Below are 40,795 nucleotides of genomic sequence, written 5' to 3' on the forward strand. Positions count from 1 at the left end.
CAGCATTGATAACAACGCCCAGCGGCGGACTAGAGGGATGTACCTCTACGTGCCTCAGGCGAATAATGTCGCCCTGTTGTAGTGGGTCTTTAAGGCCCACCCTTTCCGTTTCGCTCATCCGCCCCAACCGATTTTTCCAAAGCAGGCTAGAAAGCACCTTCCCGAGTGTCAACCATCGCGAGAGTCGACCTACAGCACTATCCCTGCCGCGTAGCCGCTGCTCCAGGCCCACTGGAAATTGAAGCCGCCGAGGTGGCCGGTGACGTCGACGGCCTCGCCGATCGCGTAGAGCCCGGGCACGGCTTTCGCCTCCATGGTCTGCGACGACAGTTCCGCCGTGTCGATGCCGCCGAGCGTGACTTCCGCCCTGGCATAGCCCTCGGTGCCGGATGGCTGGATGCGCCACTGCTTCACATTTGCGGCGACGCGGGCGAGCAGCGCATCGGGCAGGTCAGCCATGCGGCCGCCGCCGCCATGGCGCCCGGCGAGATCGGCCGCCAGCCGGGCGGGCAGATGCCGGGCCAGCGCGGTGGCGAGATCCTGCTTCGGATGCGCGGCCTTCGCGCTTTTGAGTTCGGCCAGCAGGTCGAGGCCGGGCGCGAGGTCGAGCGTCACCGGCTGATCGCTCGCCCGCTGCCAGTAGGAGGAGATCTGCAGGATGGCCGGGCCGCTCAGGCCCCGATGGGTGAAAAGCATCGCCTCGGTGAATTTGCGCCTGCCGTGGGCGGCGGTGCAGAGCGTCGAGACGCCGGCCAGTGGGGGATTGAGCGCATCGGGCGGCAGCAGCAGCGGCACCAGCGCCGGCTTCGGCGCGATCACGTTGAGCCCGAAGCGCTTCGCGAGGTCATAGGCGAAGCCGCTGGCGCCCATCTTCGGGATGCTGGGCCCGCCGGTGGCGATCACCAGCTTCGCCGCTTCGAACCGCCCGCCGTCGGTTTCGACGCGGAAGCCGGACCCGGTTTTCGCCACGTCGGTGATCCTGGTCGAAAGCCGCAGGTCCACGTCGCCCGGCCCCTTGCGGCATTCCGCCAGCAGCATGGCGATGATCTGCTTTGACGAGCCGTCGCAGAAAAGCTGGCCCAGGCTCATGCCGCTCTGGGTCTTCTCGTGCCAGGCAATGCCGTGGCTTTCCACCAGGGCGATGAAGTCATGCTGACTGTAGCGCTTCAGCGCCGACTTGGCGAAATGCGGATTCCCGGAGAGGAAGTCGTCCGGGCCGCAATGCAGGTTGGTGAAGTTGCAGCGGCCGCCGCCGGAGATGCGGATCTTCTCTCCCGGGCTGGCGGCATGGTCGAGCAGCAGCACGCGGCGGCCGCGCTGCGCCGCCACGCCGGCACAGAACAGCCCCGCCCCGCCGGCGCCGAGGATGATGAGGTCGTAGGGTGCTGTGGTCACGCCGTTCACTGCTCAGTCGTCATGTCCGGATCCAAAGAGCGCCTTCTGCCCAGCATCCGCGATTGTTCCGTTGCCCGTTACGCCTGGCTTCCGCCGTAAAGGGCGTGGATGGCCGGGTCAAGCCCGGCCATGACAAATAGGAGAGCTGGCGGCTTCAGAACTTCCGCGCGGCGACGATCAGCGCGTCGACGGTTGCCTCGCCGAGGCTGCGGAGGGCTTCCAGCCGGTGCAGGCCGGAGACGAGCACATAGCGCTTCGCCTTCTCGTCGCGCCGCACCTGGATCGGCGTCTTCTGCCCGTTGGCGAGAATGTCTTCCGCCAGGGCCGCCGCCTTTGCCGGATCGAGCAGGCCCTTGAACTTCATCGGCACCTGGATGTCGTCAATCCTGACGGGCACGGATTTCATCATGACTGGGCTCCTCGCGCGGAGAGCATGGAGGGGCGCAGCGGTGCGGGTCAATGGGCAGACGCGCCATGTCTTACAACACCCGTCATCCTCGTCAGGCCCGAGGGTGACGAACCTGTATAAGGATACCCGGCCGCGATACAAACCGGGGATAGGCTACTTCTGCGGCGGATAGGGATTCTGCTTCAGGAACTTTGCCAGATGCACGGCATTGCGCACCGCCGCCAGCATGGCGCTGTCGGTGGCGTCGGGGGTTTTGGGCAGGTCCTGGAAGTCGGTCTTCTGCATCGCCTCGCCGACCCAGTAGGACACCGCCGTGGCCGCGATCGTGAAGCCGGTGTCGTTGAGCGCCTGGTAGAGCTCGGCCGAGACGTGATGCGCGCCGTCCTCGTTGCCGACCACGCCGACCACGGCGACGCGGCCGAAGCTGACCATGCGGCCCTGTTCGTCGGTTTCGCTTAAGAAAGCATCCAGCCGCTCCAGTACCCGCTTGGCGATGCTGGAGGGCTGGCCGAGCCAGATCGGCGTGCCCATGATCAGGATGTCGGCTTCCAGCAGGCGGCGGCGGAGTTCGGGCCAGTCGTCGCCCGGCCCCTCGTCGGAGGTCACGCCCGGCTTGATGTTGAAATCCGCCATGCGCAGCTGCTCGCCGGTGACGCCTTCGGCCCTGAACTTCTCCAGGAAGAGGTCGAGCAGTTTCGAGGTCGAGGTCTGCTGCGCCTGGGCGGTGGATTTCAGGCTGCAGTTCAGCGCGAGCGCGGTGAGGGCCATGCGGACGGTCTCCTGGATCGGAACGGGAGACCGTGAAAGCCGCGGGGCGCCGTGATGTTCCCGCAGGAAATGTCAGGCGTCGCGGTATTCGATTTTGATGACCTCGATCTCTTCCGGCCCGCGCGGGGTGCGCAGCGTCACCACGTCGCCGACGCGGGCCTTCATCAGCGCGCGCGCCACCGGCGAGATCCAGCTCACCTCGCCCTGCTCCAGCCGCGCCTCGTCGATGCCGACGATGCGGACGGTGCGCTCGCGCCCCTCCTCGTCGGCATAGGTCACCGTGGCGCCGAAGAAGACCTGCTCGCGGTTCTTCTGCAGCCCGGGATCGACCGGCTCGGCGATCTCCAGCCGCTTCAGCAGGAAGCGGATGCGGCGGTCGATCTCGCGCAGCCGCTTCTTGCCGTAGAGATAGTCGCCGTTCTCCGAGCGGTCGCCGTTGCCGGCCGCCCAGGAGACGATCTCGACCACCTTCGGCCGCTCAACGGTCTTCAGATGGCGCAGCTCGTCCTGCAGCCGGCGCAGGCCCTCGGGCGTGATGTAGTTCTTCGCGCCCGCCGGTATTGCCGGCGCGGTGTCCTCGCCATCCTCGTCGTCGGGGGCGTTGTCCTGCTCGCGGGTGAAGGCTTTGCTCATCAATACACCTGTACGTCATGCCCGGGCATGACCCGGGCATCCACGGTTTCATGTTCCTCAGCAGCGAAGGCCCGTCAAGGAAGAGCGCGGAAGGCCGGGTCAGGTCCGGCCATGACGGTTTAACTTTGGCCGGGCCGCCGCTAGCATCCCGCCATGGATCCCGATCCCACCATCATCGACCAGCCTGCGAGGAAGAGGCACCGCATGCGCCGCCCCGGTTCGGCCTTCATCTGGCCTTTGCTGCTGATCGCCGCCGGTATCATCCTGCTGCTGCAGAATTTCGGCATGCTGGACTGGTCCGCGCTGAAGCAGTGGTGGCCGGTCGGCCTGATCGCCGCCGGGCTGCTGATGCTGATCCCGAAACGGGACTGACGGTGCCGGTCATCTACGTCGACGCCGATGCCTGTCCGGTGAAAGACGAGGTCTACCGCGTCGCCGAGCGCCATCAGACCAGCGTCGTCGTGGTGGCGAACAGCTTCCTCAACGTGCCGCGCGGCCATCCGCTGATCCGCCTGCAGGTGGTGGGCGACGGCCTGGACGCGGCCGACAACTGGATCGCGGAGACAGCCCGGCCGGGCGACATCGTGATCACGGCCGATGTGCCGCTGGCGGCGCGCTGCGTGAAGCTCGGCGCCGTGGTGCTGGCGCCGACGGGCCGGCGCTTCACGCCCGACAGCATCGGCATGGATCTGGGCCTGCGCAACCTGATGACCGACCTGCGCAGCGCCGACCCGCTCTCGCTGAGTACGGGCGGGGGCGGCCGGCCGTTCACGCAGAAGGACCGCTCGGCCTTCCTGCAGGCCCTGCACGAGGCGCTGATTCAGGCCCGGCGCGACTGAATTACTGATTGGCCGAGCGCGCGATGGACTTGATCGGGCCGCGCGGGCGGCCGGATTTCTCGGCGATCTCGCGGTCCTGCTGTTCGATCTGGGCGCGGGCCACGTCTTCCTCGTCGTCGAGCGGGCCGAAAGCGCTCACCGGCACGCGGCGGTTCGATGTCTGGCTGCCATCCTGGTAGATCACGTCGAACAGGATATGGCTGGCATTGGGATTGATCTTCGGTTTCTTCTTTTTTGTCGGTTTACTCATGTCCGCCTGCCTCAGGTACAACGTCTACGCCTACTTGCCGTCGCCCTCGTCCGGCACCGGGATATCGGTGGCGGCATCGGCTCCGGCCAGTCCCGACGCCGCGGCCTGGCCGGCCTTGCGGCGTTCGGATTCCTGCTGCCGTTTCTGCAGCTTTTCCCGCTTCCGCTCTTCCTTGGCGCGGTTGCGCGCGGCGCGCTCCTGGCCGTAATTCGGCTTGAATGCCATCGCTGCCTCCTGCTGAAGAGCCGTAAAAAAACCAAGGGGGCACCGGTCGCCCGATGCCCCCAGGTCTGTTCAACGCCGCGCCGGAGCGCGGCTGGCGGATCAGACCGCCTTCAGATTGACCGCCGAGGTCTTGCCGCGCTTCGGATCGCGCTGCTCCTCGAACGAAATCTTCTGGCCCTCGTTCAGGCCGTTCATGCCAGCGCGCTCAACGGCCGAGATGTGGACGAACACGTCCGCCCCGCCGCCTTCCGGCTGGATGAAGCCGTAACCCTTGGTGCCATTGAACCATTTCACAGTACCGACAGCCATAGCTGTATCTCCGTCTTGGGTAACAAGCGCCGCCCTTCATAGAGCGACGCATCAGATCCTGTAGGAAGTCGCGGAATCTGTTCCCCAGAGGGCGTAGCAGGCCGTGCAGTCCGTAGCAGATCGATGGGACCAACATAGGTGGACCGGCGCGATTTGCAAGCCTGCCGGGCGAACGAAAACGGCCCGAAGATACTCCGGGCCGTGACAATTCTGTGGCTTTGGCCGTTATCCGGCCCGGTTTTCACAGTCCCTTGACGATGTCCTCGACCATTTTCTTGGCGTCGGCCAGCAGCATCATCGTGTTGTCCTTGTAGAAAAGGTCGTTGTCGATGCCGGCATAGCCCGACGCCATCGAGCGCTTCACGAACAGCACGGTCTTCGCCTTGTCGACATCCAGGATCGGCATGCCGTAGATCGGGCTTTTCGGATCGTCGCGTGCCGCCGGGTTGGTCACGTCGTTGGCGCCAATGACGAAGGCGACGTCGGCGGTCTGGAATTCGGAGTTGATCTCCTCCAGCTCGAACACCTCGTCATAAGGCACGTTGGCTTCGGCCAGCAGCACGTTCATGTGGCCCGGCATGCGGCCTGCCACCGGATGGATGGCGTATTTCACTTCCACGCCCTCCTCCTTCAACTTGTCGGCCATCTCGCGCAGCGCATGCTGCGCCTGACTCACCGCCATGCCGTAGCCTGGCACGATGATCACCTTGCCGGCGTTCTTCATGATGAAGGCCGCGTCATCGGCCGAGCCCTTCTTGTAGGGCCGGTCGACCTTCTGGCCGCCACTTGCCGCAGCAGAGTCGCCGCCGAAGCCGCCGAGGATGACGTTGAACAGCGAGCGGTTCATGCCCTTGCACATGATGTAGGACAGGATCGCGCCCGAGGAGCCGACCAGTGCGCCGGTGACGATCAGCGCCGGGTTCTGCAGGGTGAAGCCGATACCGGCTGCCGCCCAGCCCGAATAGGAGTTCAGCATCGAGACGACAACAGGCATGTCGGCGCCGCCGATCGGGATGATGATGGTGAAGCCGACAATCAGTGCCAGCACGGTCACTGCCCAGAACAGTTCCTGGCTGGGATTGATGCAGAAGGCGACCACAAGGCCGAGGATCACCAGGCCGATCAGCGCGTTCAGCGCATGCTGGCCCTTGAACACCACCGGGCTCCCCGAGACCAGACCCTGCAGCTTGGCGAAGGCGACCAGCGAACCGGAGAAGGTGATGATGCCGATCACCACGCCGAGGCTCATCTCGATGCGCGAGGCGACGGTGAGTTCGCCAGTGGCATTGAGGATGCCGTAGGGCGCCGGATTGTAGAAAGCGGCCGCGGCCACCAGCACGGCGGCCAGGCCGACGAGGCTGTGCATGGCGGCGACCAGCTGCGGCATCGCCGTCATCTGGATGCGTCGCGCCAGCACGGTACCCACCGCGCCGCCGATCACCAGCGCGACCAGCACCCAGACGATGGTGCCGCCCACATCGCCGAGATTGGCGATCGTGGTGACCACGGCGATGGCCATGCCGGTCATGCCGTAGATGTTGCCCTGGCGGCTGGTTTCGGGGCTGGACAGGCCGCGCAACGCGAGGATGAAGAGGATGGAGCTGACCAGGTAGAGCAGCGCCGTCAACTGGATGGGCATGGCGGCGGCTCCCTACTTCTTCTCTTTTTTCTTGTACATCGCCAGCATGCGCTGGGTGACCAGGAAGCCGCCGAAGATGTTGACGGCGGCGAGCGCGATGGCGATCAGGCCGAAGATCTTGGAGGCGTCGAAGACGGCGGAGGCGCCGGCTGCGATCAGCGCGCCGACCACGATCACCGAGGAGATCGCGTTGGTCACGCTCATCAGCGGCGTATGCAGGGCCGGCGTCACGCTCCAGACCACGTAATAGCCGACGAAGCAGGCCAGCACGAAGATCGAGAGCAGCGAGAAGAAGGAATAGATCTCGGCCATGGTTTACGCCCCCTCTTTCAGCATCGGGTGCACGACCGCGCCGTCGCGCGCCACGCAGGTGCCGCTGACCGTTTCGTCCTCGAAGTTGAACCTGAAGCTCTTGCTCTCCTTGTCCCAGTGCGGGGAGAGGAAATTCCACAGGTTCTTGGCGAACAGGTTGGAGGCATCCACCGGCACGCGGCTCGGATAGTTGCTGTAGCCGACGATCTTCACGCCGTTGACCTCGACCACCTGGTCAACCTTCGACAGCGGGCAGTTGCCGCCGGCCTCGACCGCCAGATCGACGATCACCGAGCCCGGGCGCATCGACTTCACCATCTCTTCCGTCACCAGCACCGGGGCCGGACGGCCGGGGATCAGCGCGGTGGTGATAATGATGTCCTGCTTCTTCACCGTCTCGGCGATCAGCGCGGCCTGCTTGCGCTTGTACTCATCCGACATTTCCTTGGCATAGCCGCCGGCGGTCTGCGAGGCGCGGGCCTCCTCGTCATCGACCCAGATGAACTTGCCGCCGAGGCTTTCCACCTGCTCCTTGGTGGCCGGCCTCACGTCGGTGGCCGACACCACGGCGCCGAGGCGCTTGGCGGTGGCGATGGCCTGCAGGCCGGCGACGCCGACGCCCATGACGAAAACGCGGGCGGGCGCGATGGTGCCGGCGGAGGTCATCATCATCGGGAAGGCGCGGCCGAAATGCTGTGCCGCATCGAGCACCGACTTGTAGCCGGCAAGGTTTGACTGTGAGGACAGGATGTCCATGGACTGTGCGCGGGTGATGCGCGGCATCAGTTCCATGGCAAAGGCGGTGATGCCCGCCTCGGCATAGGCCTTCACCTGATCCCGCTGCTGCAGAGCCTGGAGGCCGGCGACCAGCACGGCACCCTTCTTGAGCAGCGCCAGCTCGTCGTTGCCTTCGGCCGCGGTCATCGGCCGCTGCACCTTCAGGACCAGATCGGCATCGCGCAGGGTGGCTGCGGCATCCGGCGCGATGGCCGCGCCGGCCGCGGTGTACTGATCGTCGGGGATGTCGGCCTGGAGACCGGCGCCGGTCTCGACGACCACGCTGCAGCCGAGACCTGCAAACTTCTTCACCGTTTCCGGTGAGGCGGCGACGCGCTTCTCGCCCGGCCGGCGTTCCTTCGGTATTCCGATTTTCATGGCAGGCTCCCCCCTTCAGACCGCAACAGGTTGCGGCCGGCGGGCTGCGGCCCGGCCGGCCGGACGGCTCAGGCGAGGAAAGCTGCCATCAGCGCCAGAATGGCGAGAGTGATCGCGGTAACCCAGATGGTGACCTTGATGAAACCGGCATAGGTCGCCTTGTGATGGCTGATATCCATGGTGCCCAGCTGATGTTCACCGGCCATGATTCGTCTCCTGATTTTACGTGTTTATCGGGACTCCGAGTTCGGCCCGGATATTAAGCCGGGGGGCAAAGCGGGCACAACCCTCCCGCAATGCAGCAGGATTCAGGCGGTTAACGCGGTCAGGCTGCCCGGCCGCTTCGCCGGGTTGTCGTTGGAGACCCGGCCGGCGGTGCCGTAGGCCAGCGCGGCCCGGGCGGCGGGCGTATCGCTCCCCGGCTGCCCGGCAGAACCTGCCTTTCCGGCTTCCTGCTGCTCCTCCTGCTCGGCCCGTTTCTCGGCGCGCATCTCCGCCAGCGCCTGCAGCCGCAGTTGGGCTGCCGCAGCGGCCACGGCGCGGTCGGCCCCGGAGGGATCGGCCGGCGCCAGCGCGGCGGCCGCCACCTGGGTCGCCTTCTGCAGGGTCGCCTCGGGATCCGATTCGGGGCTGATATCGATCGCCACCTCGCCGCTCACGGCATACATCTGCCCGTCCGGGCCGCGAACATAATCGTAGGAAGGCGCACCGGCATATTGCCCGCCTACAGCGGCATGGGCGCGCTCATGGGCCCTCACCCGGGCATCGGTCTGTTTCAGCTCGGCGACCTGCTGCTTCTCCTCCTCGGTCAGTTCGCCGGGTGCCCGGGCCTCACCGCCGCTGCCGCTCTGCTGCTGCGCGGCCAGCAGGGTGCCGCCGCTGGCAAGGCCGGCGCCGGGCGCGGGTGCCACCGGGCGTTTCGTTTCGACCGAAGACGGCTGCGGTGCGGCTTTGCCGGCACCGTCTTCATCTGATTCAACGCCGAGGATGGTCAGACCGGGAAAGCTCGCCTGCAGCTGCGCCTTGAGCAGCGCGCCATGGGTCCTGCATTCGAAAGAGCTGCAGACTTCGCCATTCTCGTCGCGGAACACCATGGGCGATGCCGCGGCGGCACTGCCCAGAGCCGCGAAGCTGCCTGGCGAATATGCTGAGAGCCCGCCGATCATGGCGCAATTCTCGCGGCAAAGCGCAGCAGTCTCAAGCCGGAAAGACCCGCGCCGCACCTGCGGACCGGAACGGATCAGGGCGCCACACAGCCGCGGCGCCCCGATGATTTCGACCGGTTCGGCCGATTTCAGGTCAATGCGACATCAGCCCGCCGCGGCGGCCCTGTTCGGCTGAGCCGGACGGACTGGCCACGACGCGCAGGCGGTTCTCGACGTCCCGCACGCCCGAACAGGCTTCGACGATGTCTTCCGCGCGATGCTTCATCTGCCGGTTCTCCACCGTGCCTTCCAGAGTGACGATGCCATCCTTGCACTGGACGGTGATCTCGCTGGCATCCACATCGGGCGCCTCGGTAAGTCTTTCGCAGATGTCTTCCTTCAGGCGTTCGGGCGAACGCTGGTAGCCCTTCGGGCCACGCCCGCGATAGCTCTGCCCGGCGGTCATGCCGCTTGCATCCATGCTGGTCTGCCCGAAACCGGTCTGGCTGCCGAAACTGCCGCGCCCGCCATAGCCGGCGCGGCCGCCGGGGCCGTAGCCGCTCTGCCCATAGCCTTCCGGAGTGTAGCCCTGGCTGCCATAGCCCTGCCCGCCGCCGCGATCGTAAGCCGGGCCGGCCTGCCATTCGTCACGGCTGCTGCCCGGACCGAAGCGCGGCATGTCCTGTCCAGAGTCCATCTGGCCGTAGGGCCGGCCGGTGGTGGCATACTGTGACCGCGACCAGTCGTCGTCGAACCGCCGATCGCCGAAATAGGGTTCGCGGCCCTGGTTGCCGCCATAGCCGCTGCTGCGTTGCCCGCTGCCCATCCCGGAGACGTCCTGGTCACGCCATGGCTGGCTCATGCCTCGCGCATTGCCGCGGTAACCGTAATTGTCGCCATGCTCCTGCGTCCGGCGGCTGCGATCATCCTCGCCCGGATTCGGATCCCAGTAACCGGGATTGCGGCTGCTGCCGTAATCGCGTTCGTCGCGTCCTCGAAAGCGCTGTGCCATGGCGGTACTCCCTTTCTGCTACAGATCGGCCGGAGGCCGGTGTAGAGGAACCGGTCGCGCGCGATCCGGTTCCGGGGGCCTCAGGCCGGCAGCGGCAGGCCGGCCTTGTCGAGCGCCGCTTTCTGCCGTTTCGCCAGTGCCGCGGTGTCGAAATCCGCGATCAGGTCGTGAAACAGCCGGTGCCAGTTGATTTCGGCCTTGAGATGCAGAAAGACGCCGCCCAGACCGATGGCGGCGCGGTCCATGAAGACGAATTCGCGCGGCGGCGTCACACCGCCCAGCTGCCGCAGCTTGCGGTGTACCTCCTCCGCGACTTCGCGACCGTACAGCCCGCTTTCCTCCATTTCCTGGATGCGGCGCGGACGGTCCTCCAGCAGCGGCGCATAGACGAATTCCGCCCAGAGATTCAGCGTGTCGATCACGTCGTTGCTCAGCCCGGTGAAGCCCCAGGTTTCGTAGGCATGCACGGCCAGCGCACGGTCCTGTGTCGAGATCGCGCGATAGAGGTCGATCACGCCGCCGACGAATTTCGCATGGAAGATGCGGATGCAGCCGAAATCCAGCAGATTGATGCCGAAATCCGCCCGTACCGTGTAGTTGCCGAGATGCGGATCGCCGTGGATCACGCCGCACTGATAGAAGGGCACATACCAGGCACGGAAGAGATTGATCGCGATCCGGTTGCGGGTCTCCTGCGGCGCATCCCTGAATTCCAGAAGCGGCCGCCCGTCCAGCCACGACATGGTCAGCAGGCGTTTCGTCGTCAGCGCCGGCAGCACCTGCGGGATATGGACGTGCTTTTCCTTCTTCAGCATCTCGCCGTAGAGCCGCATATGGCGGCTTTCCAGCTCGTAATCGAGTTCCTCGCGCAGGCGCGCGGCGATCTCGGCATGGATGTGCCGCGTGTCGATCGCCGGATCCGTGCGGCCATAGATGGCAAAGATCAGCCGCAGCTGCCGCAGGTCGGCCTCCACCGCCGAGGCCATGTCGGGATACTGCAGTTTGACGGCCAGCGTCTCGCCGTCCAGCGACACCGCCCGATGCACCTGCCCCAGGCTCGCGGCTGCCGCGGCGTTGAGATCGAAGCTTTTGAATTTTCCCTGCCAGCCGGGGCCGAGTTCAGCCGCCATGCGGCGCTTCACGAAGGCATGTCCCATCGCCGGCGCATTGGCCTGCAGCTGCGCCAGCTCCTGGACGTATTCCTTCGGCAGCGCATCGGGGATGGTGGACATGATCTGCGCCACCTTCATCAGCGGGCCCTTCAGCCCGCCGAGCGCCGCCCGCAGATCGGCCGCGTGGCGGGCGCGGTCCATCTTCACGCCGAGCACACGCTCGGCCCCCAGCCGTGCGGCGAGGCCGCCTACGGAAGCACCGACCCGCGCATAGCGACGCGCCCGTCCGAACGCGGAGTTTTTTTCAGCCATTCAGCCGAGCATCTCCAGCTCGTCGATGAAGCCTTCGATCACGCCGAGCCCCTTCGACCAGAAAGCCGGGTCGGACGCATCCAGCCCGAACGGCGCCAGCAGCTCCTTGTGCCGCAGCGTACCGCCGGCCCTGAGCATGGCGAAATACTTTTCCTGGAACCCCTGTTCGGCATCCTGGTAGCGCGCATAGAGGGCGTTCACCAGGCAATCGCCGAAGGCGTAGGCATACACATAGAAGGGCGAATGGATGAAATGCGGGATGTAGCACCAGAAGGTGCTGTAATCCTCGTCGAAGCGGATGGCCGGACCGAGACTCTCCTTCTGCACGCCGAGCCAGATCTCGCCGAGACGGTCCGGCGTCAGCTCGCCTTCGCGGCGGGCGGCATGGACCTGCCGCTCGAACTTGAAGAAGGCGATCTGCCGCACCACGGTGTTCAGCATGTCCTCGACCTTGGAGGCCAGCATCAGCTTGCGGCGCTCCGGCCCCGCCTGGTCGAGCAGGGCGCGGAAGGTGAGCTGTTCGCCGAAGACCGAGGCCGTCTCGGCGAGCGTGAGCGGCGTATCGGCCATCAGCGGCCCCTGCTCGGCCGCCAGCAGCTGGTGCACGCCATGGCCCAGTTCATGGGCCAGCGTCATCACGTCCCGCGTCCGCCCCTGGTAATTCAGCAGCAGATAGGGATGCGCGCTCGGCACGGTGGGATGCGCGAAGGCACCCGACGCCTTGCCCGGCCTGGCCGGCGCATCGATCCAGGGGTTGTCGAAGAACTTGCGGCCGAGATCGGCCAGCTGCGGCGAGAAGCGGCCATAGGCCTTCAGCACGATGTCGCGCGCCTCGTCCCAGCCGATGACGCGGTCGGTATCCTCCGGCAGCGGCGCGTTGCGGTCCCACCAGGGCAGCTTCTTCACGCCCATCCAGCGCGCCTTGAGCTTGTAATAGCGGTGCGACAGCTTCGGATAGGCGCTGGTCACGGCATCTGTCAGCGCATCCACCACTTCCGGCTCGACGCAGTTGGAGAGATGGCGGTAGGCCTCCGGCGTCGGATATTTGCGCCAGCGGTCCTCGACCTCCTTGTCCTTGGCGAGCGTGTTGGTGATCAGGGCGAACAGCCGGATATTCTGGCGAAACACTTTCGCCAGCGACCGGGCTGCGGTCCGGCGGGTCTTCGGGTCCTTGTCGGACAGCTTGTGCAGCATCTGCTCCGCCGTCAGCTGCTCCTTGCCGAAGGGAAAACGCAGGCCCGCCATGGTCTCGTCAAACAGGCGGTTCCAGGCGGCGCGGCCGGTCACCGCCTTTTCATGCAGCAGACGCTCCAGTTCATCGTCCAGCTGGTGCTCGCGGAACAGCCGCAGGTCGCGCAGCCAGGGGCGGTAATGCGCCAGTGCCGCCGATTCCGAGAATTTGCGCTCGAGCGCAGGCTCTTCCAGCCGGTTCAGCTCCAGGGTCAGGAAAAGCAGCCGCGTGGTGACGTCGTTCAGCTTCTCCTGCATGTCCTGGTAGAAACCGGCGATCTTCGGATCGGCCATGTCGCCGGCATAGGCCAGCGAGGCGTAGGACATCATCCGGCCAATCAGGTCTTCCAGCTTCTCGTATTCGGCGATGGCCGCGGCGAGTTCGTCGCCGGAGAGAGCGGCAATGCGCCCCTTGTACTGCTGTTCGAGCTTTGCCGCCCGCGCGCCGACATCCGCGATATCGCGCTTCAGTTCGGCTGAATCGAGGCCGGGATAGAGGTCGTTCAGATCCCATACCGGCAGGACGCCGAGCGTTTCGTCATTGGCAGGAATGGCGGCCGGGGAAGCCATGCAGTCACCTCTTTCTGTTCGGATGCCGCAAGTATATGGGGAAGGGTCGGCGCTTTGGCCACCCTGCTGCCGGGTTCAGCCCAGCAGAAAATGGGCGTGGGCGGCAGCCACCGGGCGTTCGGGATCGTCCTGCCAGGCCTCGGCACGCACATTGGCCACGCGGCGGCCATGCTTGGTGATGACGGCGCGGGCAAACGTCTCGACCGGCCGCGCCGAACGCAGGTAATCCACCGAAAGATCGATGATCTTCGGCACGCTGTCGGTTTCCGCGCTCCAGATCAGGTGCACGATGGCGGCCGATTCCAGCAGCGCGCCCACGACGCCGCCATGCAGTGCCGGCAGCTGCGCATTCCCGATCAGCTTCGGATCGGCCGGCAGCACGCAGACCGGTCCCTTCTCGTCCTCGCGCAGGCTGAGGCCGAGAAAGCGGAAATACGGGATCGCCTGCATGAAGCGGCTGTAGTCCTTTGCCTTGCGCGCCTCTGCGACCAGCTTCTGGAGATCGGTCATCATGCGGTCGGCACCTTCTCTCCGCGCGGCAGCGGCAGCTTGTCGGACGAGCCGATCATGAAAGCGCCGACGCAGCTCGCCACCCAGTCGTCCGGTGTCTCCGGATGATAGGCCCGGGCACGGGCAAAGCCGATATGCCGCGTGAGCTTGTAGCACTCGGCCGTCGCGTAGAGCTCCTTATGCGCCGAGGCGGGCTTGAGATAGTCGATGCGCAGGTCCAGCGTGGCGATGGGCGTCAGGCTTTTCATGGCGGCGAACACCGCCATGCCGCAGACGGAGTCGATCAGTGCGGTGACCGCGCCGCCATGCAGCACGCCGCTGCTGGGATCGCCGACGAGATCTTCCCGCCAGGGCAGCGCCATGGTGACGTCGCGGCCAACGGCGATCACCTTCATGCCGAGCGCTCCGCAAAGCGGGATACCCTTCCGGACGAAGCTCTCGATCAGCTTGGGATCAAGGGCAGACGGATCGATGCGGGGCGCTTCGCTCATGGTCAGACCTGGTTGTGGTAGCGCCGGAACCAGTCGACGAATTTCGGCACGCCGACATCGATCGGCGTGGTCGGCGCGAAACCGACATCCCGGCTGATCGCGGTGATGTCGGCATAGGTCGCCTTCACGTCACCCGGCTGCATCGGCATCAGCTGCTTCTCGGCCTTGCGGCCGATTGCCTGCTCCAGCACCTCGATCATGCGCAGCAGCGGCTCGGGCTTGTTGTTACCGATATTGTATAGCCGGTAGGGCCGCCCCTGCCCGTCCGGCGCCGGCGGGTTGTCGAGCGTGCGGATCACACCATTCACGATGTCGTCGATATAGGTGAAATCGCGCTGCATGTCGCCGTTGTTGAAGACATGGATCGGCCGGCCTTCGAAAATCGCCTTGGTGAAGATGTACAGCGCCATGTCCGGCCGCCCCCAGGGACCATAGACAGTGAAGAAGCGCAGGCCGGTCTGGGGAAAACGGAAGAGATGCGCATAGGCGTGGCTGAGGAGTTCGTCCGCCTTCTTGGTTGCCGCATAGAGCGAAACCGGCGAATCGACCCGGTCTTCCACGGCAAATGGCAGCTTGGTGTTGCCGCCATAGACCGACGATGACGAGGCATAGACCAGGTGCTCGCATTTCGGCAGGTGCCGGGCAAGCTCCAGGATTACGGTATGGCCCAGCACATTGGCCCGGATATAGGCCTCCGGGTTCACCAGCGAGTAGCGGACGCCGGCCTGGGCGGCGAGATGCACGATGCGGCGGATATCGCTTCCCGCCACGGCTTCCGTCACCTGCGCGCTGTCGGAAATATCGGCCTTGAAAAATTTGAACCCTTTTCGCCCTTCCAGCTGGGCGAGTCGTGCGCGTTTGAGGTTCGGATCGTAATAATCGTTCAGATTGTCGATTCCGATGACCTCATCTCCCCGCTCAAGCAGGACCTGGGCGACGTGAAAACCGATGAAGCCGGCAACGCCGGTAAGCAGAATGGCCATAGGGTGTCCGGAGTTTCCGTCGTTGACGCGCTGGGGTGAGTAGCATTTGCTATCTATCAGAACCAAATGAAACAGCAACCGCGCCCGCTCACTTCGTTGTCGCAGCGCTTTTCGCTCGACTCCCGCGGCGGCGGTTCTATAATTAGGTCAGTATTGCTTACCTATTTTCGGTAAGCGGGAGGAACGAAATGCTGGCGAACGTCACGCTGGACGACAAATACACCCTGGAGCGCGGACGCGTTTTCCTGACCGGCACCCAGGCACTGGTCCGGCTGCCCATGCTGCAGCGGAAGCGCGACCTTGCCGCCGGGCTGAATACCGCATGTTTCATCTCCGGCTATCGCGGCTCCCCGCTCGGCCTGTATGACCAGCAGCTCTGGCGCGCGCGCAAATTCCTCAAGGAGCACCACATCCATTTCCAGCCCGGCGTGAACGAGGATCTCGCTGCAACGGCCGTCTGGGGCAGCCAGCAGCTCAATCTCTTCCCCAACGCGAAATACGACGGCGTCTTCTCGATCTGGTACGGCAAGGGCCCGGGCGTCGACCGCTCGATGGACGTCTTCAAGCATGGCAACAGCGCCGGCACCTGGAAACATGGCGGCGTGCTGGTGCTGTGCGGCGACGACCATGGCGCCGCGTCCTCGACCGTCGCGCATCAGTCCGAGCACATGATGATGGCGGCGATGATGCCGATGCTGAATCCCGCCAACGTGCAGGAATTCCTCGATTACGGCCTGCTCGGCTGGGCGATGTCGCGCTATGCCGGCGTCTGGGTCGGCTTCAAGTGCCAGACCGAAACGGTCGAAAGCTCGGCCAGCGTCTCCATCGATCCCGACCGGCTCAAGATCGTGCTGCCGGAGGATTTCCAGATGCCGCCGGGTGGCCTCAACATCCGCTGGCCCGATGCCATTCTCGAGCAGGAACTGCGGCTGCAGCGGGATAAGGGCTATGCCGCGCTGGCCTTCGCCCGCGCCAACAAGATCGACCGCGTGGTGATCGACAGCCCGCGTGCGCGGCTGGGCATCATCACCACCGGCAAGTCCTATCTGGATGTGCGCCAGGCGCTGGACGATCTGGGCATCGACGAGAAGATGGCGGCCGATATCGGCATCCGGGTCTACAAGGTGGGCATGGTCTGGCCGCTGGAGCGCGAGGGCGCCCGCCACTTCGCCGAGGGCCTCGAAGAGGTTCTGGTCGTCGAGGAGAAGCGCGCGGTCATCGAGAACCAGCTGAAGGAACAGCTCTACAACTGGCGCGAAGACGTGCGTCCGCGGGTGATCGGCAAGTTCGACGAGACCGGCGAATGGCTGCTGCCCTCGGCCGGCGAACTCTCGCCCGCCCTGGTGGCCAAGGCGATCTACAGGCGCATCAAGCGCTTCCACACCAATGCGCGGATCGAGGAGCGGATCAGCTTCCTCGAACAGCTGGAGCGCGACCGCAGTGCGGCCGCCGGCGCCAACAAGACGGCGCGCATCCCCTATTTCTGCTCGGGCTGCCCGCACAACACCTCGACCCGCGTGCCGGAAGGCAGCCGCGCGGTCGCCGGCATCGGCTGCCACTTCATGGCGCTGTGGATGGACCGCTCGACGGCCACCTTCACGCAGATGGGCGGCGAGGGCGCACCCTGGATCGGCCAGGCGCCCTTCACCAACGAGAAGCACATCTTCGCCAATCTCGGCGATGGCACCTATTTCCATTCCGGCCTGCTGGCGATCCGCGCCTCCGTCGCCGCCAAGGTCAACATCACCTACAAGATCCTCTACAACGACGCTGTGGCCATGACCGGCGGCCAGCCGCATGACGGCCAGCTCACGCCGCCGCAGATCTCGCTGCAGGTCTATGGCGAGGGCGTGCGCAGGATCGTCGTCGTCACCGACGACCCAGACAAGTATCCCGTCGGCACCGAATGGGCGCCGGGCGTCACGATCCGCCATCGCGACGAGCTGGACGAGGTGCAGAAGGAACTGCGCGAGATCGAGGGCGTCACCGTCCTGATCTATGACCAGACCTGCGCCGCCGAGAAGCGCCGCCGGCGCAAGCGCGGCACCTTCCCCGATCCCGACAAGCGCATCTTCATCAACGACGCGGTCTGCGAGGGCTGCGGCGACTGCTCGGTGAAGTCGAACTGTGTCTCGGTCGAGCCGCTGGAAACCGAACTCGGCCGCAAGCGCAAGATCAACCAGTCTTCGTGCAACAAGGATTTCTCCTGCGTGAAAGGCTTCTGCCCCAGCTTCGTTACCGTGCATGGCGGCAAGGTCCGCCGCGCCAAGGTGAAGCTGCACCAGGGTCCGGCCGAAGAGGATGTGGACGCGCTCTTCGCCGGCCTGCCCACGCCGGAACGCGCGCCGCTGGACAAGCCCTACAACATCCTGATCACCGGCATCGGCGGCACCGGCGTCGTCACCATCGGGCAGATCCTCGGCATGGCCGCCCATCTGGAGGGCTACGGCACCTCGGTGCTCGACTTCACCGGCCTGGCGCAGAAGAACGGCGCCGTGCTCAGCCATATCCGCATTGCCGCCAAACCCGATGACATCCATGCCGTGCGCGTTGCCGCCGGCGGCGCCAACCTGGTGCTCGGCTGCGACATGGTGGTGGCGGCCGGCGACCAGGCGCTCGAGAAAATGCATCGCGGCGTCACCCGCGCCGTGATCAACACACAGCTCACGCCCACCGCGGCTTTCACGCTGAATACCAATATCCGCTACGATGACAACGCCATGGTGCAGGCGATCCGCAAGGCATCGGGCGAGAATCTCTCGGAGTTTCTGGAAGGCACCAAGCTCGCCACCGCGCTGATGGGCGACGCCATCGCCACCAACATGTTCATGCTCGGTTATGCCGTGCAGCGCGGCCTCGTGCCGGTGTCGCTGGACGCGCTGTTCAAGGCGATCGAGCTCAACGGCACGGCCGTCGAGGCCAATATCCGCGCGTTGAACTGGGGCCGGCTCTATGCCCAGAACCCGAAGGCTGTCGAGGAGATCGCCCGACCGACCCTGCCGGTCAGCGAGGTGAAGCCGGTGGCCCGCACGGTCGACGAACTGCTCGCCGACCGCTCGGCCCGCCTCGTCGCCTACCAGAACGAAGCCTATGCGAACCGCTACCGCGCACTGGTCGAGACCGCGCGCCAGGCCGAGCAGAACAAGGCCAAGGGCATGACCGGGTTCGCCGAAGCCGTCGCGCGCTACGCCTACAAGCTGATGGCCTACAAGGACGAGTATGAAGTCGCACGCCTCTACACCGATGGCGACTTCCTCAAGAAGCTGAACGCGCAGTTCGAGGGCGACTTCAAACTCACCTTCCATCTGGCGCCACCGCTGATTGCGCATCCCGACCCGGAAACCGGCGAGGCGCAGAAGAAGGAATTCGGCCCCTGGACTTTCCGGCTGTTCAGGCTGCTGGCGAAGCTGAAGGGTCTGCGCGGCACGAAGCTGGACATCTTCGGCTATACCGAGGAGCGCCGCACGGAACGGCAGCTGGTGGAGGATTACTTCGCGCTGATCAACGAACTCAGCGCCGGCCTTTCGCCGGAAAACCACGCGCTCGCCGTGCAGCTCGCCGCGCTGCCCGAGGAAATCCGCGGCTTCGGCCACGTCAAGAAGCGGAACCTGAAGCTGGCGCAGGAGAAATGGCAGAAGCTGCTGGCCGCCTTCCGCAGCCCGGCGCCGCTGGCGACGGCGGCAGAGTAACGACCCAATGGCCGGGCTCGCCCGGCCATTTTCGTAGCGGCATGCCGTTACGGCATTACCAGGAAGGTAATTGCCAGCTTGCGATTCCCGTGCCGGAATGGCGGCATGAATATCGCCACGCCAACCACCTTTGCACCGGAACGCATCACCCTGACCCGGCAGGAGGGCACCAGCTTCGCCCTGCTGCTGTTCCCCGCCGCCGAGCCGGACGCGCCGGCCCTTCTGATCGAACCTGCCATGGGCGTGAAGGCCGGCTACTACACGGCCCTGGCGGAAGCGCTGCGCGGCGCCGGCTGCAATGTCGCCATCGCCGAACTGCGCGGCCATGAGGAAAGCGGCGGGCGCAGGCCGGGCCGCAGCTACGATTTCGGCTATCACGAGATGCTGACCGAGGACTGGCCGCTGGCGGTGCAGGCCGTGAAGGCGCGCTTTCCCGACGCGCCTGTGTACCTGCTGGGCCACAGCCTCGGCGGCCAGATCAGCAGCATCTATGCGGCGCATTACCCGGAGCAGTTGGCCGGGCTGATCCTGGTCGCCTGCTCGTCCGTGCACTGGAAGCTCTGGCCCAAGGTATTCCTGCCCTACAGCCAGGCGATGGTGCTGGTCGGCAGGCTGGTCGGCCATTTTCCCGGGCACAAATTCCGCTTCGCCGGCCGCGAGGCGCGCAGCGTGATCGCCGACTGGGGCCGGCAGGCCCGCACCGGCCGCTTCATCTTCGGCCGGCCGCGCGTCGACCACGACAGGGTGCTGGCCGGACTGACCTTGCCGGTGCTGGCGATCTCGTTTTCAACGGACTTCTTCGCGCCGAAGCGAGCCATGGACGGGCTGCTCGGGAAGTTTCCTCAGGCCAGGCTGACGCGCCATCACCTCGACCCGAAGGCGCTGGGCTTCGAGGGCATCGACCATTTCCGCTGGGCCCGCAGGCCGCAGATCGTGCTGCCGCTGATCCGGGAGTGGCTGTCTACCACCCCTCGTAGCACTTGACCCGGGTGACCTCGCCGCTGTCGGTCTGATCCGACTTCTCGCGATAGATTTCCATCGTGCCGCGGTTCTTCAGGCTGCACTCGCCGATCGGGAACCAGGTCGACTTGAGCTGAACGATGATGCGCTCGTTGGGCTTCAGCCGGTCCGGCGCGCAGTAGCGCGACACCTCGCGCGGCTTCACGGTGACGGTGGAATTGACCCGGCCCTCGCGGCGAATGTTCACCGGCCAGTTGTATTCGGTGAGATTGGCGATGGAGACGCAGGCCTGGGCATCATCGGTGATGATGCGGTTCGGCGACTGCGCGGCGGCCGGCCAGGAGAGCGTGCAGGCAAGCAGGCAGAGCAGGACGGCCGAAAGGACAAACCGGCCGTCCATGCGGAGATTACTCGGCAGCTTCAGCGTCGGCCGCATGGGTCTGCATGCCGAGCGCCTCCATGTAGATTTCCAGCAGGCTTTCCTGCTCGGCCAGCTCGGCGCGATCCATCTTCCGCAGCCGGATGACCTGCCGCAGGATCTTGGTGTCAAAGCCATGCGCCTTGGCCTCGGCATAGACTTCCTTGATGTCATCGGCGAGCGCCTTCTTCTCCTCCTCCAGCCGCTCGATGCGCGCGACGATCTGGTTGAGCTGGTCGGCGGAGAAATTGCCGGAGATCAGTTTGGTGGCCATGGCGGGAAGAACCTCGGAAACTGGAATACTGGCTGTCGCCGCGGATTATACTGGCGGACTAGAAGCTACCAATGGCCACCCGTCACTTATCCACAGGAATAGCGGTTACCTGTGTATAGGTTAGTGTTTATGGGCCTTGTGGGCCTCGGCAAAGGCCTTCTGCTGCTCCGGCGTGGCTTCCTTCTGGTACTTTTTCTGCCATTCCGGATAGGGCATGCCATAGACGATTTCGCGCGCTTCCATCTTGTCCAGCGCGATTCCCTTCGCCTGCGCCGCCTCCTGGTACCAGTTGCTCAGGCAGTTGCGGCAGAAGCCGGCGAGATTCATCAGGTCGATATTCTGCACGTCGGTGCGCTGGCGCAGGTGCTCCACCAGACGCCGGTAGGCGGCCGCCTCGAGTTCGATGCGGGTCTTGTCGTCGATCCTGTCGCTCATGCCTGCCCCTCCTGATCGGGTATCGTGAAATTCATGCTTTCGGCGATCAGCCAGTCCACCACGGCTTTCAGCGCCTCCGGCTTGTCTGCTCCAGCATCTAACGCAGAACGGTAAACTTGCAACTGGCGCTGCGCCGAGGTGCCCCGCTTCAGGATGCCCCGGGTCCGCTCAACCTCGGCCAGGCAGCCGAGCGCCTGCGCCTCCTCGCGGGTGAGTTCGATCAGTTCCTCCAGCAGGTCGGCATACGGAGTGGCCTCGCCCTTGCCGAAATCGACCAGCTTGCCCTCGGTGCCGTAACGCTGGGCCAGCCAGCGGTTCTCGTCGATCAGCGTATTGGCGTAAACGCGCCATCGCTGGTTCTTCTGCTTCAGCCGCAGCAGCACAGCGAGAAGGCAGACGAACATGGCCGTCACCGAGATGCCGTCATCCAGCCGCGTGCAGACATCGGTGACGCGCATTTCCAGGGTCGGGTAGCGCGCCGAGGGGCGGATATCCCACCACAGCTTGGTGGCATCCTCGATCAGGCCGGCCTGCATCAGGCGGTTCACCATGCGCTGATACTCGCCCCAGGATTCGAAGCGCTCGGGCAGTCCGGTGCGCGGCAGACTGTCGAAGACCGACAGACGGAAGGACTGCAGGCCGGTCTCCTCGCCCTGCCAGAAGGGCGAGGATGTCGAGAGCGCCAGAAGGTGCGGCAGGAAATAGCTGACCTGGTTCATCAGGTCGATGCGCAGATCCTCGTCGGGAATCCCGACATGCACATGCATGCCGCAGATGATAAGGCGCCGCGCCACACCGGCGAGGTCGCGCGCCAGCCGGTCGTAGCGTTCCCCGCTGCTGTGCCGCTGGTCGCTCCAGCGGCCGAACGGGTGCGTCGAAGCCGCGATCGGCGCCAGGCCGTGCCGGGAGGCGACTTCGGATACCGCCTTGCGCAGGTTCACCAGATCGGCGCGCACCTCCTGCAGATTGCCGCAGACCCGGGTCGAGACCTCGATCTGGCAGCGGAGGAATTCCGGATTGATCTGCCCGCCCATCAGGCCGCTGCATTCCTGCAGCAGCGCCTCGGGCGGCTCGACTGCCAGCGCGCCGCTGCCCGGCTCGACAAGCAGATGCTCCTCCTCGATGCCGATCGTGAAATCGTGCGCGCTGAACACGTCTCAGGCCGCCGACATGTTGGGACGCCAGAGACGCGCCTCGGTGAGGATGCGGCGGAAACAGCGCTCCAGCCGCACCGCCCATTCCGCGACGCCGGCTTCATCGCTCACCAGATCCTGCCGCACCTCGATCATCACATGCGGCAGGCCCCTGTCCTGGCCATGTTCGAAGATGGAATAGCCCGCATGGGCGTGGCCGCTGTAGGGCTGGTTGTCGCCGACCACCAGATCGCCCTCGTCGCGCAGGGCCTGCAGCAACGGCAGCGCGAGGCGGCCGTCGCGGTCCCAGACCACGCCGATATGCCAGGGACGATCTTCCTTCCTGGCGCGCAGGCGTGGCGTGAAGCTGTGGATCGACAGCAGGGCTGGCGTCGTGCAGCGCCGTTTCGCCCGTTCCATCTGCTCGGCAATCGCGGCGTGATAGGGGCGGAAATAGGTCGTCAGGCGGCGTTCGCGTTCTTCCGGCGGCAGATCGCGGTTGCCCGGAATGATCGTGCCGTCACTGACCTCGCAGATAAGGGTCGGGTCATCGGGGCGGCGATTGCAGTCGATCACCAGCCGCGACACGCCCGAGAGCACTGCCGGCGCGTCCAACGCTTTCGCCAGCCGCTCGCTGAGGGCCGCCGTGCCGGGATCCCAGCCGATATGCCGCGAGATCTCCTCTTCCGGCAAGCCTAGCTGGTTGAGATCAGCCGGCACGAGGCGACTCGCATGGTCACAGATCAGCACTGCGGGAGCGCGCCCTTCCGGATTGAGGACGCGGTGACTCGGCGGGTCTTCGGCGGCGGTCATCTGCGGGGAATCACAAGCCTGGCGACCGGCAGGCAAAACGGGCAGGTTTGCATCGGGGAGGCGGGCTGACTAAGGTTGCTTCGACTGGGTCATCATAGCGCAAGACGAACCGTGCTGCATCATATCGCCATTGTCGGCAGCGGTCCTTCGGGGCTGTTCTGCGCCGACGCCCTGCTCCGCCAGCGACCGGATCTCAAGATCGACGTTTTCGACCGGCTCCCTACCCCCTACGGGCTGATCCGCTGCGGCGTGGCACCGGATCACCAGGGGACCAAGGCAGTCACCCGCCAGTTCGACCGGCTGTTCGGCGGCGGTTCGCTGCGCTTTATCGGCAATGTGACGGTCGGAACGGACCTCCCGCTTGCCCGGGTGGCCGAGCATTACGACGCCATCGTGCTTGCGCTCGGCGCCCATGCCGACCGGCCGCTGGGCATACCCGGCGAGAATCTTCCCGGCCGTTACGGCTCGATGGCCTTCGTCGGCTGGTATAACGGCCATCCGGATTTCCATGCGCTGGATCCCCTGCTGGATCGGTCCGGCGTGGCTGTCATCGGCATGGGCAACGTCGCTGTCGACATCGTTCGCGTCCTGGGCAAGACGCCGGCGGAGATGGCGACCAGCGACATCTGCAGCCACGCCGCAGCAAAGATTTCCGGTGCACCGCTGACCGACCTCTACATGATCGGCCGCCGCGGCCCGGTAGAGGCGAGCTTTACCAGCGCCGAGCTGGCCGAACTCGGGCGGCTGGATCGCGTGCGGCCGGTGGTAAACAGGACCGACCTGCCCGATGCAATCCCCTCCGGCCTCGATCCGGCAGACGCGCGTGTGAAGGAGAAGAATCTCCAGATCCTGCATGAATTCGCCTCGCGCTCGGACGACAAGCCGGTGCGGCTGCATTTTCTCTTCCATACGGTGCCGGAAGCCGTTCTCGGCAACGGTCGCGTGGAAGGTCTGAAACTGAAAGGACAGGATGCGCCGCTCACCGTCGGAACGGTGATCAGCGCCATCGGCTACCGGACGGCCACCATCGGCGACCTGCCGCCCGCGGACGAGCGCGGCGTCATCGCCAATACGGATGGTCTGGTGGCCCCCGGGCTTTACGTTGTCGGCTGGGCGAAACGCGGCCCCTCGGGCACCATCCCGACCAACCGGACGGAAGCCAAGAGCGTGGCCGATCGCATCCTTGCCGATTTCGCCGATGACACGGCGCCGGCCAAATCGGGCAATGCGGCGCTGGATGCCTGGCTGCGGCAACAGGGGCTGGTCGCCATCGACTGGGCCGGCTGGAAGCGCATCGAGGCCGCCGAAATCGCGGCGGCACGCCAGGGCAGCCCGCGCGAAAAACTCATTCTCTGGGAAGATCTCCGCCGCATCGGTGCAACGCCATGAAGCTCTACAGCAACGCCACTTCGCCTTACGCGGCGCGGGTCCGCATGATGCTGCGCGTGAAGGACGCCACCATTCCTCTGGCAGAGCCGCCGGGCGGCATCGGGTCCGCGGAGTATCGCGCCATCACTCCTCTGGGCAAGATACCGGCGCTGCAGTTGGACGACGGCCGCGTGCTGCCGGAATCCGAAGTGATCTGCGGCTATCTCGATGCCACCCTGCCCGGCCCGTCACTCTGGCCCGACGATCCGCTGGAGAAGGCGCAGGTCGCACTGATCGTGCGGCTGGCCGATCTCTATCTCTCGCCGGGCATGAACAGGTTTTTCACCCTGCTGTTCACCGACCCCGGCAATCGCACGGCCCTCTCGGCGGTTCTGCCCGAACTCGCGCGCGGCCTGAAATACCTCGATCTGCATGTCGCGCAGGACGGCTATGCCGCCAACCGGCAGTTCAGCCAGGCGGACTGCGCCCTGGCGCCGTTGCTGCTCTGCGTGGCGGAGGTCGTCATGCCGGTGACCGGCGAGGATCTGCTGGCGAAGCGGCCGAGGCTGCAGGCCTACTGGGCCGCCATCCAGCAGAACGCGTATGCCGCGCCGGTGCTGGCCGAGATGCGCCAGGGCCTGAAGAAGTATCAGGCGATGCTGCAATCCGCGCAGCAATGAGCGCGGAGACACAGGATATCCCGGCTTCGCCCCTGCCGGTCTGGCAGGTTCTCGCCGCCACCCTTGCCACCCAGTCGCTGACAACGCTCTGCGCGCTGGCGCTGTCCGCCATCGCACCCCGGGCAGCGGCCGACCTTGGTGTCGAGCCGGCGCTGGTCGGCTATCAGGTCAGCGTCATCTATGCCGGCGCTGTGATCACCTCGCTGGCCGGCGGCGGCTTCGTGCGTCGGCTGGGTGCGACACGGGCGAGCCAGCTCGCGCTGTGGCTGACGGCGGCGGGCTGCCTGCTTTCGGGTCTCGGCGGCCTGCCCGGGCTGGCGCTCGGCGCGCTGGTGATCGGGCTTGGCTATGGCTGCACCAACCCGGCCGCCTCGCATCTGCTGTCGCGCACCCGCAGCGGCGCGCATATGAACCTGATCTTCTCAATCAAGCAGTGCGGCGTGCCGGTCGGTGGCGTCATTGCCGGCCTGCTGCTGCCGCCGATCACGCTGCTGTGGAACTGGCAGGCCGGGCTGATCGCCTGTGCCATCCTGTCTCTGGCCATCAGCGCCGCGCTGTTCCGGGTCCGCCGCGGCTGGGATGCTGACCGCATTGCCTCTGCGCGGCTGTTCATCTCGCCGCTGGCCGGCCTGAAGCTGATCTGGAACCATCAGATTCTGCGCTGGCTGGCCTTCTGCTCCTTCGCCTATTCGGCCGTCCAGCTCAGCCTCACCGGTCTCCTGGTCACCTACCTGGTGGCCGAGATCGGCCTCGACCTCGTGCTGGCGGGAAGCCTCCTGGCGATTGCTCAGGTTGCCGGCGCGGCGGGACGCCTTGCCTGGGGCTGGCTGGCCGACCGGCTGCGGTCCGGCTCGAAGGTGCTGATCATCAACGGGGTGATCGCCGCTGCTGCCGCCATCCTCACCGCGCTGATCACGATATCCTGGCCGGTCGGCCTGATCGCCGCCGTGGTCGCCGTCTTCGGCTTCTGCGCCGTCGGCTGGAACGGGGTTTTCATGGCGGTGATCGCGCGCCAGGCGCCGCCGCAGAGCATTGGACTGGCGACCGGGGCGACCCTCAGCATCACCTTTGCCGGCGTGATCGTCGGACCCTCCGGTTTCGCCTGGATGCATGACCGGCTCGGCCTGTCCTATGCCGATGGCTATATGCTGATGGCGATTGTGACGCTGGTCGGCGTGCTCTGCATGGTGCAGGCGCGCAAGGGCATTCCGGCGCGCTGACCACACCGCCTTCAGAGATCACCGATCCGGAAGTTCAGGCTGAGGATTTTCGGATAGCCCTGCGCGTCGGGCGGCATCTCGAAAGGCTGCGCCAGCCGCATGGCCCGCAGGAAGGTCTCGATTGCCGTGCGGAACGCGGCAGCGCGCGGCTCGTTCTCGATCTCCTCCCAGTTGTTCACCATGGCATACATGTCCCATGGATCGTTGCGGCCGAACGGCGGAGCAAGCGTGCCGTCGGGCAGCACCTTGTAATGACCGAAGATCTGGATGTTGCGGAACTGCGGCGCGTCGAAATCGATCGCCCAGGCTGCCACCACCTGGCTGAGGAAGAAGTCGCTTTCCGACTGGGTCATCCGCGGGCCAGGTGGGCCGGCGGCGCGGCCCGGGCCGGCCTGGTCGCTGCCCGCCTGGCGTTCGCTCTGGGATTGCCGGCCCGATTGCTGCGGCGACGCCGCGCGGTTCGGCCCGCTCTGGTCCGGCGCCGGCAGCGGACTTCTCTGCGGGGCCGATTGCTGCTGGTTGCGGGCGCGCTCCCCACGCGACGGCGGGGCACGCGATTCCTCCGTCACCGGCGCGCGCTGGAGCTGGGGAATGCTGGCCGGAGGAAGCGGCGGCAATTCGGGTTCGGCCGGCCGTCGCGCCTGCGGGGCCGGTGCCGGGGCCGGCGGAGCTGGCGGCGGCAGAACAAACTCGGCCAGAATCTGTGGCTCCGGCGGCCTGCCATTCCAGGCCCAGGGTTGCAGCAGCAGGACGACAATCAGCATTCCGTGCAGCAGGATCGACAGAAACAGCGCCAGCCAGGGCCGGCGGTTCAGCCAATCCGTTGTGCGGTAATCGGAAAGTTGGGCCATGCCAGTGACTTAGCGTTTCGGTGGTTCCGGGCCAAGACTTTGCCCGCCTTTGTCACCTCCGCTATAACCGATTGTCCGACAATCGACGCAAGCTTTCCGGGAGAGAAACGTGACCGATCCGATCCGCTATGCCGTCCAGGACGGCGTCGCCGTTCTGACTGTTGAGAACCCGCCGGTCAACGCGCTGAGCCAGGCGGTCCGTGCCGGGATCATTGCCGGCCTCGATAAGGCCGACGCGGATCCGGCGGTTTCGGCCGCGGTGATTATCGGCGGTGGCCGCACCTTCATTGCCGGCGCGGATATCCGGGAGTTCGGCAAGCCCCCCCTCCAGCCCTACCTGCCGCAGGTGCTGGAGCGGATCGAGGCGATGACCAAGCCGGTCGTGGCTGCCCTGCATGGCACGGCGCTTGGCGGCGGCTTCGAGGTGGCGCTGACCTGCCACTGGCGCGTCGCGGTCGAGAGCGGCCAGGTCGGCCTGCCGGAGGTCAAACTCGGCGTCATTCCCGGTTCCGGCGGCACGCAGCGCCTGCCCCGCCTGATCGGCCCGAAGCAGGCGCTCGACATGATCGTCTCCGGCAATCCGATCCCGGCGAAGAAGGCCCTCGAACTCGGTGTTCTCGACGAGATCGTCAGCGGCGATCTGCTGGAAGGCGCGATCGCCTTCGCGAAAAAGGTGGTGGCCGAGAAGCGCCCGCTGCGCCTTGTCCGCGACCTGAACGACAAGGTCAGCAACGTCGATCCTGCGGTCTTCACGGACTATAGGAAAAGCATCGAGCGCAAGGCCAAAGGCTTCCTTGCTCCCTGGCGCTGCATCGATGCGGTCGAGGCCGCCTGCAATCTGCCGATCGCCGAAGGCCTGAAGAAGGAGCGCGAGTTCTTCTTCGAATGCATGGACAGCCCGCAGCGCAAGGCGCAGATCCATGCCTTCTTCGCCGAACGCGAAGCCCAGAAAATCCCTGACCTGCCGGCCGATGTGAAACCGAGGCAAATCCGGTCGGCAGCCGTGATCGGCGCCGGCACCATGGGTGGCGGCATCGCCATGAACTTTGCCAATGCCGGCATCCCGGTGAAGATCCTGGAGGTTTCGCAGGAAGCCCTGGCGCGCGGCCTCGGCGTGATCGAGAAGAATTACGCGACCTCCGTACAGCGCGGATCGATGAAACAGGAAGCCATGGACCGCGCCATGAAGCTGATCTCGGGCACCCAGCGCTACGAGGACATCGGCGACGCCGACATCGTGATCGAGGCGGTGTTCGAGGAAATGGCCGTGAAGAAGGAAGTCTTCGGCAAGCTCGACAAAATCATGAAACCGGGCGCCATCCTCGCCACCAACACCTCGACGCTGGACATCGACGAGATCGCCTCGGCGACCAAGCGGCCGCAGGACGTGATCGGCACGCATTTCTTCAGCCCGGCCAATGTCATGCGGCTGCTGGAAAACGTGCGCGGGGCTAAGTCCTCGCCCGAAACCATTGCCACCGTCATGGCGCTGGGCAAGACGCTGAAGAAGGTGCCGGTACTGGCCGGCAACTGCGACGGCTTCATCGGCAACCGCATGCTGCACGGCTATCTGCGGGAAGCGAGTTTCCTGCTCGAGGAAGGCGCGAGCCCCGAGCAGGTCGACCGCGCGCTGGAGGAATTCGGCCTGGCTATGGGCCCCTTCCGCATGAGCGACCTCGCCGGCCTGGACGTCGGCTGGCGCATCCGCAAGGGCAAGGCCCATCTGCGGCCGAAGGACGAGCGCTACTCTCCCGTCGCCGACCGGCTCTGCGAGATGGGCCGTTTCGGGCAGAAAACCGGCGCGGGCTTCTACAAATATGAAGGCCGCAACGCCCTGCCGGACCCGGTCGTTCGGGACGTCATCCTGCAGGCGGCGAAGGAGCAGGGCATCGAACGGCGGCAGATTTCCGACGAGGAAATCGTCCAGCGCTGCATGTATCCGCTGGTCAACGAGGGGGCCAAAATCCTCGAGGAAGGCATCGCCATCCGGGCCAGCGATATCGACATCGTCTACCTTTTCGGCTATGGCTTCCCCGTCTATCGGGGCGGGCCGATGTTCTGGGCCGAGCAGATCGGCCTCGACAAGGTGCTCGCCACGATCCGCGGCTTCCACAAGATCCATGGCAAATTCTGGGAACCGGCCAAGCTCCTGGTCGAGCGCGCAGAGGCCGGCAAGGGGTGGAACGACCGCTGACATTGCCCATATGAGGGCTGAGCTTCAGAGGTAGTCCAGAGTACGATGTCCGAACCCGCCCTCGCCGTTCCGGGCGCCCAAGGTCAGCCTGACCCTATCGGCGCCCGGCGCACCTTTGCCATCATCGCGCATCCCGACGCCGGCAAGACCACGCTGACAGAGAAGCTGCTGCTGTTCGGCGGCGCGATCCATCTCGCCGGCGCGGTGAAGGCGCGCGGCGAGAGCCGGCGCGCCCGCTCGGACTTCCTGAAGATCGAGCAGCAGCGCGGTATCTCGGTCTCAACCTCGGTGATGAACTTCGAGTATGAGGGCTGGACCTTCAATCTGCTCGACACTCCGGGCCACGAGGATTTCAGCGAGGATACCTACCGCACGCTGACGGCCGTCGACTCCGCCGTGATGGTGCTCGACGCCGCCAAGGGCATCGAGACGCAGACCCGCAAGCTGTTCGAGGTCTGCCGTCTGCGCGACACGCCGATCATCACCTTCGTCAACAAGATGGACCGCGAGGCGCAGGATCCCTTCGCCCTGCTGGACGAGGTCGCGTCCACCCTGGCGCTGGATTGCGTGCCGGCCAACTGGCCGATCGGCATGGGCATGGATTTCAAGGGCTGCTACGACCTCGTCAACAAGCGCCTGCTGATCACCGGCAAGGAGAACAGGAATCTCGAGCCGGAAGTGATCATCCTCGAAAAAGGCCTGGACGATCCGCGTGCGGCCGAACTGCTGAGCGAGGCGCAGCTGGCCAAGCTGCGGGAGGATATCGGCCTGATCGAGGCCGCCTGTCCGGCCTTCGATCTGGAGTCCTACCGCCAGGGTCATATGACGCCGGTCTATTTCGGCACGGCACTGAAGAATTTCGGCGTGGACGAGCTGCTGAAGGGCCTCGGACGCATCGCGCCGCCGCCCCGGCCGCAGCCCTCGGACAAGCGCGTGGTGGAGCCTACCGAGAAAGCGGTCACCGGTTTCGTGTTCAAGGTCCAGGCCAACATGGACAAGAACCACCGCGACCGCGTGGCCTTCCTGCGGCTCTGTTCGGGCCATTTCAAGCGCGGCATGAAGCTGAAGCAGGTCCGCTCGGGCAAGCCGATCACGGTCAGCAATCCGACGCTGTTCTTTGCCCGCGACCGCTCGCTGGCCGACGAGGCCTGGCCCGGCGACATCATCGGCATTCCCAATCACGGCACCCTGCGGGTCGGCGACACGCTGACCGAAGCCGAAGACCTGCGCTTCACCGGCATTCCGAATTTCGCGCCGGAAATCCTCCGCCGCGTCCGCCTGTCCGATCCCATGAAGGCCAAGCATCTGCAGCGCGCGCTGGAGGATCTGGCGGAGGAAGGCGTGACCCAGGTGTTCCGCCCCCGCATCGGCGCCGACTGGATCGTCGGCCTGGTCGGCCCGCTGCAGCTCGATGTTCTGGCGGCCCGGCTGGCCGAGGAATACAGCCTCGAGGTCGGCTTCGAGAACGCTCCCTATGAGACGGCCCGCTGGATTTCCGGCGAGACTCCCAAAGATCTGGACCAGTTCATCGACCAGAATCGCGGCACCATTGCCGATGACCGCGATGGCGCCCCGGTCTTCATGGCCCGGAACGCATGGGAACTCTCCTATATCGAGAAGAAGTGGGATAAGATCCGCTTCCATGCGACCCGCGAACGCGCCTGACCGGATCACCCGCCGCCTCCTGCCGACCCTCATGACGGCCATGCTGCTGGCCGTGCCGGCCGTCGCTCCGGCACAGGAGGAGAAAAAACCCGAAAGCCCGATCGAGCGTCCGCCGATCAGCACGCCGGTGCTGGTGATCGATGCCGTGACCGCCCCCGTGGCCGGTCCAAATGGCACGCCGGGCGGAACCGTGATCATGACGCTCAGCGTGGATTGCGGCACCGTGGAGAATGCCCGCGCCGTGGATGCGATGATCCCGCGCGTCTACAACGCCGTCATCATGGAACTCAATCGTGAGCCGCTAGGGCGGGGAGGTCGGGTCAACGAACAGGATCTTGCGGGCGTGAAACAGCGGCTGCTCTACCAGATCAACCGCGCCCTGCAGGGGCCGCAGGTCGTCGGCGTCTACATCCGCAGCCTGCAGGAGGTGCCGCGTCGCGGCAGCTAGGCTAGCTCTCGTCGCGCTGGAACAGGATCGCCTTGGCGCGGATGTCATCGATGCTGCCCATCAGGTCGTCGATCTTGCGCTCCAGCAGTTCCGCCGCCTGCCGCGCCAGGCTGAGTTCTTCCTCCACCGCCTGCAGCATCGCCTGCCGCGCCGCGCCGATGATCGCGCCATTTGGCTGGGCGGGGAAATTCACGCATTTGGCCGCAAAGCGGCGGACGGCGGATGCGCTGGGCAGATGGCCGAGCACGAGATTTGCCGGCAGGGCCAGCACAGTCCAGCCGGAATCGTCGGCATAGGCCGCGAAGTCACCACGGCGGAAACCGGTGGCCGTGAAGGGCTTCTCGGCCGGCACGGGAAAGCTCGCCGCTTCCCAGCCGAAGGCGATGAATTCCTGTTCGGCTGCGCTGCGCTCCGGCGGCGTTTCTGGCGTTACGACCATCTATGCTCCCCTGCCGCCCGCGACGGCCATGGCATTGCGCCGCAGATTGTCGGCCGAGAGCGTCCCGACGACAATAGCCGAAACGCCGGGCAGAGCGGCCGCCTCGGCCAGCGCCGCCGCCGGTTCACCTGCATGGCCGCTTGCCAGCGCCTTTTTCACCAGCACGCCCCTGCCTGCCGCCGCGGCCGCTTCGATCAACGGTTTTTCCTCCCGGTAGCCGGGGTTGTAGGTGACCATCAGGATGTCGACATACGGAAGCAGCCGGAATCCGCCCGCTGCGGATTTCCCGGAGAAACCGGTGGCACGCAGCTTCCCCGCCGCCTTGAGGGCCGCCAGCGCCTCGGCGGCAGGCAGGAAGCGATCGCTATCCTCATCCACGCCATCGGAATGCAGCAGCACGGCGTCGAGGTAGTCCGTACGCAGGCGGCGCAGACTTTGCTCGACGGAGGCCCGGATCGCGGCCGGCGAGAAATCGAAAAGCGACTCTCCCGCCGAGAACTGCTCGCCCGCCTTGGTGACGATGACCCAGTCCTCGCGCCGGCCCGGCAGCAGCCGCCCGAGCCGCTCCTCGCTGCTGCCATAGGCTGGCGCGGTATCGAGCAGGTTGATCCCCAGCCGGCGCGCTTCCTCCAGCAGGGCAACGACGGCGGCATCGTCGGGCAGATCGAAAGCGCGCGGATACTTCACGCCGGCATTGCGGCCGATCTTCACCGTACCCAGCCCCAGCAGGCTGACCTGCAGACCCGTCGCCCCCAGCGGCCTCATCTCCATGTCGCGGCCTCCCACGGCGGATCGGCAATATCCGGCGCCGGCCAGCCGGCCAGCGCGGCAGGGTCGAATGCCGGGTTGGCCGGCGGCGGCAGGCGCATCAGCACGAGGTCGGCCAGCTGCGGCGCCAGCGCCAGTTTGGTCGGCCATGCGATCCAGACGCGTCCCGCCTGCCGCAGCACTGGCCCGTCAGGCTTCGCGCCGCTTTCCGTCGCGCCCTCCGCGCGATCAACCGGAAAGGCAGCAAACTGGCTGCGGCTGAAATCCAGCGCCGGCAGCAGTTCAGCCATCTCCGCCCGCACTGCGGCAAGGAAGGTATCCGTATTCTGACCGACGCCATTCTCCGCAATCTGGCCGCCGACATACCAGACCAGCGTGCCATCCTTGCGGCGATGCGTCGTGATGGTGACCCGCGGCTTGTCGCTGACATCGAAGCAATGCGCCCAGAGCGGGCCCGGCGCATGGGCAATCATCGCCATCTGCAGCGGCCGCCGCTGGGCTGCGCCCACCGGCAACCCACATTGCGCCAGCACGGCCTCGTTACCGCTACCTGCCGTCGCGACCAGATGCGCGGCGCGGATCTGCCGGTCCTGCCCGCCGGCATCCGACACCGAAATGACGACCTCATCTCCGGCGTCCGAGATGCGTACCTCGCCTTCCGTCTTTCTGATGAATTCGTGATGCGGCCTGGCCAGCGCCCGCAGCAGGTCCGGCACGTCGAGAACGATTTCATCCAGGGCATAAACCGCACCGACATGCGCCGGATCCTGCAGCACAGCCGGCCATTCCGACGACTCCAGCGCCTGTGCCCGCCCACGCACCAGCTTGCTGCCGAAAAAGCCGGCGACACGACTGGCCAGGGTGCGGCGCGACCAGAAGAGATGCCGCTCGGAGGCAATGGCGGTGCCGCGCAGATCGGGTTCGCCGTTGCCCGCCAGACAGGCGCGCCAGCGCCGCGGCATATCCGCCAGCGCGTCGCTTGCGCTGTTCAGCTTCATGTCCAGCGCGTATTTCAGGCCGCCGTGGATGATGCCCTGGGAGGCAAGCGTCTGACCGGCTCCCAGGGCATGACGCTCGAGCAGAAGCGCGCTGTAGCCGGCCCGGCGCAGCCGCGCGAGCAGCCAGAGGCCGGCTATGCCGCCACCGAGGATCGCGACATCGACCCTGAGAGTGGCCGCCGTCATGTCAGCCGCGCAGACGGGCAATGGTGGCGGTGGTGCTTTGGCCCGCGACATGGCGCGACACGCGCACCTCGCCGCCATAGCTCTGCACGATATCGGCGCCGACCACCTGATCCACGCGGTAGTCGCCGCCCTTGATCAGCAGGTCGGGTTTGAGCAGTTCCAGCAGCGGGATCGGAGTCGCCTCGGCGAAGATGACGACCAGATCGACCATGCCGAGCGCCGCAAGCAGCCGCGCCCGGTGATTTTCATCATGCACCGGCCGCTGCTCGCCCTTGAGCGAACGCACCGAGGCATCGGCATTGATGGCGACAACCAGCCGGTCGCACAGGCTGCGCGCCTCGGCCAGCAGGGCAAGATGCCCGGCATGCAACAGATCGAAGCAGCCATTGGTGAAGCCGATCCGTTCGCCGCGGCTGCGCCAGAATTCGACCCGCTCGCGGGCCTGCTGGCGGCTCACCACCTTGCTCTCGACGCCATGCGGATCGGGCATGTGAAGCGCGGCGCGCAATTCCTCGGGATGGACCACGGCCGTACCGATCTTGCCGACCACCACGCCGGCTGCGGCATTCGCCAGCCGCGCCGCCTGTCGCAGCGGCCGCCCTTTCGCCATCGCAGCCGCAATGGTCGCGACGACGGTGTCGCCCGCGCCCGACACATCGAACACTTCGCGGGCCTGCGCGGCGAGATGCAGCGGCGCCGGCTCGTCGCGCTGGACCAGCGTCATGCCCGCTTCACCGCGGGTGATCAGCACATTGGCGATCCCGGTACCATCCAGCAGCTTGCGGCCGGCCGCCTCGGCGGCGGCGTCATCGTCGCAGGTCAGGCCGGAAGCGAGCGCGGCTTCCGCCCGATTGGGCGTCACCAGGGACGCGCCGCGATAGCGCGAATAGTCGCCACCCTTCGGGTCGACCAGCACGGGCTTGCCTGCCTTGCCCGCCGCTTCCACCATGGCGGCCACGACGCGCTCGACGACGACACCCTTGGCATAGTCGGACAGCACCAGCACGGAGCAGCTCTCCAGCGCATCGAGCGCCGTCGCGATCAGTGTATCCAGACTGGCCGGATCAGGCGTCCTGCGGTTTTCCCAGTCGACGCGGAGCAACTGCTGCCGGCTTCCGATGAACCGGATCTTCTCGATGGTACGGCGCGTCTCGTCGACCACCAGATGCGCGACGACGCCGTGTTCGGTGGCCAGGCTTTCATCCAGCTCGTCGGCCGCGCTGTCATCGCCGACCAGTCCCACGAGCACGGCCTCAGCGCCGAGCGCCGCGATATTGCGTGCGACGTTGCCGGCGCCGCCCGGCATCACGATGGCACGTTCGGCCTGCATGACCGGGATTGGGGCTTCGGGCGATATCCGCTGCACGCCGCCATAGACGAAGCGGTCCAGCATCACGTCGCCCACGACCAGAACGCGGGCGCCGGAGAAATCGGTCAGATCGACTGGCAGCTCGGACATGGCTTTCGATACACCGCCGGAAAGCCGAATTCCAGCCCTGTCGGACAGGCGATCAGGTCTGTAGCAGGCGCCGCTCCCCGCCTTCCAGCACCAGGGCGGTGAGTCGGCCCGTGGTATAGGCGCCGGTATCGATGCCGATCCGGTTGCGGCACCATTCCACCTCATGGACAATCGTGTGACCGTGGATGATCACGGCACCATGATCGGCCTCTGAGTCAAGGAAGGGGTCGCGGATCCAGATCACCTGCTCGCGGCTCTGGCGATCCAGCGGCAGACCGGGCCGGATGCCGGCATGGACGAAGAGGTAATCGCCGAACCGGGCCTGCAGCGGGAGGCCGGCAAGAAAATTCAGGTGATGCCGCGGCAGGCTGCCGCGCAGCGCCCGCTGGGTCAGCAGAAACTCGTCCATCGAATGCGGGACCCGCACCCTGTAGCTGGCCAGGGTTGCGTCGCCTCCATTGGCCAGCCAGAGCCCGGCACCGTAGGGCGCTTCGAGAAATTCCAGCATCATGGCTTCGTGGTTGCCCAGAAGCGCGACCGTCTCGGTGCCCGGAACCGGATGCCGGCAGATCCGCTCGATGACGCCTGCGGAGTCCGGGCCGCGATCGATATAGTCTCCGAGATAGACGATGACCCGCTGCCCGGGCGCGCCTTCTTCAAGATCGGCCGCGATCAGAGCCTGGAGCTGCGCCAGAAGGTCGGCGCGGCCATGGATGTCGCCAACGGCATAAATCCGGAGTCCTGGCGGCAGCCGGGCCTCCTCGATGTACATGGAACTATTGCGGCGACCGCTTGGCGAGGATGCGCTGCAGGGTGCGGCGATGCATCTTCAGCCGGCGCGCGGTTTCGGAAACATTGCGGTCGCAGAGTTCGAAAACCCGCTGGATATGTTCCCAGCGCACGCGCTCGGCCGACATCGGCTCGTCCGGCGGCGGCGGGTGGGCGGCATTGCCGACTTTCAGCGCCCGATCGACGTCATCTGCATCGGCGGGTTTGGGCAGGTAATCGGCCGCACCGGCCTTCACGGCCGCAACGGCGGTCGCGATATTGCCGTAGCCGGTGAGCATCACCACCCGGGCATCCTGGCGCACCTGGCGAATCGCACTGACGACATCGAGCCCGTTGCCGTCGGCAAGGCGCAGGTCGACCACGGCATAGGCCGGCGGCCGGGTACGGGCCATCTGGATGCCTGCCGCGACGCTGTCGGCGGTCTGGACCTGATAGCCGCGCTTTTCCATGGCACGGGCAAGCCGGAGCCGCAGCGGCTCGTCATCGTCAACAATCAGCAGGCTGTTATCGGTCATGATCCGCAGACTGTACCGGAGACCCGCCGCAGTGCAAGTCTCACTGGCGCCCGTTGGCGGGCCGCGGCCAGACCACGGTAGCCCTGGCACCACCGCCCGGCCGGTTGGCGAAGCCGATCGTCGCGCCGCTGCGCCGCAGGAGGTTCATGGCGATGAAAACGCCAAGGCCCATCCCCCCGCTGTCCGGCCGGCTGGTCACATAGGGTTCTCCCAGCGCCGAGAGGATATCGACATTCATGCCGGGGCCGTCGTCGAGGATATCGAGTCGGATGGACTTGTCGTCCCAGCGGACCTCGACCGTCACATTGCTGCGGGCGAACTCCATCGCGTTCTGCAGCAGGTTGCTGAGACCGTGAATGATCTCCGGCTGGCGCGGCAGGTGGGGCGGGGAGCCCGTCGTGATGAGCTGGACGGAAAATTCGACATCCGGCCGCAGCCAGGGCTGTGCGGCCATCTCGACCAGGTTGGCAATGCCGAGATCGGAGAAGGCCTCCGTCGCCTCGGCGGATGGCCGCCGCGCCAGCCGCGCCAGAATTTCGCGGCAGCGATCCACCTGGCTTTGCAGCAGCGCGACATCCTCGGATTGCGGGGAGTCGGGCTGGACGTCGCGGCTCATTTCCTTGACCACGACGGCAATGGTGCCCAGCGGCGAGCCCAGCTCATGGGCTGCGGCTGCCGCGAGGCTGCCCAGCGCCGAGACCTGCTGTTCGCGGGCGAGCGCCATCTGCGTCGCCACCAGCGCATCCGACATCCGCCGCGCCTCCTCCGCCACCTGCCAGGCATAGGCGGCAATGAACAGCGTGCCGAGCGTGATGGCGATGAAGGCGCCCAGCTGAAAGGTCGGCGGCAGCTGCATCGCCCCTGGCTCCGACCAGGGTAGCGGGTAATGGTAAATGGTCAGAAGTCCCGCGAGGACGAAGGCCAGCGCACTGAGCAGAATCGTTGCCCGCAGGGTGAGAATGGTCGCCGAAACCGTGACCGGCACAAGGATCAGCAGGGAGAACGGATTCTCCACGCCGCCGGTCAGGAACAGCAGCGCGCAGAGCTGCAGAAGGTCGAAGGCGAGATAGCCCGCGGCCCCCGCCTCGGTCAGGCGCTTGGCCGTCGGATAGACCATGAACAGCGCGATGTTCAGCAGGGCCGATATGCCGACGACCATCAGCGCCGGCATCAGCGGCAACTTGAAGTTCAGGCCGAAATGGACGAACAGGATCGCCAGCAGCTGGCCGATGATCGCAATCCAGCGCAGCAGCACGAGCGTCTGCAGACGTACCCGGCCAGCCGGATTGTCGGCCGCACTCATATGCGGGCTTATGTGGTCGCGCAGGTTTTCCAGCAGAGCGGCCATCAGTGCATGTCCTCGTGCCATGTGCGGCCGTCGCGCTCGATCAGGCCGATCGCCGCGGACGGCCCCCAGGAGCCCGCCGTATAGGGCTTCGGAGCATCACCCAGCGTCTGCCAGCCGGCCAGGATCGGTTCAATCCAGCGCCACGCCGCCTCGACCTCATCACCGCGCATGAACAGCATGGGATTGCCGCGCACGACATCCATCAGCAGGCGCTCGTAGGCATCGGGCTGCCGGCCATGGAAGGCTTCCGCGAAGCTGAGATTGAGCGGCACCTGGCGCAGCCGCATGCCGCCCGGCCCCGGCACTTTCGCCATCATGTGCAGCGAGATGCCCTCGTCGGGCTGCAGGCGGATGACCAGACGGTTGGCAACGACATCACGAGCCGCACCGGGGAAGATCAGATGCGGCACCGGGCGGAACTGCACGACGATCTCCGAACGCCGCTGCGGCAGGCGCTTGCCGGTGCGCAGGTAGAACGGAACGCCGGCCCAGCGCCAGGATTCCACCTCCGCTTTCACGACGACGAAGGTTTCGGTATCGGACCGGTTGCCCTCGACCTCGGACAGATAGCCGGGCACCGGCGTACCGTCGACAGCTCCGGCGACATACTGGCCGCGCACGGTTTTCGCCTCGACCATGCGTTCGGTGATCGGTGCCAGGGCCTGCAGGATCTTCAGCTTCTCGTCCCGCACCGCATCGGCCGTGAAGGCGTTCGGCGGCTCCATGGCAACGAGACAGAGCAGTTGCAGGATATGGTTCTGCACCATGTCGCGGAGCGCGCCGGCATGATCGTAGTAGCCGGCCCTGCCCTCCACCCCGATCTTCTCGGCTACGGTGACCTGCACATGGTCGATCACGCCGCGATGCCAGATCGGCTCGAACAGCGCATTGCCGAAACGCAACGCCATCAGATTCTGAACGGTTTCCTTGCCGAGATAGTGGTCGATGCGGAAGATCCGCTCCTCGGAAAAGACCGAGCCGACCGCCTGATTGACCGCAACGGCCGAAGCGAGGTCATGGCCGATGGGCTTCTCCAGAACCACGCGGGCGCCGGGGCGGTTGAGTCCGGCCGCGCCCAGATACCGGCAGACGCTGCTGAAGAAGCGCGGCGCCATCGCGAGATAGAAGACCAGGATGCGTTCGTCATCTCCATCCAGCGCCTCGCAGAGCCGCCGGTAATCGTCGGGAGAATCGGCATCGAGCGCGAGATATTTCAGCCGCGCGGCGAAACGCTGCGCCTTGGTTTGATCGAACTCCCCCGGGGGCAGATGCTTCTGCAGCGCCTCGATCGCCTGGTTGCGGAACTCCTCGTTGGAAAGCTGCGCGCGCGCCACGGCAAACAGACGTGCGTCGTCGTTCAGCTGCCCCGCCTGATCGCGCGAATAGAGCGCCGGGATCAGCTTGCGCATGGACAGGTCGCCCGTGGCCCCGAAGATCACCAGATCGAAAGAAAAACTGCCGCTGGGGTTGGTCATGGAATTACCGTGACATGCCGGGACGGTAGCATCAATCATCGAGGGCGCGGGGCGCCGGTTGGTCGCGCAGAGCCTCGAACCCGCCTCCGCGGCACCTTAACTAGCGCAGGAAAACCCCATCCACATAATCCACGGTTGGCGATGGCGACACAGCCATTTCTGCAAGCCGTCCTTCCCGTTACGGGAAGCCGAACAGGGCGACAAAACACGATGTCATCCGGCCGCGCAAATAGGGACAGCAGGGTGGGGAAAGCTGGGCCGCCTCCTTCAGGAAGGCCAGTCACAACATAGTCCGGCTAATCCGGCCTAACGCAACACAACCAAACCGGGTGCAGCGACCATCCCGGCTACCCAAGGGGCCGCTCATATCGTCCGGACATGGGGATAACTCCGATTCGCGCCGCTTCACCCGCGCTTTAAGCCACGCTGAGAAAACAGATTCTTGTGGATAAGGGCAGACTCCAATTGACCCGCGGCGGATTCCAAGCCTTACTCTATCTAGCGTCTCAGTCCAGAAATGGGGGCCAGATATGGTGTGGACCGACGAAAAGGTAAAAGCCCTGGTGCAACTTTGGGAAAGCGGCCAGTCGATTACGCAGATCGGCAAGGCGCTGGGTATGACCCGCAACGCCGTGGTCGGCAAGGCGCATCGAATCGGTCTCGCCAAGCGGGCATCGCCGATCATGCGGAGCGAGAAGCCGGCCCAGCCACGCCAGCCCGTGCAGCGGCATGAAGCAACCCATCACGCCGCACCGGCGGCGCCCCGGACCGTGCAGGTCCGGGAAGAACAGGCAGCCGCCCCGGCCGGACAGCAGAGCCAGCTGACCCCCGCCATGCTGGCTGCCCTGACCCCGTCCAGCGGGCCGCGCTGCAAATGGCCGATCGGCGATCCCAAGACGACGGATTTCGACTTCTGCAGCAGCGTTGCGCTGCCCGGCAAACCCTATTGCGCGCAGCATTGCGCCCAAGCCTACACCAACTGGAATCCGGAGAGCGCCGTCGAGGCCGTGAAGGCGGTCAACGCCGCCTGAGACCGAGACGTTCCGGTTTCCACCAGCCCGGCGGTCCGTCCGCCGGGCTTTTTTTCAGCTTCCAGCAGACGTTCGGGTGCAGCCGTTCACGAAACCCATGAGGGGCGGATCCTAGCGTCTTCTCGATCAGCGCCCAGAGCCGCTGCGTACCGAAGCCCTCGGAGCTGTTGCCCGAGGTGGCCGCTGAAATGCGGCATCAGGTCGGTACGGATCGCCTCGGCCTCATCCTCCGAGAACAGCCGCTCAAGGATGACATGGCCGTCGCTCCACCTGAGCGAGCAGCCTGTCGACAAGGAGCGGATCAACCCCCGGCTTCCCGCCGTAGAGCGGTATTTGCGGG

The 40,795-nt window shown here is 65.8% G+C and carries 43 protein-coding genes and 1 pseudogene; 11 read left to right on the forward strand and 33 right to left on the reverse strand.

The features are described 5' to 3' along the window. Positions 1-189 precede the first annotated feature (189 nt). The 4 genes from VKZ87_RS10860 to greB all read right to left on the reverse strand — a co-directional run bounded on the left by VKZ87_RS10860 (position 190) and on the right by greB (position 3,205). Positions 190-1,395 carry an NAD(P)/FAD-dependent oxidoreductase gene (locus VKZ87_RS10860; protein ID WP_324221278.1) on the reverse strand — a complete coding sequence of 402 codons (1,206 nt, stop codon included), beginning with the start codon at positions 1,393-1,395 and terminating at the stop codon, positions 190-192. Between the two features lie 154 nt (positions 1,396-1,549). Further along, on the reverse strand, positions 1,550-1,804 hold the full coding sequence (locus tag VKZ87_RS10865; protein ID WP_324221279.1) for a ParB N-terminal domain-containing protein: 255 nt from the start codon (positions 1,802-1,804) through the stop codon (positions 1,550-1,552). 153 nt (positions 1,805-1,957) lie between these two features. Continuing rightward, positions 1,958-2,572, reverse strand: a complete 615-nt coding sequence (locus tag VKZ87_RS10870) for a flavodoxin family protein (protein WP_324221280.1) — start codon at positions 2,570-2,572, stop codon at positions 1,958-1,960. Positions 2,573-2,644: 72 nt separating this feature from the next. Continuing rightward, the gene (gene greB, locus VKZ87_RS10875) at positions 2,645-3,205 is read right to left on the reverse strand and encodes a transcription elongation factor GreB (RefSeq protein WP_324221281.1); all 561 of its coding nucleotides are present in this window, start codon (positions 3,203-3,205) and stop codon (positions 2,645-2,647) included. Positions 3,206-3,358: 153 nt separating this feature from the next. On the opposite strand from greB, the gene VKZ87_RS10880 reads away from it, so the two are divergent. Further along, on the forward strand, positions 3,359-3,577 hold the full coding sequence (locus tag VKZ87_RS10880) for a LiaI-LiaF-like domain-containing protein (RefSeq protein ID WP_324221282.1): 219 nt from the start codon (positions 3,359-3,361) through the stop codon (positions 3,575-3,577). 2 nt (positions 3,578-3,579) lie between these two features. Next, positions 3,580-4,044 carry a YaiI/YqxD family protein gene (locus tag VKZ87_RS10885; RefSeq protein WP_324221283.1) on the forward strand — a complete coding sequence of 155 codons (465 nt, stop codon included), beginning with the start codon at positions 3,580-3,582 and terminating at the stop codon, positions 4,042-4,044. A 1-nt stretch (position 4,045) separates the two neighbouring features. On the opposite strand, the gene VKZ87_RS10890 is transcribed toward VKZ87_RS10885, so the two are convergent. From VKZ87_RS10890 to VKZ87_RS10955, 14 genes and pseudogenes are all read right to left on the reverse strand, one after another. Beyond that, complete coding sequence (locus VKZ87_RS10890; RefSeq protein ID WP_324221284.1) at positions 4,046-4,294, reverse strand: hypothetical protein; 249 nt, start codon at positions 4,292-4,294, stop codon at positions 4,046-4,048. Positions 4,295-4,324: 30 nt separating this feature from the next. Continuing rightward, complete coding sequence (locus VKZ87_RS10895) at positions 4,325-4,519, reverse strand: hypothetical protein (protein ID WP_324221285.1); 195 nt, start codon at positions 4,517-4,519, stop codon at positions 4,325-4,327. Positions 4,520-4,618: 99 nt separating this feature from the next. Continuing rightward, positions 4,619-4,828, reverse strand: coding sequence for a cold-shock protein (locus tag VKZ87_RS10900; RefSeq protein ID WP_324221286.1), 210 nt, complete (start codon positions 4,826-4,828; stop codon positions 4,619-4,621). A gap of 241 nt (positions 4,829-5,069) precedes the next feature. After that, the gene (locus tag VKZ87_RS10905; protein WP_324221287.1) at positions 5,070-6,467 is read right to left on the reverse strand and encodes an NAD(P)(+) transhydrogenase (Re/Si-specific) subunit beta; all 1,398 of its coding nucleotides are present in this window, start codon (positions 6,465-6,467) and stop codon (positions 5,070-5,072) included. 12 nt (positions 6,468-6,479) lie between these two features. Further along, positions 6,480-6,746 (reverse strand): annotated as a pseudogene (locus tag VKZ87_RS10910) (NAD(P) transhydrogenase subunit alpha); the annotation flags it as partial. A 36-nt stretch (positions 6,747-6,782) separates the two neighbouring features. Beyond that, the gene (locus VKZ87_RS10915) at positions 6,783-7,934 is read right to left on the reverse strand and encodes a Re/Si-specific NAD(P)(+) transhydrogenase subunit alpha (RefSeq protein WP_324221288.1); all 1,152 of its coding nucleotides are present in this window, start codon (positions 7,932-7,934) and stop codon (positions 6,783-6,785) included. A 68-nt stretch (positions 7,935-8,002) separates the two neighbouring features. Further along, positions 8,003-8,140 carry an aa3-type cytochrome c oxidase subunit IV gene (locus tag VKZ87_RS10920; protein WP_324221289.1) on the reverse strand — a complete coding sequence of 46 codons (138 nt, stop codon included), beginning with the start codon at positions 8,138-8,140 and terminating at the stop codon, positions 8,003-8,005. Between the two features lie 102 nt (positions 8,141-8,242). Further along, positions 8,243-9,100 (reverse strand): putative metalloprotease CJM1_0395 family protein, encoded by an 858-nt coding sequence (locus VKZ87_RS10925; RefSeq protein WP_324221290.1) that lies wholly within the window; start codon positions 9,098-9,100, stop codon positions 8,243-8,245. Positions 9,101-9,233: 133 nt separating this feature from the next. After that, positions 9,234-10,091 (reverse strand): BON domain-containing protein, encoded by an 858-nt coding sequence (locus VKZ87_RS10930; RefSeq protein ID WP_324221291.1) that lies wholly within the window; start codon positions 10,089-10,091, stop codon positions 9,234-9,236. An 80-nt stretch (positions 10,092-10,171) separates the two neighbouring features. Next, complete coding sequence (locus tag VKZ87_RS10935; RefSeq protein WP_324221292.1) at positions 10,172-11,515, reverse strand: AarF/ABC1/UbiB kinase family protein; 1,344 nt, start codon at positions 11,513-11,515, stop codon at positions 10,172-10,174. After that, complete coding sequence (locus tag VKZ87_RS10940; protein ID WP_324221293.1) at positions 11,516-13,315, reverse strand: M3 family oligoendopeptidase; 1,800 nt, start codon at positions 13,313-13,315, stop codon at positions 11,516-11,518. It lies immediately after the preceding gene. Between the two features lie 75 nt (positions 13,316-13,390). Beyond that, the gene (locus VKZ87_RS10945) at positions 13,391-13,828 is read right to left on the reverse strand and encodes a PaaI family thioesterase (protein ID WP_324221294.1); all 438 of its coding nucleotides are present in this window, start codon (positions 13,826-13,828) and stop codon (positions 13,391-13,393) included. Then, positions 13,825-14,316, reverse strand: coding sequence for a PaaI family thioesterase (locus VKZ87_RS10950; RefSeq protein ID WP_324221295.1), 492 nt, complete (start codon positions 14,314-14,316; stop codon positions 13,825-13,827). The genes VKZ87_RS10945 and VKZ87_RS10950 overlap by 4 nt, the downstream gene beginning before the upstream one ends. Before the next feature lie 2 nt (positions 14,317-14,318). Further along, positions 14,319-15,299: an NAD-dependent epimerase/dehydratase family protein gene (locus VKZ87_RS10955; RefSeq protein ID WP_324221296.1), complete on the reverse strand. Its 981-nt coding sequence runs from the start codon at positions 15,297-15,299 to the stop codon at positions 14,319-14,321. Between the two features lie 188 nt (positions 15,300-15,487). On the opposite strand from VKZ87_RS10955, the gene VKZ87_RS10960 reads away from it, so the two are divergent. Both VKZ87_RS10960 and VKZ87_RS10965 read left to right on the forward strand, forming a co-directional pair. Further along, positions 15,488-18,988 carry an indolepyruvate ferredoxin oxidoreductase family protein gene (locus VKZ87_RS10960; RefSeq protein ID WP_324221297.1) on the forward strand — a complete coding sequence of 1,167 codons (3,501 nt, stop codon included), beginning with the start codon at positions 15,488-15,490 and terminating at the stop codon, positions 18,986-18,988. 105 nt (positions 18,989-19,093) lie between these two features. Continuing rightward, positions 19,094-19,972: an alpha/beta fold hydrolase gene (locus VKZ87_RS10965; protein ID WP_324221298.1), complete on the forward strand. Its 879-nt coding sequence runs from the start codon at positions 19,094-19,096 to the stop codon at positions 19,970-19,972. Here VKZ87_RS10965 and VKZ87_RS10970 read toward each other — a convergent pair. The 5 genes from VKZ87_RS10970 to VKZ87_RS10990 all read right to left on the reverse strand — a co-directional run bounded on the left by VKZ87_RS10970 (position 19,950) and on the right by VKZ87_RS10990 (position 23,021). Next, positions 19,950-20,384, reverse strand: coding sequence for a hypothetical protein (locus VKZ87_RS10970; protein ID WP_324221299.1), 435 nt, complete (start codon positions 20,382-20,384; stop codon positions 19,950-19,952). The genes VKZ87_RS10965 and VKZ87_RS10970 overlap by 23 nt on opposite strands. Further along, positions 20,356-20,640 carry a DUF2312 domain-containing protein gene (locus tag VKZ87_RS10975; protein WP_324221300.1) on the reverse strand — a complete coding sequence of 95 codons (285 nt, stop codon included), beginning with the start codon at positions 20,638-20,640 and terminating at the stop codon, positions 20,356-20,358. The genes VKZ87_RS10970 and VKZ87_RS10975 overlap by 29 nt, the downstream gene beginning before the upstream one ends. Positions 20,641-20,760: 120 nt before the next feature. Then, positions 20,761-21,063, reverse strand: a complete 303-nt coding sequence (locus VKZ87_RS10980) for a DUF1244 domain-containing protein (protein WP_414655646.1) — start codon at positions 21,061-21,063, stop codon at positions 20,761-20,763. A gap of 8 nt (positions 21,064-21,071) precedes the next feature. Beyond that, entirely contained in the window at positions 21,072-22,229 is a 1,158-nt protein-coding gene (locus tag VKZ87_RS10985) for a carboxylate-amine ligase (protein WP_324221302.1), read from the reverse strand. A 3-nt stretch (positions 22,230-22,232) separates the two neighbouring features. After that, positions 22,233-23,021, reverse strand: a complete 789-nt coding sequence (locus tag VKZ87_RS10990) for an N-formylglutamate amidohydrolase (RefSeq protein ID WP_324221303.1) — start codon at positions 23,019-23,021, stop codon at positions 22,233-22,235. 111 nt (positions 23,022-23,132) lie between these two features. On the opposite strand from VKZ87_RS10990, the gene VKZ87_RS10995 reads away from it, so the two are divergent. Genes VKZ87_RS10995 through VKZ87_RS11005 form a run of 3 tightly spaced genes read left to right on the forward strand, consistent with a single transcriptional unit; the run spans position 23,133 to position 26,289 of the window. Beyond that, complete coding sequence (locus VKZ87_RS10995; RefSeq protein ID WP_324221304.1) at positions 23,133-24,410, forward strand: NAD(P)-binding protein; 1,278 nt, start codon at positions 23,133-23,135, stop codon at positions 24,408-24,410. Next, positions 24,407-25,069 (forward strand): glutathione S-transferase family protein, encoded by a 663-nt coding sequence (locus VKZ87_RS11000; protein ID WP_324221305.1) that lies wholly within the window; start codon positions 24,407-24,409, stop codon positions 25,067-25,069. Before VKZ87_RS10995 ends, VKZ87_RS11000 begins: the two co-directional genes overlap by 4 nt. After that, on the forward strand, positions 25,066-26,289 hold the full coding sequence (locus VKZ87_RS11005) for an MFS transporter (RefSeq protein WP_324221306.1): 1,224 nt from the start codon (positions 25,066-25,068) through the stop codon (positions 26,287-26,289). The genes VKZ87_RS11000 and VKZ87_RS11005 overlap by 4 nt, the downstream gene beginning before the upstream one ends. A gap of 11 nt (positions 26,290-26,300) precedes the next feature. Here VKZ87_RS11005 and VKZ87_RS11010 read toward each other — a convergent pair whose 3' ends face one another. Beyond that, complete coding sequence (locus tag VKZ87_RS11010) at positions 26,301-27,140, reverse strand: hypothetical protein (RefSeq protein ID WP_324221307.1); 840 nt, start codon at positions 27,138-27,140, stop codon at positions 26,301-26,303. A gap of 109 nt (positions 27,141-27,249) precedes the next feature. On the opposite strand from VKZ87_RS11010, the gene VKZ87_RS11015 reads away from it, so the two are divergent. From VKZ87_RS11015 to VKZ87_RS11025, 3 genes are read left to right on the forward strand one after another with little or no spacing between them, the layout of a single operon-like run. Beyond that, on the forward strand, positions 27,250-29,334 hold the full coding sequence (locus tag VKZ87_RS11015; protein WP_324221308.1) for a 3-hydroxyacyl-CoA dehydrogenase NAD-binding domain-containing protein: 2,085 nt from the start codon (positions 27,250-27,252) through the stop codon (positions 29,332-29,334). 45 nt (positions 29,335-29,379) lie between these two features. Beyond that, positions 29,380-30,999 (forward strand): peptide chain release factor 3, encoded by a 1,620-nt coding sequence (locus tag VKZ87_RS11020; RefSeq protein ID WP_324221309.1) that lies wholly within the window; start codon positions 29,380-29,382, stop codon positions 30,997-30,999. Continuing rightward, positions 30,977-31,447, forward strand: coding sequence for a hypothetical protein (locus VKZ87_RS11025; protein WP_324221310.1), 471 nt, complete (start codon positions 30,977-30,979; stop codon positions 31,445-31,447). The genes VKZ87_RS11020 and VKZ87_RS11025 overlap by 23 nt, the downstream gene beginning before the upstream one ends. Before the next feature lies 1 nt (position 31,448). Here the strand turns inward: VKZ87_RS11025 and VKZ87_RS11030 are convergent, their stop codons facing one another. Genes VKZ87_RS11030 through zwf form a run of 8 tightly spaced genes read right to left on the reverse strand, consistent with a single transcriptional unit; the run spans position 31,449 to position 39,424 of the window. Further along, the gene (locus VKZ87_RS11030) at positions 31,449-31,886 is read right to left on the reverse strand and encodes a hypothetical protein (RefSeq protein WP_324221311.1); all 438 of its coding nucleotides are present in this window, start codon (positions 31,884-31,886) and stop codon (positions 31,449-31,451) included. Further along, a complete protein-coding gene (locus VKZ87_RS11035) occupies positions 31,887-32,657 on the reverse strand; it encodes an aldo/keto reductase (protein WP_324221312.1) in 771 nt (256 codons plus the stop codon). Beyond that, a complete protein-coding gene (locus tag VKZ87_RS11040) occupies positions 32,648-33,838 on the reverse strand; it encodes an NAD(P)/FAD-dependent oxidoreductase (protein WP_324221313.1) in 1,191 nt (396 codons plus the stop codon). The genes VKZ87_RS11035 and VKZ87_RS11040 overlap by 10 nt, the downstream gene beginning before the upstream one ends. Before the next feature lies 1 nt (position 33,839). Further along, positions 33,840-35,297: a bifunctional D-glycero-beta-D-manno-heptose-7-phosphate kinase/D-glycero-beta-D-manno-heptose 1-phosphate adenylyltransferase HldE gene (gene hldE / locus VKZ87_RS11045; RefSeq protein WP_324221314.1), complete on the reverse strand. Its 1,458-nt coding sequence runs from the start codon at positions 35,295-35,297 to the stop codon at positions 33,840-33,842. Positions 35,298-35,349: 52 nt separating this feature from the next. Continuing rightward, positions 35,350-36,069 carry a metallophosphoesterase family protein gene (locus VKZ87_RS11050; RefSeq protein WP_324221315.1) on the reverse strand — a complete coding sequence of 240 codons (720 nt, stop codon included), beginning with the start codon at positions 36,067-36,069 and terminating at the stop codon, positions 35,350-35,352. A gap of 4 nt (positions 36,070-36,073) precedes the next feature. Further along, on the reverse strand, positions 36,074-36,601 hold the full coding sequence (locus VKZ87_RS11055) for an ActR/PrrA/RegA family redox response regulator transcription factor (protein ID WP_324221316.1): 528 nt from the start codon (positions 36,599-36,601) through the stop codon (positions 36,074-36,076). Between the two features lie 40 nt (positions 36,602-36,641). After that, positions 36,642-37,949, reverse strand: coding sequence for an ActS/PrrB/RegB family redox-sensitive histidine kinase (locus VKZ87_RS11060; RefSeq protein ID WP_324221317.1), 1,308 nt, complete (start codon positions 37,947-37,949; stop codon positions 36,642-36,644). Beyond that, positions 37,949-39,424, reverse strand: coding sequence for a glucose-6-phosphate dehydrogenase (gene zwf / locus VKZ87_RS11065; protein ID WP_324221318.1), 1,476 nt, complete (start codon positions 39,422-39,424; stop codon positions 37,949-37,951). The genes VKZ87_RS11060 and zwf overlap by 1 nt, the downstream gene beginning before the upstream one ends. Positions 39,425-39,954: 530 nt before the next feature. Here zwf and VKZ87_RS11070 point away from each other — a divergent pair. After that, on the forward strand, positions 39,955-40,455 hold the full coding sequence (locus VKZ87_RS11070) for a GcrA family cell cycle regulator (protein ID WP_324221319.1): 501 nt from the start codon (positions 39,955-39,957) through the stop codon (positions 40,453-40,455). Between the two features lie 86 nt (positions 40,456-40,541). On the opposite strand, the gene VKZ87_RS11075 is transcribed toward VKZ87_RS11070, so the two are convergent. Further along, positions 40,542-40,795, reverse strand: a 254-nt coding sequence (locus tag VKZ87_RS11075; protein ID WP_324221320.1) for a hypothetical protein, incomplete at its 5' end; no start/stop codon positions are given.

Origin of the sequence: Ferrovibrio sp., assembly GCF_035304305.1 — a bacterium.
Taxonomy (GTDB): Bacteria; Pseudomonadota; Alphaproteobacteria; order Ferrovibrionales; family Ferrovibrionaceae; genus Ferrovibrio.

Excerpts from the sequence above, each read along its gene's own strand:
- VKZ87_RS10865 (WP_324221279.1), bottom strand. The coding sequence starts at position 1,804 with ATGATGAAATCCGTGCCCGTCAGGATTGACGACATCCAGGTGCCGATG.
- VKZ87_RS10870 (WP_324221280.1), bottom strand. The coding sequence starts at position 2,572 with ATGGCCCTCACCGCGCTCGCGCTGAACTGCAGCCTGAAATCCACCGCC.
- greB (WP_324221281.1), bottom strand. The coding sequence starts at position 3,205 with ATGAGCAAAGCCTTCACCCGCGAGCAGGACAACGCCCCCGACGACGAG.
- VKZ87_RS10880 (WP_324221282.1), top strand. The coding sequence starts at position 3,359 with ATGGATCCCGATCCCACCATCATCGACCAGCCTGCGAGGAAGAGGCAC.
- VKZ87_RS10890 (WP_324221284.1), bottom strand. The coding sequence starts at position 4,294 with ATGAGTAAACCGACAAAAAAGAAGAAACCGAAGATCAATCCCAATGCC.
- VKZ87_RS10895 (WP_324221285.1), bottom strand. The coding sequence starts at position 4,519 with ATGGCATTCAAGCCGAATTACGGCCAGGAGCGCGCCGCGCGCAACCGC.
- VKZ87_RS10900 (WP_324221286.1), bottom strand. The coding sequence starts at position 4,828 with ATGGCTGTCGGTACTGTGAAATGGTTCAATGGCACCAAGGGTTACGGC.
- VKZ87_RS10905 (WP_324221287.1), bottom strand. The coding sequence starts at position 6,467 with ATGCCCATCCAGTTGACGGCGCTGCTCTACCTGGTCAGCTCCATCCTC.
- VKZ87_RS10915 (WP_324221288.1), bottom strand. The coding sequence starts at position 7,934 with ATGAAAATCGGAATACCGAAGGAACGCCGGCCGGGCGAGAAGCGCGTC.
- VKZ87_RS10920 (WP_324221289.1), bottom strand. The coding sequence starts at position 8,140 with ATGGCCGGTGAACATCAGCTGGGCACCATGGATATCAGCCATCACAAG.
- VKZ87_RS10925 (WP_324221290.1), bottom strand. The coding sequence starts at position 9,100 with ATGATCGGCGGGCTCTCAGCATATTCGCCAGGCAGCTTCGCGGCTCTG.
- VKZ87_RS10930 (WP_324221291.1), bottom strand. The coding sequence starts at position 10,091 with ATGGCACAGCGCTTTCGAGGACGCGACGAACGCGATTACGGCAGCAGC.
- VKZ87_RS10935 (WP_324221292.1), bottom strand. The coding sequence starts at position 11,515 with ATGGCTGAAAAAAACTCCGCGTTCGGACGGGCGCGTCGCTATGCGCGG.
- VKZ87_RS10940 (WP_324221293.1), bottom strand. The coding sequence starts at position 13,315 with ATGGCTTCCCCGGCCGCCATTCCTGCCAATGACGAAACGCTCGGCGTC.
- VKZ87_RS10945 (WP_324221294.1), bottom strand. The coding sequence starts at position 13,828 with ATGATGACCGATCTCCAGAAGCTGGTCGCAGAGGCGCGCAAGGCAAAG.
- VKZ87_RS10950 (WP_324221295.1), bottom strand. The coding sequence starts at position 14,316 with ATGAGCGAAGCGCCCCGCATCGATCCGTCTGCCCTTGATCCCAAGCTG.
- VKZ87_RS10955 (WP_324221296.1), bottom strand. The coding sequence starts at position 15,299 with ATGGCCATTCTGCTTACCGGCGTTGCCGGCTTCATCGGTTTTCACGTC.
- VKZ87_RS10960 (WP_324221297.1), top strand. The coding sequence starts at position 15,488 with ATGCTGGCGAACGTCACGCTGGACGACAAATACACCCTGGAGCGCGGA.
- VKZ87_RS10965 (WP_324221298.1), top strand. The coding sequence starts at position 19,094 with ATGAATATCGCCACGCCAACCACCTTTGCACCGGAACGCATCACCCTG.
- VKZ87_RS10970 (WP_324221299.1), bottom strand. The coding sequence starts at position 20,384 with ATGCGGCCGACGCTGAAGCTGCCGAGTAATCTCCGCATGGACGGCCGG.
- VKZ87_RS10975 (WP_324221300.1), bottom strand. The coding sequence starts at position 20,640 with ATGGCCACCAAACTGATCTCCGGCAATTTCTCCGCCGACCAGCTCAAC.
- VKZ87_RS10990 (WP_324221303.1), bottom strand. The coding sequence starts at position 23,021 with ATGACCGCCGCCGAAGACCCGCCGAGTCACCGCGTCCTCAATCCGGAA.
- VKZ87_RS11000 (WP_324221305.1), top strand. The coding sequence starts at position 24,407 with ATGAAGCTCTACAGCAACGCCACTTCGCCTTACGCGGCGCGGGTCCGC.
- VKZ87_RS11005 (WP_324221306.1), top strand. The coding sequence starts at position 25,066 with ATGAGCGCGGAGACACAGGATATCCCGGCTTCGCCCCTGCCGGTCTGG.
- VKZ87_RS11010 (WP_324221307.1), bottom strand. The coding sequence starts at position 27,140 with ATGGCCCAACTTTCCGATTACCGCACAACGGATTGGCTGAACCGCCGG.
- VKZ87_RS11020 (WP_324221309.1), top strand. The coding sequence starts at position 29,380 with ATGTCCGAACCCGCCCTCGCCGTTCCGGGCGCCCAAGGTCAGCCTGAC.
- VKZ87_RS11025 (WP_324221310.1), top strand. The coding sequence starts at position 30,977 with ATGCGACCCGCGAACGCGCCTGACCGGATCACCCGCCGCCTCCTGCCG.
- VKZ87_RS11030 (WP_324221311.1), bottom strand. The coding sequence starts at position 31,886 with ATGGTCGTAACGCCAGAAACGCCGCCGGAGCGCAGCGCAGCCGAACAG.
- VKZ87_RS11035 (WP_324221312.1), bottom strand. The coding sequence starts at position 32,657 with ATGGAGATGAGGCCGCTGGGGGCGACGGGTCTGCAGGTCAGCCTGCTG.
- VKZ87_RS11040 (WP_324221313.1), bottom strand. The coding sequence starts at position 33,838 with ATGACGGCGGCCACTCTCAGGGTCGATGTCGCGATCCTCGGTGGCGGC.
- hldE (WP_324221314.1), bottom strand. The coding sequence starts at position 35,297 with ATGTCCGAGCTGCCAGTCGATCTGACCGATTTCTCCGGCGCCCGCGTT.
- VKZ87_RS11050 (WP_324221315.1), bottom strand. The coding sequence starts at position 36,069 with ATGTACATCGAGGAGGCCCGGCTGCCGCCAGGACTCCGGATTTATGCC.
- VKZ87_RS11055 (WP_324221316.1), bottom strand. The coding sequence starts at position 36,601 with ATGACCGATAACAGCCTGCTGATTGTTGACGATGACGAGCCGCTGCGG.
- VKZ87_RS11060 (WP_324221317.1), bottom strand. The coding sequence starts at position 37,949 with ATGGCCGCTCTGCTGGAAAACCTGCGCGACCACATAAGCCCGCATATG.
- zwf (WP_324221318.1), bottom strand. The coding sequence starts at position 39,424 with ATGACCAACCCCAGCGGCAGTTTTTCTTTCGATCTGGTGATCTTCGGG.
- VKZ87_RS11070 (WP_324221319.1), top strand. The coding sequence starts at position 39,955 with ATGGTGTGGACCGACGAAAAGGTAAAAGCCCTGGTGCAACTTTGGGAA.